General features: G+C 59.4%; 48 protein-coding genes (2 of these 48 only partly in view). 31 read left to right on the forward strand and 17 right to left on the reverse strand.

Going from position 1 to position 57,671, the window contains the following annotated elements; genetic code table 11:
* From PH552_RS16990 to PH552_RS17005, 4 genes are all read left to right on the forward strand, one after another.
* Positions 1 to 874 carry the 3' portion of a mandelate racemase/muconate lactonizing enzyme family protein gene (locus PH552_RS16990; RefSeq protein WP_113249741.1) on the forward strand. It extends 314 nt beyond the left edge of the window, so the window shows 874 of its 1,188 coding nt (coding positions 315–1,188); its start codon lies beyond the left edge, outside the window; it ends in the stop codon at positions 872 to 874.
* Positions 875 to 984: 110 nt separating this feature from the next.
* Entirely contained in the window at positions 985 to 2,199 is a 1,215-nt protein-coding gene (locus PH552_RS16995; protein WP_112342377.1) for an ABC transporter substrate-binding protein, read from the forward strand.
* 207 nt (positions 2,200 to 2,406) lie between these two features.
* Entirely contained in the window at positions 2,407 to 3,264 is an 858-nt protein-coding gene (locus PH552_RS17000; RefSeq protein WP_112342375.1) for a carbohydrate ABC transporter permease, read from the forward strand.
* Positions 3,261 to 4,094: a carbohydrate ABC transporter permease gene (locus tag PH552_RS17005; protein ID WP_112342374.1), complete on the forward strand. Its 834-nt coding sequence runs from the start codon at positions 3,261 to 3,263 to the stop codon at positions 4,092 to 4,094. Before PH552_RS17000 ends, PH552_RS17005 begins: the two co-directional genes overlap by 4 nt.
* A gap of 84 nt (positions 4,095 to 4,178) precedes the next feature.
* On the opposite strand, the gene PH552_RS17010 is transcribed toward PH552_RS17005, so the two are convergent.
* Positions 4,179 to 5,384, reverse strand: coding sequence for an ROK family transcriptional regulator (locus PH552_RS17010; protein WP_183763968.1), 1,206 nt, complete (start codon positions 5,382 to 5,384; stop codon positions 4,179 to 4,181).
* Between the two features lie 276 nt (positions 5,385 to 5,660).
* On the opposite strand from PH552_RS17010, the gene PH552_RS17015 reads away from it, so the two are divergent.
* From PH552_RS17015 to PH552_RS17040, 6 genes are all read left to right on the forward strand, one after another.
* On the forward strand, positions 5,661 to 6,932 hold the full coding sequence (locus PH552_RS17015; RefSeq protein ID WP_112342372.1) for an ABC transporter substrate-binding protein: 1,272 nt from the start codon (positions 5,661 to 5,663) through the stop codon (positions 6,930 to 6,932).
* Between the two features lie 64 nt (positions 6,933 to 6,996).
* On the forward strand, positions 6,997 to 7,881 hold the full coding sequence (locus PH552_RS17020; protein WP_112342371.1) for a carbohydrate ABC transporter permease: 885 nt from the start codon (positions 6,997 to 6,999) through the stop codon (positions 7,879 to 7,881).
* Complete coding sequence (locus PH552_RS17025; RefSeq protein WP_112342370.1) at positions 7,881 to 8,732, forward strand: carbohydrate ABC transporter permease; 852 nt, start codon at positions 7,881 to 7,883, stop codon at positions 8,730 to 8,732. Before PH552_RS17020 ends, PH552_RS17025 begins: the two co-directional genes overlap by 1 nt.
* Before the next feature lie 58 nt (positions 8,733 to 8,790).
* Complete coding sequence (locus PH552_RS17030; protein ID WP_112342369.1) at positions 8,791 to 9,936, forward strand: ABC transporter ATP-binding protein; 1,146 nt, start codon at positions 8,791 to 8,793, stop codon at positions 9,934 to 9,936.
* A 20-nt stretch (positions 9,937 to 9,956) separates the two neighbouring features.
* Positions 9,957 to 12,098 carry a beta-galactosidase gene (locus PH552_RS17035; protein WP_112342368.1) on the forward strand — a complete coding sequence of 714 codons (2,142 nt, stop codon included), beginning with the start codon at positions 9,957 to 9,959 and terminating at the stop codon, positions 12,096 to 12,098.
* Positions 12,099 to 12,278: 180 nt separating this feature from the next.
* On the forward strand, positions 12,279 to 13,232 hold the full coding sequence (locus PH552_RS17040; protein ID WP_112342367.1) for an NAD-dependent epimerase/dehydratase family protein: 954 nt from the start codon (positions 12,279 to 12,281) through the stop codon (positions 13,230 to 13,232).
* 22 nt (positions 13,233 to 13,254) lie between these two features.
* On the opposite strand, the gene PH552_RS17045 is transcribed toward PH552_RS17040, so the two are convergent.
* The gene (locus PH552_RS17045; RefSeq protein ID WP_112342366.1) at positions 13,255 to 14,466 is read right to left on the reverse strand and encodes a TIGR03862 family flavoprotein; all 1,212 of its coding nucleotides are present in this window, start codon (positions 14,464 to 14,466) and stop codon (positions 13,255 to 13,257) included.
* Between the two features lie 268 nt (positions 14,467 to 14,734).
* Between PH552_RS17045 and PH552_RS17050 the strand changes: the two genes are divergently transcribed.
* The 4 genes from PH552_RS17050 to PH552_RS17065 all read left to right on the forward strand — a co-directional run bounded on the left by PH552_RS17050 (position 14,735) and on the right by PH552_RS17065 (position 18,881).
* Positions 14,735 to 15,442, forward strand: a complete 708-nt coding sequence (locus PH552_RS17050) for a TetR/AcrR family transcriptional regulator (protein ID WP_112342500.1) — start codon at positions 14,735 to 14,737, stop codon at positions 15,440 to 15,442.
* 240 nt (positions 15,443 to 15,682) lie between these two features.
* Positions 15,683 to 16,840, forward strand: a complete 1,158-nt coding sequence (locus PH552_RS17055) for a Gfo/Idh/MocA family protein (RefSeq protein ID WP_112342365.1) — start codon at positions 15,683 to 15,685, stop codon at positions 16,838 to 16,840.
* Positions 16,841 to 16,852: 12 nt separating this feature from the next.
* The gene (locus tag PH552_RS17060; RefSeq protein WP_285166184.1) at positions 16,853 to 18,028 is read left to right on the forward strand and encodes a dihydrodipicolinate synthase family protein; all 1,176 of its coding nucleotides are present in this window, start codon (positions 16,853 to 16,855) and stop codon (positions 18,026 to 18,028) included.
* A gap of 28 nt (positions 18,029 to 18,056) precedes the next feature.
* Positions 18,057 to 18,881, forward strand: a complete 825-nt coding sequence (locus PH552_RS17065; protein ID WP_112342363.1) for a sugar phosphate isomerase/epimerase family protein — start codon at positions 18,057 to 18,059, stop codon at positions 18,879 to 18,881.
* An 84-nt stretch (positions 18,882 to 18,965) separates the two neighbouring features.
* Here the strand turns inward: PH552_RS17065 and PH552_RS17070 are convergent, their stop codons facing one another.
* From PH552_RS17070 to PH552_RS17105, 8 genes are all read right to left on the reverse strand, one after another.
* Positions 18,966 to 20,072: a branched-chain amino acid ABC transporter substrate-binding protein gene (locus PH552_RS17070; RefSeq protein WP_112342362.1), complete on the reverse strand. Its 1,107-nt coding sequence runs from the start codon at positions 20,070 to 20,072 to the stop codon at positions 18,966 to 18,968.
* Between the two features lie 329 nt (positions 20,073 to 20,401).
* The gene (locus tag PH552_RS17075; protein WP_285166185.1) at positions 20,402 to 21,784 is read right to left on the reverse strand and encodes an FGGY-family carbohydrate kinase; all 1,383 of its coding nucleotides are present in this window, start codon (positions 21,782 to 21,784) and stop codon (positions 20,402 to 20,404) included.
* Positions 21,781 to 22,107: an L-rhamnose mutarotase gene (gene rhaM / locus PH552_RS17080; RefSeq protein ID WP_112342360.1), complete on the reverse strand. Its 327-nt coding sequence runs from the start codon at positions 22,105 to 22,107 to the stop codon at positions 21,781 to 21,783. The genes PH552_RS17075 and rhaM overlap by 4 nt, the downstream gene beginning before the upstream one ends.
* The gene (locus PH552_RS17085) at positions 22,104 to 23,120 is read right to left on the reverse strand and encodes an ABC transporter permease (RefSeq protein WP_112342359.1); all 1,017 of its coding nucleotides are present in this window, start codon (positions 23,118 to 23,120) and stop codon (positions 22,104 to 22,106) included. The genes rhaM and PH552_RS17085 overlap by 4 nt, the downstream gene beginning before the upstream one ends.
* Complete coding sequence (locus tag PH552_RS17090) at positions 23,117 to 24,121, reverse strand: ABC transporter permease (protein WP_112342358.1); 1,005 nt, start codon at positions 24,119 to 24,121, stop codon at positions 23,117 to 23,119. Before PH552_RS17090 ends, PH552_RS17085 begins: the two co-directional genes overlap by 4 nt.
* A 10-nt stretch (positions 24,122 to 24,131) precedes the next feature.
* On the reverse strand, positions 24,132 to 25,667 hold the full coding sequence (locus PH552_RS17095) for a sugar ABC transporter ATP-binding protein (RefSeq protein ID WP_112342499.1): 1,536 nt from the start codon (positions 25,665 to 25,667) through the stop codon (positions 24,132 to 24,134).
* Positions 25,668 to 25,740: 73 nt separating this feature from the next.
* A complete protein-coding gene (gene rhaS, locus PH552_RS17100; protein ID WP_112342357.1) occupies positions 25,741 to 26,736 on the reverse strand; it encodes a rhamnose ABC transporter substrate-binding protein in 996 nt (331 codons plus the stop codon).
* 51 nt (positions 26,737 to 26,787) lie between these two features.
* A complete protein-coding gene (locus tag PH552_RS17105) occupies positions 26,788 to 27,600 on the reverse strand; it encodes a DeoR/GlpR family DNA-binding transcription regulator (protein WP_112342356.1) in 813 nt (270 codons plus the stop codon).
* A gap of 207 nt (positions 27,601 to 27,807) precedes the next feature.
* On the opposite strand from PH552_RS17105, the gene PH552_RS17110 reads away from it, so the two are divergent.
* Positions 27,808 to 29,904, forward strand: coding sequence for a bifunctional rhamnulose-1-phosphate aldolase/short-chain dehydrogenase (locus PH552_RS17110; protein WP_112342355.1), 2,097 nt, complete (start codon positions 27,808 to 27,810; stop codon positions 29,902 to 29,904).
* Between the two features lie 221 nt (positions 29,905 to 30,125).
* Positions 30,126 to 31,418 carry an L-rhamnose catabolism isomerase gene (rhaI, locus tag PH552_RS17115; protein ID WP_112342354.1) on the forward strand — a complete coding sequence of 431 codons (1,293 nt, stop codon included), beginning with the start codon at positions 30,126 to 30,128 and terminating at the stop codon, positions 31,416 to 31,418.
* 58 nt (positions 31,419 to 31,476) lie between these two features.
* On the opposite strand, the gene ggt is transcribed toward rhaI, so the two are convergent.
* Positions 31,477 to 33,066 carry a gamma-glutamyltransferase gene (ggt, locus tag PH552_RS17120; protein WP_112342498.1) on the reverse strand — a complete coding sequence of 530 codons (1,590 nt, stop codon included), beginning with the start codon at positions 33,064 to 33,066 and terminating at the stop codon, positions 31,477 to 31,479.
* Positions 33,067 to 33,390: 324 nt separating this feature from the next.
* On the opposite strand from ggt, the gene PH552_RS17125 reads away from it, so the two are divergent.
* Positions 33,391 to 34,185 (forward strand): HpcH/HpaI aldolase family protein, encoded by a 795-nt coding sequence (locus PH552_RS17125; protein WP_112342353.1) that lies wholly within the window; start codon positions 33,391 to 33,393, stop codon positions 34,183 to 34,185.
* 243 nt (positions 34,186 to 34,428) lie between these two features.
* On the opposite strand, the gene PH552_RS17130 is transcribed toward PH552_RS17125, so the two are convergent.
* Positions 34,429 to 34,575, reverse strand: a complete 147-nt coding sequence (locus PH552_RS17130) for a hypothetical protein (protein WP_285166186.1) — start codon at positions 34,573 to 34,575, stop codon at positions 34,429 to 34,431.
* A 245-nt stretch (positions 34,576 to 34,820) separates the two neighbouring features.
* On the opposite strand from PH552_RS17130, the gene PH552_RS17135 reads away from it, so the two are divergent.
* The 7 genes from PH552_RS17135 to PH552_RS17165 all read left to right on the forward strand — a co-directional run bounded on the left by PH552_RS17135 (position 34,821) and on the right by PH552_RS17165 (position 42,645).
* Complete coding sequence (locus PH552_RS17135; RefSeq protein WP_181592349.1) at positions 34,821 to 35,867, forward strand: LacI family transcriptional regulator; 1,047 nt, start codon at positions 34,821 to 34,823, stop codon at positions 35,865 to 35,867.
* Positions 35,868 to 36,112: 245 nt separating this feature from the next.
* On the forward strand, positions 36,113 to 37,042 hold the full coding sequence (locus PH552_RS17140; RefSeq protein WP_285166188.1) for a sugar phosphate isomerase/epimerase family protein: 930 nt from the start codon (positions 36,113 to 36,115) through the stop codon (positions 37,040 to 37,042).
* A gap of 13 nt (positions 37,043 to 37,055) precedes the next feature.
* Positions 37,056 to 38,177: a Gfo/Idh/MocA family protein gene (locus tag PH552_RS17145; protein ID WP_112342350.1), complete on the forward strand. Its 1,122-nt coding sequence runs from the start codon at positions 37,056 to 37,058 to the stop codon at positions 38,175 to 38,177.
* A 210-nt stretch (positions 38,178 to 38,387) separates the two neighbouring features.
* A complete protein-coding gene (locus PH552_RS17150) occupies positions 38,388 to 39,635 on the forward strand; it encodes an ABC transporter substrate-binding protein (protein WP_245430352.1) in 1,248 nt (415 codons plus the stop codon).
* Between the two features lie 74 nt (positions 39,636 to 39,709).
* On the forward strand, positions 39,710 to 40,648 hold the full coding sequence (locus PH552_RS17155) for a carbohydrate ABC transporter permease (RefSeq protein ID WP_112342349.1): 939 nt from the start codon (positions 39,710 to 39,712) through the stop codon (positions 40,646 to 40,648).
* Positions 40,649 to 40,653: 5 nt separating this feature from the next.
* Positions 40,654 to 41,556: a carbohydrate ABC transporter permease gene (locus tag PH552_RS17160; protein ID WP_210209422.1), complete on the forward strand. Its 903-nt coding sequence runs from the start codon at positions 40,654 to 40,656 to the stop codon at positions 41,554 to 41,556.
* A 3-nt stretch (positions 41,557 to 41,559) separates the two neighbouring features.
* Positions 41,560 to 42,645, forward strand: coding sequence for an ABC transporter ATP-binding protein (locus tag PH552_RS17165; RefSeq protein WP_112342347.1), 1,086 nt, complete (start codon positions 41,560 to 41,562; stop codon positions 42,643 to 42,645).
* Between the two features lie 41 nt (positions 42,646 to 42,686).
* Here PH552_RS17165 and PH552_RS17170 read toward each other — a convergent pair whose 3' ends face one another.
* The 3 genes from PH552_RS17170 to serA all read right to left on the reverse strand — a co-directional run bounded on the left by PH552_RS17170 (position 42,687) and on the right by serA (position 45,902).
* Positions 42,687 to 43,748 (reverse strand): class I SAM-dependent methyltransferase, encoded by a 1,062-nt coding sequence (locus tag PH552_RS17170; protein WP_112342346.1) that lies wholly within the window; start codon positions 43,746 to 43,748, stop codon positions 42,687 to 42,689.
* A 181-nt stretch (positions 43,749 to 43,929) separates the two neighbouring features.
* Entirely contained in the window at positions 43,930 to 44,481 is a 552-nt protein-coding gene (locus PH552_RS17175) for a glutathione peroxidase (RefSeq protein WP_112342345.1), read from the reverse strand.
* A 182-nt stretch (positions 44,482 to 44,663) separates the two neighbouring features.
* Entirely contained in the window at positions 44,664 to 45,902 is a 1,239-nt protein-coding gene (serA, locus tag PH552_RS17180; protein WP_112342344.1) for a phosphoglycerate dehydrogenase, read from the reverse strand.
* Between the two features lie 652 nt (positions 45,903 to 46,554).
* Here serA and PH552_RS17185 point away from each other — a divergent pair.
* From PH552_RS17185 to PH552_RS17215, 7 genes are all read left to right on the forward strand, one after another.
* Positions 46,555 to 47,400, forward strand: coding sequence for an HD-GYP domain-containing protein (locus tag PH552_RS17185; RefSeq protein WP_162736955.1), 846 nt, complete (start codon positions 46,555 to 46,557; stop codon positions 47,398 to 47,400).
* 487 nt (positions 47,401 to 47,887) lie between these two features.
* Complete coding sequence (locus tag PH552_RS17190; RefSeq protein WP_169643756.1) at positions 47,888 to 49,591, forward strand: putative bifunctional diguanylate cyclase/phosphodiesterase; 1,704 nt, start codon at positions 47,888 to 47,890, stop codon at positions 49,589 to 49,591.
* A 42-nt stretch (positions 49,592 to 49,633) separates the two neighbouring features.
* Positions 49,634 to 50,140 (forward strand): ubiquinone biosynthesis methyltransferase UbiE, encoded by a 507-nt coding sequence (locus PH552_RS17195; RefSeq protein ID WP_113249718.1) that lies wholly within the window; start codon positions 49,634 to 49,636, stop codon positions 50,138 to 50,140.
* Positions 50,137 to 51,312: a class I SAM-dependent methyltransferase gene (locus PH552_RS17200; RefSeq protein WP_113249717.1), complete on the forward strand. Its 1,176-nt coding sequence runs from the start codon at positions 50,137 to 50,139 to the stop codon at positions 51,310 to 51,312. Before PH552_RS17195 ends, PH552_RS17200 begins: the two co-directional genes overlap by 4 nt.
* The gene (locus PH552_RS17205; RefSeq protein ID WP_113249716.1) at positions 51,309 to 53,669 is read left to right on the forward strand and encodes a SpoIIE family protein phosphatase; all 2,361 of its coding nucleotides are present in this window, start codon (positions 51,309 to 51,311) and stop codon (positions 53,667 to 53,669) included. Before PH552_RS17200 ends, PH552_RS17205 begins: the two co-directional genes overlap by 4 nt.
* A gap of 4 nt (positions 53,670 to 53,673) precedes the next feature.
* Positions 53,674 to 54,222 (forward strand): slr1658 superfamily regulator, encoded by a 549-nt coding sequence (locus PH552_RS17210; protein WP_285166189.1) that lies wholly within the window; start codon positions 53,674 to 53,676, stop codon positions 54,220 to 54,222.
* 24 nt (positions 54,223 to 54,246) lie between these two features.
* Positions 54,247 to 54,585, forward strand: coding sequence for a slr1659 superfamily regulator (locus tag PH552_RS17215; protein WP_112342337.1), 339 nt, complete (start codon positions 54,247 to 54,249; stop codon positions 54,583 to 54,585).
* Positions 54,586 to 54,722: 137 nt separating this feature from the next.
* On the opposite strand, the gene PH552_RS17220 is transcribed toward PH552_RS17215, so the two are convergent.
* Complete coding sequence (locus PH552_RS17220) at positions 54,723 to 56,717, reverse strand: glycosyltransferase (protein WP_183764022.1); 1,995 nt, start codon at positions 56,715 to 56,717, stop codon at positions 54,723 to 54,725.
* Positions 56,699 to 57,671 carry the 3' portion of an HlyD family secretion protein gene (locus tag PH552_RS17225; RefSeq protein ID WP_285166191.1) on the reverse strand. Its footprint extends 260 nt past the window's final position, so only the last 973 of its 1,233 coding nucleotides appear in the window; its start codon lies beyond the right edge, outside the window — the gene reads right to left on this strand; the stop codon is at positions 56,699 to 56,701. The genes PH552_RS17220 and PH552_RS17225 overlap by 19 nt, the downstream gene beginning before the upstream one ends.

Consider the following 57,671-nt stretch of genomic DNA (forward strand, 5'->3'; position numbering starts at 1 on the left):
ATTCGAACTTCTCGGCGGGAAATATCGCGATCGGGTCGAATGCTACGCCAATCACTGGTTCTTTGGCGCCGTGACGCCGGATCAATATGCGCGAAAGGCCCGCGAGGCTGTGGCCATGGGATACCGCGCCCTTAAGTGGGATCCTTTCGATGTCGCCGATCTCGAAATGAATGGCAAGCAACGCCGGCAGACGATCGATATCGTCGCGGCGGTGCGCGATGCGGTCGGTCCGGATGTGGACCTTATGCTCGACGTGCATGGCCGGTTGAACGTGCCGACGGCGATTGCCATGTGCCGCGAGCTTGCACGGTTTGATCTGCGCTGGATCGAGGAGCCGACACCGCCGGAAAGCATCGATGCGCTGGCCGACGTGCGCGCGGCAAGTTCGGTGCCGATTGCCGCCGGCGAGCGCTGGTACGAGCCCACCCGCTTCCTCGAGGCGCTGGCCAAGAAGGCAGTGGACGTGTTGCAGCCGGATGTTTCCCATGCCGGGGGTCTCGGCGAGACGAAGCGTATCGCCCACATGGCGCATTACCATCTTATCCCAGTCGCGCCGCACAACCCGGTCGGACCCGTCATGAATGCGATGACACTGCACATGTCGGTCGCCATCCCGAACTTTTCGGTATTCGAAACCGTCTCGATCGACGTGCCCTGGCGCAAGGAACTCGTGCGCGAGACGCTGCAATTCGAGGATGGCGCGATCCTTGCGCCGACGGCACCGGGGTTGGGCGTTGAGCTGAACGAAGAAGCCTGCGCGCGCTATCCCTACGCCCCATACGACGTGCCGCTGTTCGACGGCAGCATGAATACGAGCGGTGTCGCGGCAGGGGCGGCGACCTTCTCGCGCGTCGGGAAGGATGGACGCAATTGATTGACCGGAATGAGCGGGACCGGGTGGAAAGAGGAGCCACCTTGTCTATGCCAATGGCATGAAAGGTCAGGACACAGGCGCGACGGACATCTCGCGTGAAGGAGGAGGCAATGGACAAGATGAGGATGACGGTCGTTGCGGCCGTCGCGGTCTCGGCGCTGACATGCAGCAGCGCATGGGCCGGCGAGGTCGTCTGGTGGACACCGAACTGGGGCCAGGCGCGAGCCGAAAAGCTCGCGGCCGATTTTAAGAAGGCAAACCCCGACATTACCATCAAGATGGAGATCACCACGGCAAACGGTTTGCCGCAGCGTATCCTGACTGCCCTGCAGTCTGGCGCGACGCCGGATATCATCGAGGTGCAGCATCCCTGGATTCAGGGCTATGCCCATAACGGGCTCGTTCTGCCTGTCGATGACATCATCGAAGACAAGGGCGATTATAACAAGGCGGCGATCACCTACGACACCTATGACGGCAAGCTCTATGGCATACCCTACCGTGTCGAATGTGTCGGCGTGCTCTACAATATGGAAGACTTCAAAGCTGCCGGCCTCGATCCCGCCAATCCGCCGCAGACCTGGGATCAGTGGACGGATGCGGCAAGGAAGCTGACGACGGGCGGAAAGTTCGGTATGGCGATCACCGGCGGCGGGGAGGTCGGCAATACGGTGACCCGCCTGCTGCCGCTGATCTGGATGAATGGCGGGGATGTCATCAGCGCCGATGGAAAGACCGCCGTCGTCAATTCGCCGGAGGCTGTTGCCGCTGTCAAATTCTATACGGACTTCTATAAGAACAAGTACTCGCCGGATTCGACCCTGCAGAATGATGGCATTGCCAACCGTCAGCTCTTCATCGCCGGCAAGGTATCCATGTATCAGGCCGGTCAATTCGACATTGCCCCGATCATGCAGGCAAAGCCCGATCTGAAGCTGGGCGCCATGGCAACGCCGCATCCGGATGGCAAGCAGACCGCCGGCATCATCGGTGGCTGGAGTTATGTGATCCCGAAGGATGCCAAGAACCCTGATGATGCCCGCAAGTTCATCAAGTTTCTCGCCACCTCGGACAATCAGGGTTTCTTCACCGACACCTTCCCGGCCCGCGCTTCGGCACTGTCTCAGCCGCGGTTCCAGGATCCGATGCTCAAACAGTTCGCGGCGATGCTTCCCTTCGGCCGGCCGGCACCGAATACGCCGCGCTGGGTGGAGATTTCGCAAGCCCTGTTCGACGGCGTGCAGCGCGTGCTCTCAGGCGATCAGGATGCGCAAGCCGCCATGGATCAGGCGAAGGACGAAATTCAAGCGCTGCTTGATAGCTGATGGCAGGGACTGAGCGACGTGGTTTTGACGCGACGGCGTCAAGCTGCCGCCCGCGCCATGGACATTGGAGCGGTTCAGCTTTTTCACCGAATCTCTGAACCGCTCCATCTTCTTGTTTTCTCGCAATTCCGGGCGGAAAACCGCTGCGCACTTTTCCTGGAATTGCCCTGAGTGACATTCCCGCAGCATCACAGGAAAGGCCGACCCATGGGCCGCCCATCTACAGGTCTTCTGTTTGTCCTGCCCGCCATGATCGTGCTGGCCATGCTGATCGCCTATCCGATCGCCTACACGATCCTGCTCAGCGTCACCAATTCGCAGGGCGCCTTCACCGGCCGGAATTTTGCCAATGTGCTGCGTCCGCCGGTCACGCGGCAGGCCTTCTTCAACCTGATCTACTTCGTCGGCGGCTCGATCGTCTTTCAGGTCGTGCTCGGCACCGCCACAGCTATTCTGCTCAACCAGCACTTCACCGGGCGCGCCGTCCTGCGCTCGATAACGCTGATCCCCTGGGTCGTTCCTGGCATCGTTGCGGCGACCACCTGGGCATGGATGTTCCACACTGAATTCGGCATCATCAACTACATGATGACAGGCGCCGGCATCATCCCGGCACCCGTCAGCTGGCTGACCGATAGCGGCACCGTCATGCCCGTTCTGATCGCCATCAATGTCTGGAAACTGTTTCCGTTCGTGGCCATCATGGTTCTGGCCGGCCTGCAGGCGATCCCGAAGGAACTCTACGAAGCCGCCAAGGTCGATGGTGCCAATTTCTGGGAAGAGGTTTGGCATGTGACGCTGCCGCAGGTGCGCCCGGTCATCACGGCGGTGACACTGCTGCTGGTGATCTGGGGGCTCAATTCGATCACGCTCATCTATGCCATCACCAAAGGCGGACCGGCGAACAAGACGCTGATCACGCCGATCCAGATTTTTCGGCTCGCTTTCGAGAGTTTCCAGTTCAATCAGGCCGCTGCCCTATCGGTCATCTTCTTTCTGGTGGCGGCTGTGCTGGTGGCGATCTACCTGAGGGTGCTGACGACAAGGCCGGGAGAGGCCCGATGATGGGGAGAAGTCGCCTTGCAACGCTGACGATTGCGGTCTGCTCGCTCGTCCTTATGGCCGTCTGCCTCTTCCCCTTCGCCTGGATGGCACTATCTTCGATCAAGACGCTTCCGGAACTCTATACTGTGCCGCCGCATTGGCTCCCCGCAGCGCCAACGTTCGGCAACTATATCAATGTCATCTTCAGTTCGAATATCCCGCGCTACTTCCTGAACAGCGCCGTGATCTCAGTCGGTTCCACGGGTCTTGCACTCATCCTGGCGATTTTCGCTTCCTACGGCTTTGCCCGTTTCGAATTCCGCGGCCGGCGGCTTTTGCAGTCGCTCGTGCTGATCGGCCAATTGCTCCCGACCGCGGCGATCATCGTGCCGCTCTTCATCACGCTGCGCTATCTGCATTTGGTCAACACCTATTGGGGCCTGATCCTGGTCTATATGATCATCACCCTGCCGCTCAGCGTCTGGATGCTGACCAGCTATTTCAAGGCGATACCCGTCGAGCTGGAAGAGGCGGCGACGATCGACGGCGCCTCCCGCCTCGGCGTGCTCTTCCGCATCACGCTTCCGCTGTCCACGCCTGGCCTGGTGGCTGTCGTCGTCTATGCCTTCGTGACCACCTGGAACGAATTCATCTTCGCGCTCTGCTTTGCGACGGATTCCTCGGTCAAGACTCTGCCGATCGGGCTTGCGGAATTTTCGACCGAGTTCAACACCGATTGGGGAGCGGTGATGGCCGCCTCCATGGTGATGACAATTCCGGTCGCTCTCCTGTTCCTGTTTTTCCAGAACCTGTTCGTGGGCGGTCTGACGGCAGGCGCCACCAAGGGCTGAGCGAGCCCGCTGCGGAATGCACCCTCTTCGGCGGTTTTCCATCCAGATTGACGGGTACTCGAACGGGATCTCAGGTGCGACCGATCATGCGAGATAGGTTGGCGTTGCCGGTTCACTCATTCCGGTTGTTCCGTCGGCCGTCTCGAAGTCGAAAAATTTCTGGGTGACGAGGGCGGCTGCGCCGCGCGCCCAGGAATTGTCTTCCCAATCGGGCAGAAGCGGTGGCGAGGCGAAAAAGGTGCGAGCCGCCATGCTGGCTTCCAGGGGGCCGAAAAGAGCATCGCCGAACGAAACGGCCTCGCCGCCGACGACGATGACTTCGGGATCCGTGATGTTGACGAGGTTGGCGAGCGCCTTGCCGATCCCGGCGCCGGCTTCGTGCAGGATTCTGTCGACCTCCGCATCTCCCGCCTTTGCTGATTCCAGCATGTCGGAGAGGTTGTGGCTGCTATCCCGATTGGTCGCCTCGCGCCATGTGCGAAGCATGGAGGGTTCGGAATAATAGGCCATCAGGCAGCCGCGCTTGCCGCATTCGCACAGCCGGCCGTTCTCCTCATGCAAGGTGTGGCCGAATTTGCCGGCTGCGCCATGGGCCCCGCGGTAGAGTTTTCCGTCGACGATGATGGCACAGCTGATGCCGACGCCGATCGCAAGCACGGCCATATTGCGATGGTGCCTTCCCGGGCCAAAGAGCTGTTGGGCAATGGCATAGGCATTCGTGTCGTCCTCGAGCCAGACCGGCACCTTGACCTTTTGCGCGACCATCGATGCGAAAGGTACATTGTTCCACTTGAAACGAAAGCTGCGCACGCAGACGGCCTGGTTGTTGTCGATGACGCCTGGCATGGAAACGCCAATGCCTGCCAGCCGCGCATGGGGGCGCCCTGCAGCCTTGACAAGCTGGGGCACGGCTTGGGCCAGCGTCGTTGCAACATTTTCCGGCTTGTTGTCGCCAAGCGATAGGCGGCAGGACGCGAGCGGGTTGGTTGCAAGATCGGTGACGACGCATTCGGCGGAGCCGACCATCAGCTTGAACCCGATCGCCAACCCATTGGCATAATTGATCTCGACGGGTATGGGACGCCGGCCCGAAAGCCCGGCCACGGCCTTGCCTTCGGTGACGTGGCCCTCCTCGATCAAGTCGGCAATGACGAAGGTGACGGCCGCTGGACTGAGGCCGGTGATCGTTGCGATTTCGGCGCGGCTTTTCGGCCCTTCCTGCCGCAGAAGGTTCAGGATGAGCCGCCGGTTGAGGGCTCGCGAAGTGCTCTGGTCGCCTTTCAGGCTCACGATTTCTCTTTCTTAATTTTGTAAATTAATTATTGCGTCCGCTTCAGACTTATGCATAACTTCACTTGTCGATCAACATCCGGCACGTGCGCAAGCACGAAGAAGTCAGCAATAGGACAAGGTTTCTCGAACCGAGGGTTCCGGGCAGTGCAAATGCATTGCGGCGGCAGGTTTTTTGCGACCATTGCGCAGGCGGCAGGAGGGGGCGGCCGCCGCGCATTCCGTCCGGTCTGCTGATTAAGGATGAGGATAGATACCACAACGGGAGGAGTCCAAATGACTTTCAATTTGCTTGGAAGGCCGGCAAGCCGGCGTGCCTTTTTGAAGGGTGCGGGAGCGGTTTCCGCCGCCGCCTTCACCGGTTTTCCCATGCCCGCCATTGCACAGGCGCAAGACATCAACATCATTTCCGACGAGAACAACGCCGATGCACTGGCGATCCTGCGCAAGATGGCAGACGATTTCGGCAAGCAGGCCGGCGTTAAGGTCGTGATCAACAATATGGATCATGAGGCGCACAAAACCGCGATCCGCAACTATCTGGTCGCCGGTGCGCCCGATATCTGCTTTTGGTTCTCGGGAAACCGCATGCGCGCCTTCGTCAAGCGCGGCCTGTTCGACGACATTTCCGATCTCTTCGAAAAAGAGAAGTATAAGGATGTTCTTGGCGCGGCGGCCGGTTCGGTCACGGTCGACGGCAAGCAATACGGTCTGCCGACGGGCGGCACGCTCTGGGGTATGTTCTATCGCAAGGATGTCTTCGCCCAGCTCGGCACTGCCGTACCGGCAAGTTGGGATGATTTCCTGGCCTATGGCGCGAAATGCAAGAGCGCCAATCTGACGCCGATCGCGATGGGCACGAAGGAATTGTGGCCTGCCGCCGGGTGGTTCGATCAGATGAACCTGCGCATAAACGGTCTCGACAAGCATATGGCGTTGATGAACGGCGAGATGAGCTATCTCGATCCGGCGCTGAAGCCGGTGTTCGACATGTGGGAAACCCTGATCAAGCAAGGTTTCTTTACGCCGAACAACACATCTTTCGGCTGGCAGGAGGCGGGCGCGCTGTTGTCGCAGAAGAAGGCCGGCATGATGAACCTCGGCGCCTTTGTCCGCTCTACTTTCCCGAAGGAAGAGCTCGACCAGCTTGCTTTCGCTCCCTTCCCGACGATCGATCCGAAGATCGGCCGTTTCGAGGAGTTTTCGCTGAACTCGGTTCATATCCCGGCCAATGCCAAGAACAAGCAGGGCGCGCGCGAATTCCTCGCCTATTTCTACCGGCCGGAAAATCTCGGCCCTTATCTGGAGCCTGGCGGCAACGTGCCGCCCCGCAACGATCTGCCGCCGAGCAAGGACCCGCTCGTCAACGCTGCAGTCGAAACGCTGAAGACAGTGCAGGGTACCTCGCAATATTACGACCGCGATAGCGATCCCGACATGGCCCAGGCCGGCCTCGTCGGCTTCCAGGAGTTCATGGCGAAGCCCGAGCGGCGCGATGCGATCCTGAAGCGGCTCGAAGGTACGCGCAAGCGCATCTACAAGATCTGACCTTCCTCCCAGCGACCGGCAGGCGGGGCTGCCGCTCCGCCTGCCCATACCGAAAGAGGATAAGATGATGACATTTTGGCGCCGCCATCGCTGGTGGCTCACCCCGACTTTGCTGATATTGCCTGCGGCCGTTCTCTTTTCGATCGTGATCCTGTGGTCGGCGATAGAAAGCCTCTGGATCAGCCTGCACGAATGGGATGGCTTCAGTCCGATGGTCTGGATCGGCTTCGGCAATTATGCCGAGCTGTTCAACGACCCGCAATTCTATGTCTCGCTGAAGAACAACATCATCTGGCTGGTCATGTTCATGGCAGCGCCGCCGCTCGGACTGGCGATCGCCCTCTTGGTCAATCAGAAGATTCGCGGCATGCGGCTCATGAAGTCGCTCTTCTTCATTCCGCTGGTACTGGCTTCGGTTGCCGTCGGCGTCGTCTTTACCTGGGTCTATACGCCGCAACTCGGCCTGCTGGCGCTGATCTTCGGCTTTTTCGGCGCGACCGCACCCGCCGTCCTGTCGGACGAGCATTTCGTCACCTTCGCGATCGTGATTGCAGCGCTCTGGCCGCAGATCGCCTTTTGCATGGTGCTCTACCTCGCCGGGCTCAACAATCTCAGCGAGGAACTGATCGGCGCCGGTCGCGTCGATGGAGCAAGGGGCTGGAACATGCTGCGCCACATCGTCCTGCCGCAGCTGACGCAGGTCACCTTCATCGCGATCGCCGTCACCGTCGTCGGTGCGCTGCGCTCGTTCGACATGGTCTCGGTCATGACGCAGGGCGGTCCTTTCGGCTCGTCCGAAGTGCTTGCCTACCAGATGTTCGAGCAGTCGATCTTCTCCTATCGCTTCGGCTACGGCGCCGCGATCGCCTCGGTCCTGTTCGTGATCATGGCGGTATTCATCGCCTGGTATCTCACGCGCATCATTCGCATCGAAGAAAGAGGGGCCTGATGTATCCGCGCCCAATTGCCGAAGATGCCATCTGGCGGCGTCGCTTCTATTTCATTGCCGTGCTCGCAATCCTGATCCTCTGGCTCTGCCCGCTGTTTGCCATCATCCTGACGTCGTTCCGCTCGACGCAGGATGTCATGGGCGGCAATCTCTGGGGCTGGCCGACGCAGTTTGGCCTGGTGGAGAACTATACGTCCGTCTTCACCCAGACGCCGATGGCGCGCTATTTCCTCAACAGCCTGATGATCACCCTGCCGGCTGTCCTCGGCGTGCTGATCCTGAGCACGCTCGCGGGCTTCGTGCTGGCGCGTTATCGCTTCCGTGGCAACATGCTGGTATTTGCCCTGTTCGTCGGCGGCAATTTCCTGCCCTATCAGATCATGATGATCCCGGTGCGCGATCTGATGGTGCGCATCGGCCTCTACGACACGCCTGTAGCGCTGATCATCTTCCACATTGCCTTCCAGACTGGTTTTGCGACGCTTTTCATGCGCAACTTCATCGCCGCTCTGCCGGACGAGCTGTTTCAGGCCGCAAGAGCGGAGGGGGCGACGCCTTTCCAGACACTGGTTCATGTCGTCGTGCCGCTGGTGCGCCCGGCACTGGCGGCGCTCGCGATCCTCATCTTCACCTTCGTATGGAACGATTATTTCTGGGCGGTGGTGCTGACCATCAGCGATACGGTGAAGCCCGTCACGGCCGGACTTGCCAATCTGCGCGGCGAGTGGGTTTCGGCCTGGAACCTGATCTCCGCCGGCACCATCGTCGTCGCGGTGCCGCCGGTCGTCATGTTCTTCCTGATGCAGCGGCATTTCATTGCCGGGCTCACTATGGGCGCGGTGAAGGGATGAGTATTCCTTCCGCCACATCCGCCCTCCGTGTCACTCCCTTCCTTGCGAGCCTACAAGCATGACCAGTCTCGAACTACGCCACATCAATAAGAACTACGGCGCCTATCATGCGCTGCGCGGTATCGATCTTTCCGTCGAGCAGGGCGAATTCATTGTCATGGTCGGCCCCTCCGGCTGCGGCAAGTCGACATTGCTGAAGTCGATTGCCGGGCTGGAGACGATCTCTTCCGGCCAAATCCTGATCAACGGCCGCGATGTCACCACGGCCGAGCCGGGCGAGCGCGGCATTGCCATGGTGTTCCAGTCCTACGCGCTCTATCCGCATATGACCGTCGCCGAGAACATGGGCTTCGGCCTGCGCATGGCCAAGCGGCAGAAGGCGGAGATCGATGCGGCGGTGGCGCGTGCCGCCAAGATCCTGAGGATTACCGATCAGCTCGACAAGAGGCCGAAGCAACTGTCCGGCGGGCAGCGCCAGCGCGTCGCGATCGGCCGCGCCATTACCCGCTCCCCGGATGTTTTCCTGTTCGACGAGCCGCTATCCAATCTCGATGCGGCGTTGCGCACGCAGATGCGTGTCGAATTGAGTGGCCTGCATGCCGAGCTTGGCGCGACCATGGTCTATGTCACGCATGACCAGATCGAAGCCATGACGATGGCGAGCCGGATCGTGGTTCTCAACCGCGGCATCATCGAGCAGGTGGGCTCGCCGCTGGAGCTCTATCGCAATCCGGAAAATCTCTTTGTGGCCGGATTCCTCGGTGCGCCGAGGATGAATTTCTTCACGGTGACGGTCGATCAGGTTTCCGGACACGGCGTGATCGTCTCCGCGCCCGGCCTTGCGCCGGTGGCTGTCGAACTCGCGCCCGGCTGTGCGGTTCGGCAGGGAGAAAAGCTAACCTTCGGCATCCGGCCCGAGAACATCGCTATCGCCGAGGGACAATCCACGGGGGCTCCGATTTCCGGCCAAGTCCGTCTCGTCGAGCATCTCGGGCGCGAGACCATTCTTTATGTCGATGCAGGCGCGCTGCAATGCATCGGTTCCGAAAGCGGCACCGGCAACATCACCGTACAGATCGGCCATGTCGCCGGCATTGCCAACGACGCGCCGATCGGTCTCAGCATCGATCCCAAGGAAATCTACCTTTTCTCCGGCCAGGACGAACGAACCATCACCGTCCGCAAGCCAGTTCTCGATAAATAATAGTTCAGGAGCCTGATATCATGTCAGTGAGTAGCAGCAAGACCGACCTTTCCGTATGGCGGACCATCAAGACCGACAGGTTTCTTGTGGGAGCGCCGCATTATCCGGAACATGTCGATGAGGGCTATTGGGAGCGGGACGCCAAGCGCATGGCCGAAGCCGGCTTCAATGTCGTGCGTCTCGGCGAATTTGCGTGGCATCTTTTCGAGCCGAAGCTCGGCATGTTCGCTTTCGATCTCTTCGACCGTGCCATCGAGGTTCTGGCGCGCCACGGCATCGATACCATCATGTGCACGCCGACGGCGACCCCACCACGCTGGCTGACGGCGGCGCATCCCGAAATCCTTCGTGTCGATGGCAATGGCCGGATAATGAGCCACGGTTCGCGCCAGCATGCCGATACGGCAAGCCCGGTTTTCCGCGAGCACAGCAAGCGCATCACGAAGGCGATGGCCGAGCACTATCGCGATCATCCCCATGTCATCGGCTGGCAGACGGACAATGAGCTCAACACCAGCATGCCGGAATCCTTCTCTGCGGCGACGCTTTCGGAGTTCCAGGCGTTTCTGGCGGAAAAGTACGGGACCATCGACAAGCTCAATTTCGCCTGGGGCGGCGATTTCTGGGCAACCGCCTATGACGATTTCGACCAGGTCGTGCTTCCGATCGAATTCGGTCCCACCTTCCCAAGCCCCGGCCATGTCCAGGACTACCATCGCTTCCTCGCCTTCGCGACGGCCCGCTTCCAGCACGATCAGGTGGAAATCCTGCGGGCGACGAAGCCCGAGTGGTTCATCTTTCACAATCTCGGCGGCCTTCGCGACATCGATTTTCGCGGACAGTTTTCCACCGATCTCGATTTCGTCGGCTACGACATCTATCCGATGCTCTATGACGAATTCCAGCGCATCGGAAATCACGCCAAGGTACAGGCGCTTCACCTCGACATCTGCCGCGGGTTCTCAGGAAACTACATCGTGCCCGAGCAGCAGTCCGGGTTCGGCAGCCAGCCGGGCTTCTGTACGCTGACGCCGGAGCCGGGCGAAATGCGGCGCATGGCCATGTCGTCCGTTGCGCGCGGCGCCGACGGCCTCATGTTCTTCCGCTGGCGCCCGGCGCATTTCGGCGCGGAAATCTACTGGATGGGCATCATCGATCATGACGATGTGCCCCGTCATCGTTACGACGAAGCCAAGCGCTTCGCGACCGAGATGACGACGCTCAAGGATAAGATCCTTGGTACCTATGTGCGCATGGATGTCGGCATCGCCGGCTCGGATTTCGACAATCAGGAGGCGCACAAGACCTATTCGATCGGGCTGCCGAGCCCACAGGACGATGCCGTTCAGCTGCATCAATATTGCTACGATCGCGGCATTGCCTGCGGCTTCATCCATCCGGAAGACGATCTGTCGCGGCTGAAATTGCTTTATGTGCCGCATTGGGTGATGTGGAAGGACGGTTGGACCGAGAGGCTTGAGGCCTTCGCCCGGGACGGCGGCACCGTCGTCATCGGCGCGCGCACCGGCACGCGTGATGAAAACAATCATGTCATCCGCGAGGCCGCGCCGGGCGCGTCGCTGACGCGGTTGACGGGCGTCAAGGTCGAGGATTTCGGTCGCCTGGCAGCCCCCGACGCCAAGGGTCTATTCGACGTCATGTCGCGATCGGGCGGGCTTGTCATTCCCCCAAATCGTCCGGCGGAATCCCATCGTCGCGCTCGCCGCTTCACTTTCGGCAACCGTGAGATCGAGGCCGCATATTTCTACGAGAACCTGACGGTGACGGATGATGTCGAGGTGATTGCGACATGGTCGAACCGCTATGCCGAAGGTATGCCGATGGCAAGCCTGCGCCGGGTCGGCAAGGGCCGCGTGCTTTATCTCGGCACCTATCTGACACCGGAGCTGACGGATGCTTTGGCCGATCGAACCTTTGCGGAAGCGGGAATCGCGCCTCTTGTCGGCAATCTGCCCGATGGCGTCGAAGTGACGATGCGCCAGAACGACGAGCGACGCCTGCTTTTTCTGCAGAACTATCTCGACCAGCGCGCCGAATTGCGCGACGTCCCGGCCGGGATCGATCTGCTTGACAACGGCAAGGCGATATCCGGCACTCTGTCGCTCGACGCCTATGGCTGCGCCATCATAGAGCTTTGCTAGGCACGATCTCGGTACCCGTTTGTTTGAGCGGGTACCGATCGTTGCGATGCAGTCGCGGGAAAAATACGACTTTCTCCAGCGGGAGGGTGACAAAGCGGCGTTCGCGCCTATTCTCATACGCTGATCATATCTTGAACTTCGGTAGCAGCCGATTTCGATCTTGACGACTGGGAGGATATCATGACGCGCACGGTGATTATCGGCGCCACCGGCCATGTCGGCACCTATCTTGTGCCGCGACTGGTCGAAGCAGGGCATGAAGTGGTGGCGATCAGCCGCGGACAGGCCAAGCCCTATTCGCCGAACAAGGCTTGGAACGAGGCCGAGACATTGGTGATGGATCGTGCTGTCATGGAAAAGGATGGCAGCTTCGGTCCGGCCATCCGCGCATTGAAGCCGGATATCGTCATCGACATGATCTGCTTCACGCTCGATAGCGCAAGGCATCTGGCGGAAACGCTTGTCGGCCATGTCGGCCATTTCCTGCACACGGGCACGATCTGGACGCATGGCTTTTCGACCATCGTTCCGACGCCGGAGGAGGCGCCGAAGCGGCCGTTCGGTGACTATGGCACACAGAAGGCCGCCATCGAGGCATATTTGCTGGAAGAGGCGCGCCGCCGGGGATTTCCCGCGACCCTGATCCATCCCGGCCATATTGTCGGTCCGGGCTGGGCACCCCTCAATCCGGCCGGGCATTTCAATCCGTCGGCATTCTCGACATTGGCGCGCGGCGAAACACTGGCACTTCCGAATTTCGGCCTGGAGACGGTCCATCATGTCCATGCCGATGACGTCGCGCAGATGTTCATGGGCGCGATCGCCAATTGGCGCGTCTCGACGGGGGAGGCCTTTCATGCGGTTTCAGGCGGCGCGCTGACGTTACGAGGCTATGCCGAAGCCATGTCGCGCTGGTTCGGACATGAGCCGAAGCTGGAGTTCCTACCCTATGAGAAATGGGCGGAAGGCCAGGCGCCGGAGGATGCGCAGGCGACCTGGGAGCATATTGCCCGCAGTCCGAATTGCTCGATTGCCAAGGCGGAGCGGCTGCTTGGTTACAGGCCGCGCTATACGTCGCTGCAAGCCGTTCAGGAATCGGTCGCCTGGCTGATGGAGAAAGGGCGGCTCGGCTGAAGGTCAGCCGTTCGGGCTTCGGTCAGCGGCTCTTGAGCCAGGCATCCATGCCCTTGGCTGCCGCACGCCCGGTCGCAAAGCAGGCCGTGAGCAGGTAGCCTCCCGTCGGCGCCTCCCAATCGATCATCTCGCCGGCAACGAACATGCCGGGGAGTTTTTTTAGCATGTATCCACTGTCGAGTTCCGCCCAACGCACGCCGCCGGCCGACGAAATGGCTTCGGCGATCGGCCTTGGCCTCAGCAGCGGAATCGGCAGCGCCTTGATCAGGTGGGCAAGACTTTCCGGATGAGACAGTGCAGCCGGATCGGCAAGCTCGCGCAGCAGGCCCGCCTTGACGCCCTCGATGCCGGCACCCTTGCGCAACCGGTTGGAGAAACTGGCTTTGGGATCCTGCCGTGCCAGGTCGCGTGTCAAACGCTCCTCGTTGCGTCCGGGTGCCAGATCGACAACAAGCGATGCGTACTCCTTCTTCGTCAGGCGATCGCGCAGCGCGGTGGCATGCGCATAGACGAGGCTGCCCTCGATCCCGGTTTTCGAGATGACGAATTCGCCGGGGAAAGTTCCGGTATCCGATGTCGCGGTGACGGCCTTGAGGGGTTCGCCGGCAAAGCGTTCGCTGAACGGCGCGCTCCAGGTCACGTCGAAGCCGCAATTGGCCGGCTGGAAGGCGGCGATATCGATCCCCTTATCGCGAAGCCAGCTGACCCATGCCGCGTCCGAACCCAGCCGGGCATAGCTTGCACCGCCGAGCGCGAGCAGAACGGCATCATGTCGAACGGCCTCGCCTCCCCGCGGCGTTTCGAACAGCAGGCAGCCGTCGTCGAAGCCAGACCAACGATGCCGTGTCAGGATACTGACGCCTCGCGCCTCCAGCCGCGCCAGCCAGGCGCGCAGCAGCGGCGATGCCTTCATGACTTTCGGGAAGACGCGCCCGGATGAGCCAATAAAGGTTTCGGTTCCCAGGCCCTGCGCCCAGGCCCTGACATCGTCGGGTGTGAAGCCGTCGAGCGCGGCGCGCAATCGGGTCGAAGCCGCGCCGAACCGGTCGGCGAAAAGGCCGTAATCTTCCGAATGGGTGATGTTGAGACCCGATTTCCCCGCCAGCAGGAACTTGCGCGCGACCGTCGGCATGCTGTCGTAGACCACGACGCGATGGCCGAGCAGGGATAAGGTCTCCGCCGCCATCAGCCCCGCAGGTCCACCGCCTATGATTGCGATTTGCTTCTCAGTCATGCTCGTCCGCTGCCACTTGCCTATTGCTCTCTAAAGCCGCACCGGGGCCGAAAGCAAGATCGTTGCGGTTTCTCCGGCCGGTTTCGGCAAAAGCGCGAACTCCTCGTTTTCGGACGCTTTTGCCGCCATACTCCCATTTAAACCGATATAACCATATGGTTACTATTGCTCTCGATTCGCCAGGGACTGTCAACTTATGCGATGATCGGTTACTTATCGGCGCGAGGAAAGACCGCATAAGCCCTATGAAATGCCGCCGGGAGCCATGATGTCGGAAGCCAAAATTGTAAAGCGCAGCGCAAAGAGCGCAGACTCTGAAAATGAAAAGAAAACGACCGCGCGCGCAGCTCCGGAACGGCCTCGCCTCAGGGATGCGGAACGCACCAGCAAGGCGATCCTCGCAGCCGCAACCAAGGAATTTGCCGAGCGTGGCTATGGCGGCGCGCGCGTTGATGCCATTGCCGAACGCGCCAAGATCAACAAGCGGATGCTCTATCACTATTTCGGCGGCAAGGATGCGCTCTATGTCGCCGTTCTGGAGGGCAGCTATATCGCCATCCGCTCGGCGGAAGCACGGCTCGATCTCTCGCATCGCTCGCCCGAGGACGGCATGCGGGATCTCGTCGTCTTCACCTGGCGGTATTTTCTGGATCATCCCGAATTCCTCGGGATTCTCAGCACGGAAAACATGCACAAGGCGCGCTTCCTGAAGCGTTCGGCGCGTATTTTCGAGCTGCATTCGCCGCTCGTCGCCGAAATTTCCGGCTTGCTCGACCGGGGTGCTGCAGCCGGTGTCTTCCGCGCCGGCTGCGATCCGGTGAAAATCTATATGAGCATTGCGGCACTCGGCTCGTTCTTCCTGACGAACCGCTGGACGCTCTCGACGATCTTCCGCCGCAATCTTTCCGAAAAGGCCGAAATCGAGGGGTGGGGCGAGCATATCGTCGACGTCATTTTCGCCTATCTGCGCCCCTAGCGCCGGATGATTTCAGGACGAACCGCCCTGAAAACCGAATCTGCGCTGGAATCAAACAAGTAGAGCCTGATGCCGTCCAAAAACCGGGTACATGTTTCGGTTTAGTGCTCCAGGCACTCCATCCCGATAAGCGGATGATCATGGATCCCTGTTGCCGCGGTCACTGACGATGGCCGTTGACAGCATGACTTCCTCATGCCAGTTATGTAACTATATAGTTATTTACGGGAGGAATGACTTATGGCAACGAAGCCGATCGGCATCATCATGCACGGCATCACCGGCCGCATGGGCTACAATCAGCACCTCGTGCGCTCCATCCTGGCGATCCGCGAACAGGGCGGCGTGCTGCTGTCGAACGGCGACAGGCTGATGCCCGAACCGGTGCTTGTCGGCCGCAACGCCGAAAAGATCGAGGCCATCGCCCGCGAGCACGGACTGTCGAAGACCACGACCGATCTCGACGCCGCTCTTGCCGATCCCGACAACACGATCTTCTTCGATGCCGGTTCGACGCAAATGCGCGTCGAGCTTCTCGAAAAGGCGATTGCCGCCGGCAAGCATGTCTATTGCGAAAAGCCGATCTCGGAGACGCTGGAGGAGGCGCTGTCGGTTGCTGCCTCGGCAGAGCGTCGCGGCGTCAAGAACGGTGTCGTCCAGGACAAGCTGTTCCTGCCGGGTCTGCGCAAGATTGCCATGCTGCGCGACAGCGGCTTCTTCGGCAAGATCCTCTCGGTGCGCGGCGAGTTCGGCTATTGGGTCTTCGAGGGTGACTGGGGCGTGAAGGCGCAGCGTCCGTCGTGGAATTACCGCAAAAAGGACGGCGGCGGCATGATCCTCGATATGCTGCCGCATTGGCGCTATGTGCTCGATAATCTGTTTGGCGAGGTCAAGTCGGTCAGCTGCCTCGGCGCTACGCATATTCCAAGCCGCGTCGACGAGAATGGCAACACCTATGTCGCCGATGCCGACGATGCCGCCTATGCAACCTTCGAGCTCGAAGGCGGCGTCATCGCCCATATCAACTCCTCCTGGGCGGTCAGAGTTCGCCGCGACGATCTCGTTACCTTCCAGGTCGACGGCACGCATGGTTCGGCCGTCTGCGGCCTGATGCGCTGTTGGACGCAGCATCGCGTCAATACGCCGAAACCGGTTTGGAATCCCGATCAGCCGCAGCCGATCAATTTCTTCGACACCTGGGAAGAGGTGCCGGACACGCAGGCCTTCGACAATGGTTTCAAGGCGCAATGGGAGCAGTTCCTATGCCATGTCGCCGAGGGCGCGCCGTGGAAGTTCACGCTTCGCGAGGGCGCCAAGGGTGTGCAACTGGCGGAACTGGCACAGAAGAGCTGGGCGGAACGTCGCTGGGTCGACGTGCCCTCGCTTTCGGCCCGCTAGGAGGCTAGTCTGATGACGAAAAGCCTTCGCTTGCCGACGACGGACGGCTCCATCGCCGCCTTCACGCCCGCCAACGAGCCTTTGATCGCGCCTGTGAAGCCGGCTGGCGGTCATCATTTCAATCGCGTCGCCTATGCCGCCGCGCATGTCGTGGTCGACGCGCTTGCCGACAACGATCCCTGGCTCGACCGCAACATCGACTGGGAACGCACGATTGCCTTTCGCGAATATCTCTGGGGTCTTGGTCTCGGTGTGGCGGAAGCGATGGATACCGCGCAACGCGGCATGGGGCTCGACTGGGCCGGTGCGAAAGAGCTGATTGCCCATGCGCAGTCGGCCGCCCGCGGCCGGTCGGATGCGGTGATCGCCTATGGCGCAGGCACCGATCATCTTCAGCCCGCTGCCGGCGTCATGATCGATGACGTCATCCGCGCCTATGAGGAGCAGATTGTCTATGTGGAAGGGCAGGGCGGCCGCGTCATTCTGATGGCGAGCCGGGCGCTTGTCGCAGCCGCCAAGAGCCCGGACGATTATATGAGGGTCTATGATCGCATCCTCGGGCAGGTCAAAGAGCCCGTCATCATTCACTGGCTCGGGTCGATGTTCGATCCGGCCCTGGCGGGCTATTGGGGCTCGGCCGACGATATGCGCGCCATGGAGACGGCGACAGCGATCATCAATCAGAATGCGGCCAAGGTCGATGGCGTGAAGATTTCGCTGCTGTCGGCGGAGAAGGAAATTGTCATGCGCCGCCGGCTCGATCCGTCGGTCAAGATGTATACCGGTGACGATTTCAACTATGCCGAACTGATCGCCGGTGACGAGCAGGGCTATTCGCATGCCCTGCTCGGCATCTTCGATGCCATCGCGCCGGCGGCGAGCGCGGCTCTCGCAAAGCTTGCTGAGAACGATCTCGACGCCTTCCATGCGATCCTGGCGCCGACTGTTCCGCTATCGCGTCATATCTTCAAGGCACCGACGCGCTTCTACAAGACCGGTGTCGTCTTCCTCGCTTATCTCAATGGCTTCCAGGACCATTTCCAGATGCTCGGCGGCCAGCAGAGTGCCCGTTCGATCCAGCATCTCTCGGAGCTGTTCCGGCTGGCCGATACGGCGCGGGTCCTGCGTGATCCCGATCTGGCCGTCTATCGGATGAAGGCAATCCTTGCCACCGTCGGCATCGATTAGCGGGTAAGATCGGGGGAGGATCATCACGATGGCCATAGAGGGTCTGTCCATCAATCTGGCGACGGTGCGCCAGCAATATGACATGCGCCAGGCGGTGGAAGCCTGCCTGAAGCAGGATATCGTCGCCATCGCGCCATGGCGTGATCAGGTCCATAAGATCGGACTTTCCGAAGCCGCTCGCATCGTTTCCGACAACAGGCTCAAGGTGACCGGCCTTTGCCGCGGTGGCATGTTTCCTGCAGCAGATGCCGAGGGCAGGGCAGCCGCGATCGATGACAACAAGCGGGCGATCGACGAAGCGGCGACGCTGAATGCCGATTGCCTCGTTCTCGTCGTCGGCGGCTTGCCGGAGGGATCGAGGGATATCGCCCATGCCCGTCAGATGGTGGCGGACGGTATCGCGGCGATCCTGCCGCATGCCCGCAGTGCCGGCATTCCGATCGCGATCGAGCCGCTGCACCCGATGTATGCGGCCGACCGCGCCTGCGTGAACACGCTGGAGCAGGCGCTCGACATCTGCGATCTTCTGGGCGATGGCATCGGTGTCGCGATCGACGTCTACCATGTCTGGTGGGACCCCAAGCTTCATGAGCAGATCGCCCGCGCCGGTGCCGGAGGCCGAATTTTAGCCCATCACATCTGCGACTGGCTGGTACCGACCACGGACCTGCTGCTCGATCGCGGCATGATGGGGGACGGCGTCATCGACCTGAAGCGTATCCGCGCCGAGATCGAGAAAGCCGGTTTTTTCGGCCTGCAGGAGGTCGAGATCTTCTCTCAGAACAATTGGTGGAAACGGCCGGGTGAAAAGGTTCTTTCCACCTGCATCGAACGCTTCCGCGCCGTTTGCTGAGCTGCGGCGGCCGAGGCACCATCGCCAATAAAAAACCGGGCCAAGAAATGGCCCGGCTTTCTTTCAAAGCGATGAAGTAGCGGCTTATTCGGCCGAAACGATCTTGCCGCCTTCCCACTTGTAGAGCGAGAAGCTCTGCGAGGTCAGGTCGCCGGTTTCGCCGTAGGTGACCTTGCCGATGGCGGTGTCGACCGGCTCGCCCTTCTTCAGAGCGGTACCGACGGCTTCGGCATCATCTGCCTTGCCAGCCTTCTCGATGCCGGCTTTCAGCACTTCGACGGCAGCATAGGCGTTGAGCGTGAAGGCTTCGGCCGGAATGTTGCGTGCTTTCAGGGCGGCAACGGCGCTCTGCGAAGCCGGGTTCTTCAGGGCGTCGGATGCATTGGTGAAGAGCGTGCCGGCAGCCGAATCGTTGGCGATTGCCCAATATTCGGTGTTGGACAGGCCGTCGCCGCCGATGATCTGAGCCTTGACGGAGATGTCGTGCAGCTGGCGGGCCAGCAGACCTGCCTCCGGATGATAGCCGCCGAAGTAGATCACTTCGACGCCGGCCTGCTTCAGCTTTGTCGTCAGAGCGCTGTAGTCCTTCTCGCCGGGGGTCAGCGAGTCGTTGACGACTTCGGTGACGCCGCCCTTGTTGATCGCTGCCTTGAAGGCGTCCGCCAGGCCCTTGCCGTAGGCGCCCTTGTCGTTGAGGATCGCGATCTTCTTGTCCTTGAAGTTCTTCACGACATATTCGCCGGCAACGACGGCCTGCTGGTCATCTCGGCCGCAGGTACGCAGGACATTGGTCAGGCCGCGGTTGGTCAGGCCCGGGGCAGTCGCGGTCGGCGTGACCATCAGGATGCCGTTTTCGGCCAGCGCGTCGGAAACCGGAATGGCAACGCCTGACGTAACCGGGCCGACGACGAAGCGGACGCTCTCGCCGACGAAGCCGTTGGCGACGGAGACGCCCTGCTTCGGATCGCCGGCATCATCGCCGAGCTTCAGAACGAGCTTCTGGCCAAGAACGCCGCCGCTCTTGTTGATTTCGTCGACGGCAGTCTGCGCGCCATTCTTGACCTGCTCGCCATAGGCAGCGACCGGGCCGGTCAGCGGCGCGATGAGGCCGATGGTGATGTCCGCATGCGCGAGAGGTGCGAAGGCCAGCGAAGCGACGAAGGTCGCGGCCGTCAATGTCTTCAGACTCATGTTAGCTCTCCTTGGATGGACGCGGCAGCGCCTTTTGAAACCGCCCGCAATCGCCTGTCTCGACGCGCAACCTGCCGTGAGGCGTTCTTTTAAAGAGACAGAGCTGATATCGAAGCCGATGATCGCCTTCGGACATTTTTTGATCTCGAAAGCGCTCATGAGGGTATTTTGTGTAGGAATATTGCGACGATTCCGCAAGAAAATAACCGTCGCAAAGACAATTTTGACGATTTTTCGCGATTCCTCATCGTCGGCTGGTTGCTATATTTCCGCAATCAAGGGTCGAGGCGTTGGGCTGCAATTTACCGCCGGACTTCATTCAGCCGAAACTAATCTTCCACAGCTTTCTGCCAAGCGTGCCTGTAGTGTCGTAATCCGCGCAAATCCGCGCAGATCGGCACGTTTTCCGTGGCGGAAGGTGGGCGAATTCCCGTCAGCAGGGCCGCGCCCTGGCTTGTCCCGGTCGAACCCGGCAAGGCAATGACGTTCTTGCCGGTTACCGCAGCCAGTGCGACGAGATAGGCACGATTGAAAGCAAACGGCCCTTCGACGAAGATTGGCCCCTTGGCGCCGATCAGATCAAGGCAGGCTTCCGTCATCATGGCGAGATAGAGGCTGACGGCTGCGAGCCGTTCGACGGAGTCAGTGGTGTTGCCGATCCATCGCATTTTCCTGCCCGGAAACGGACCGGAGCCCTCGACCACATTGGGCAACAGCATGAGGCCTTTCTCGATCACCGTTTCGAGGGCGCTTTCGACGGCATCGGCCGGCGCAGGACTGATATCGGCCAGGAGGATCTCGAACTCACGGCCGCCCATGAAGCGCCCCGACGGGACGGCGCGGCCATAGGCATCGACATTGGCGAGCGCGTCGCGATTGGCATCGAGATGGTCGAGATCGCCCCCGGCGCCGAAGCTGATGACCCAGGTTCCCGTCGAGACGACCGCAAAGGGGGCTTCGTTTTCCACCAGATGCGGCAGAAGCGAGGCGTTGGAGTCATGGATGCCGCAATAGACAAGCACCGCCTTTGCCAGCCCCATTTCGGCGGCAAGCGGCGGCAAGACCGGCCCGAGTGCGTCGAAAGCCGAGCGGACGGGCGCCATCAAAGCGCGGATGCCAAGCGTGTCGACGAGGGAGGAGTAGCTTTGCGTCGTCGGATTCCAGAGATCGGTATGGCAGCCGAGCGAGGTCACCTCGTTAGCAGTAACGCCGGTCAGGCGAAACGCCCAATATTGCGGATAGGTCAGGATCGTCGCGACGCGGGCGAAATCCGCCGGGAAGGTCTTTTTCAGATAATGAATCTGCGCACCGACATTCAGCCCGGCCGACAGCCCGGGTGAAAACGTCTCGCTGAAGTCCGGCCGCAATTGCGCATAGGCATCCTGAACGGCTTGAGGATAGCCGTGCTCGTAGTCGAGAACCGGCATGGCAAGGCTGCCATCCGCCGCCAGCATCACAGCGGATGCGCCGTGCGTGGTGATCGATATGGCATCGAATTCCGGTGTGGCGGCAAAACCCTTGAGGGCAGAGACGATGAAATCCCACAGCCCTTCGATATCGTAGTGCGGGTACGGGCCTGATTTCAAAACGCTGTTCGCAGTCTTGACGGCGGCAATCTCGGCACCTGTTTCTGCATCGAGCACGACGACCTTGGCGTTGGTCTTGCCGATATCGATGACCGCGATATGGCGATAGGCTCGGGTCGTGCTCATGGCAGATGAAAAACCGTGATCAGGTCGCTCTGAACAGGCGAATTGTCAGGATTGGTTGCCATGATGTCGGCCATATGCGCCCACCACTTCTTCATGAGCGGATGCTCTGGCAGGCTCGCCATGGCGTGATCCTTCGGTCGTGTCAGCACGCCGAAGAGCGTGTTCGTCTCGCGGTCTAGATGGATCGAATAGTCGCTGACGCCGGCCCGATGCAGCAGATCGACCAGCTCGGGCCAGATTTCATCATGCCGCTTCCGGTATTCAGCTTCCATGCCAGGATTGAGCGTCATTTTGAAGGCGTGGCGTTCGAGAACAACAGTCATTTGGAGCTCATGGTCCTGATGCGCCGGGCAATGATCGGCAGCGCGATGGTGATGATGAGGAGGAGGCCGATGAAGATCGACATGACGATGCCGGGAACATTGAGCAGGCCGAGGCCGAAGGTGACGAGGCCCATGACGAAGGCGGCGATGACGACGCCGCCGATCGTGCCTGAACCGCCGAGGATCGACACGCCGCCGAGCACGACCATGGTCACCACCTCCAGTTCCCAGCCGAGCGCGATCGAAGGGCGTGTCGAGCCGAGGCGCGAGGTGAGGCAGACGGCGGCAATGCCGCTCATGATGCCCGTCAGGAGAAACAGGATGAATTTGACCCGCTCGACCGGAATGCCGGAGAAACGCGCCGCGAAATCATTGTTGCCGATCGTATAGACCTGCCGGCCGAAATTCGTCGCATGCAGCAGGATCGCGAAGGCGATCGCAAGCACGATGAAGAGCACGAATTCGAAGGAGAAGACCCAGACGACATAACCCTGGCCAAAATAGGCGAAACTATCCGGATAATTGCCATAGGCCTGGTCGCCCAGCACGATATAGGAAATGCCGCGAAACAGGCTCATCGTGCCGATGGTGACGACGATCGACGGCAGCTTCAGCACCGAAACCAGGAAGCCGTTGAAGATGCCGCAGACGAGGCCGACGCCGATGCCGATCGCGACGAGGCCGGGCGTGTCGACGCCCAGTTGCGCGGCTGCGCCCATGGCCGTCGAGGCGAGTGCGATGATGGCTGCGACCGAGAGGTCGATTTCGCCAGCAATCACCAGCAGCGCCATGGCAAAGGCGATCATCGCCTTTTCGGTGAAATTGAAGGTCGCGTCCGAGAGATTGAAGGGATCGAGGAAATAGGGCGAAGCCAGCGAGTTGAAGATGAAGATCGCGACCGCGATGCCAAAGAGCAGCGTTTCCCAGCTTGCCATGACGCGCTTGAAGGGGGTGCCGAGGCGATCCGGAATGACGCGCTTTTCCGCGGCTGCCGCTTGCGAACCGTTGCTCATGCGTGTGCTCCCTGGCTGGCGGTGTCCTTTGCGGCCTGATCGCGCAGGATGATGCGGCCGCGGTTGCGTTCGCGCCGGGCGTTGAAGACGACGGCAAGAATGATGACGGTGCCTGATATCGCCATCTGCGTGAACGGCGAGATGCCGATGACCGGAAGTGCGTTCTTGATGACGCCAAGGAAGAGGGCGCCCAAGACCGCGCCGGCGACCGAACCGACGCCGCCGGCAATAGAGATACCGCCGATGACGCAGGCAGCCACGCTATCGAGTTCGAAGCCGTTGGCGATATCGACATAGGCGACGGCATAGCGCGACACCCAGAGATAGCCGCTCAGCCCCGCGAGCGCGCCGGAGAGGACGAAGGCGAGGAAGCGCGTCCAGCCGACATCGATACCGGCATAGACGGCGGCAACCGGGTTGCCGCCGCTCGCATAGGCCGAGCGGCCGAACTGCGTATAGCGCAGCACCAGATACATCATCAGCACGATCGCGATGCCGATCCAGGCAAGCACCGGCAGGCCGAGAAGTGGCGTGCGCGGCACGTTCAGGAAAATCGGCGTGAATTGATGCGCATTGACCCAGGCGCCCCCCGAGAGCACGAAGGCCATGCCGCGATAGATCGTCAGGGTGCCGAGCGTGACGACGATCGGCGGGATTTCCAGCGCCCAGACGAGATAACCGTTGATGGCGCCGAGAACCGCACCCATCAGGATCGCGGTAATAACGAGGGCGATCAGCGGAATATCGGGATAGGCCGCATTCAGCATCGCAACCGCCATGCCGGTCAAAGCCAGATTGGCGGCGACGGACAGATCGATCGACTTCGTCAGGATCACCGTCATCTGGGCAAGGGCCAGGATGATGAGGATCGATGTGTCGTTGAAGATATTGGCGAGATTGGCGGGCTCGGCAAAGCCGGCCGCACGCGTTGCGAAACCGGCGATCATCACGACGATGATGATGGCGAGCAGTGTTTCGCGCTTTTTGAGGATGCGTGGCATCCCGTCCTCCCTATGCGTTGCCGGTGGCGGCGCGCACCAGCGTTTCCGGCGTCAGTCCCTCGCGCTCGAACAGGCCTGCGGACTGGCCCTCCTTCATGACCAGCACACGATCCGACATGCCGAGGATCTCGGGCAGTTCGGAGGAGATCATGATGATGCTGAGGCCCTCGGCCGCCAACTCGCTGATGAAGCCGTGGACGGCGGCCTTCGAGCCGATATCGATCCCCTTGGTGGGCTCATCCAGAATGATGATCTTCGGCTGCGTCGCGAGCCACTTGCCGATGACCACCTTCTGCTGGTTGCCGCCGGAGAGCGTTCCCACAGGCACGGAAAGCGCGGCCGCGCGCAAATCCAGCCGTTCGGCGTATTTGCGGGCGAGAGCGAATTCGTTGGCCGCCTTCAGGAAGCCCTTGCGCGAGGTGCGTCCGAGCGAGGGCAGCGACATGTTCTGATAGATCGGCATCGGCAGCGCCAGGCCGTGGCGGCCACGCTCTTCCGGCACATAGACGATGCCGGCGGCAATGGCATCCTGCGGCGATCGCACTTGGATTTCTTGTCCGTCGAGCGTCAGGCGTCCGGACAGCGGTTTGGTGATGCCGAAGAGCGATTGGCAAAGCTCGGATCGCCCGGCACCGATCAGGCCGTAGACACCAAGGATCTCGCCGCGCCTGAGCTTGAAGGAAATATCGCGGAATTCGGTGCGGTGACAATATTTGTCGACTTCGAGAACGGTGTCGCCGATTGTCACGGGCACTTTCGGGAAAGCGTCCTTGACGTCGCGTCCGACCATCATGCGGACGATCTCGTCCTGCGGCGTCGACTTCAATTCTCCATGACCGACGGCGCGGCCGTCACGGAAGACGACGAAATTGTCGGCGATTTCATAGAGTTCGTCGAACTTATGGCTGATGAAGAGGATGGCCTTGCCCTTTGCCTTCAACCCTTCGACGATGCGGAAGAGATCGTCGATCTCCTTGCGGGAAAGGGCGGCGGTGGGCTCGTCCATGATGACGATGCGGGCCTCGATCGACAAGGCGCGTGCAATTGCCACAAGATGGCGCTGCGCGATGGAGAGGTCCTTCAAGCGGGTTGTCGGATCGATCGCGCTTTCCAGCGATTGCAGAAGCTCTTTCGATCGGCTGTTCATACTCTTCCAGTCGATGGTGCGCCAGGACGTGCGCGGCGCATGGCCGAGGAAGATGTTTTCGGCGACAGTCAGCTCGTCGAAGAGTACGGTTTCCTGATGAATAGCCGTGACGCCGGCATCGATCGCGGCTTGCGCATTGGCGAAAGCTGTCGGCTTGCCATCGACGAGGATCTCGCCTTCATTCGGACGGTAGATGCCGGTCAAAATCTTCACGAGGGTCGATTTACCCGCGCCGTTCTCGCCGATCAGCGCGGTCACCTTGCCGGGATAAAGCGAAATGCTGACGCCATCCAGCGCCTTGACGCCAGGAAAGATCTGGGAAATGCCGCGCATTTCCAGAATGGCCTGATTGTTCGCGGCTGGTGTGTCCGCGATGGAGCGTTGAAGGACTGTGGTCATCAGCAATGTACCGGATCAGTGAAACCAGGTCCGGCGGCTGACGCCGCCGGAGAGCTGCGAGTTCGATTTTCGATCAGAAAACCTTGGAGAACTGATCGATGTTCGAAGCGTTGTAGACGAACGGATCGGCCATGGCGGCTTCGCCGTTTTCGCCAACCTTGATCTTGCCCATGCGGCCGGCATTGATCTCGCTGCCCGGCTTGCCGTCGGTCTCGCCCTTGACCAGGCGATAGGCAATCTGCGTTGCGGAATAGCCGAGATCGATCGGGTTCCAGATCGCAAATTCCTTCGTCGCCCCAGACTTGATTGCGCCGGCCATTTCGGACGGCAGGCCGAGACCGGTCACGTAGACCTGGCCGATCTTGCCGGCATCCTTGACGGCCTGCGAAGCGGCGAGCACGCCGACCGTCGTCGGAGCGACGATGACTTTGACTTCCGGATGCGAGGTCAACAGGCCCTGGGCTTCACGATAGCTCTTGTCGGAGAGGTCGTCACCATAGACTGTTGTCACCAGGTTGAGGCCCGGGAAATCCTTCAGCTGCTTCTTCATCTCGCCGATCCAGATGTTCTGGTTCGTCGACGTCGTCGTGGCCGACAGGATGGCGAAATTGCCCTTGCCACCGTCGAGGTGATCCTTGGCGAGCGTCAGGCACATCTTGCCGATCAGCTCGTTGGACGAGGGGTTCAGCTGCAGGATACGGCCGGCCTTGGCGACACCGGAATCCCAGGAGATCACCTTGATGCCGCGCTGGGTGGCCTTCTTGAGAGCCGGGACGACGGCATCAGGATCGTTCGCCGAAATCGCGATGGCATCGACGCCCTGCGCGATCAGCGAGTTGATGACTTCAATCTGACCTTCGGCCGTGGTCGAAGTCGGGCCGGTATAGATCACCTGCACGCCGCCCAGATCCTTTGCAGCTTCCTGTGCGCCCTTGTTGGCGGCTTCAAAGAAGCCGTTGCCCAGCGACTTCACCACGAGACCGATCTTGACGTCTTTTGCACTGGCCGCGCCGGCGAAAAGCGTTGCGGCGAGCGCGACGCCGATCGCCAGTTTCTTTGCAATATTCATGTCACTTCCTCCCAAAGTTAATAGGCATGCTCACCCCGCCTGAGCCGCGTCTCATGCGACCGACGGGGAATCCTCCTCCTCGGCCTCAGCCGAAACATTTGCAATGATGAGCGAGATGCCCGCGTCCTCGATCATGCGCACCGTCTCGGCGGTGATGCCGTCGTCGGTGATGATGGTCGAGACCTGCTCGAGCGGGCAAAGGATCAGACTGGAGCGCTGGCGGAACTTGCTCGAATCGACCATGACGACAAGCTCGTCGGCCTGGCGCATGAGCTTCTGCTCGCTCTGGATGACCAGCGCGTCGGCTTCCATGATGCCGAGCGGGCCGACGCCCTGCGCGCCGATGAACATGCGCTGAGCGTAGAAATTCCGGATCGTATCGTTGTCGAAGGGCGAGAGGATCAGGCTTTGTTCGCGATAGATCGCGCCGCCCGGCACCGTCACGTTGTTCTTCGAATGCTTGACCAGGTGTTCGGCGATCGCGAAGGAATTGGTCATCACCTGCAGCCGGAAGGCCGAGATATAGTGGACCAGCTGAAACGTGGTCGTGCCGCCATTGATGATGATGGCGTCACCGGGATTGCAGAGTTCGGCCGCCTTGCGCGCAATTGCGCGCTTCCTATCGATGTTGACGGCTTCGGATACACGAAAAGGCCGTGCCGCCAGATTCCCAAGCTGAGGAGGATGGATGGATTCCGCGCCGCCGCGCACCCGCCGGATCTTTCCCTGTACATGCAGGGCAGCGATATCACGGCGTATCGTCGCTTCCGAAGCCTCGGTCAGCTCGGAAATATCCTGAATCGTGACGACGGACTTTTCCTGTACGGCGCTCAGAATAATGCGATGGCGTTCACGTTCGTGCATCGGCTCCTCCTTGATGGCGGTTATTTCGCAAATACGACAATGTGTCAATCATAAACGATCATAAACTTTCATATTGCAGCGCAACATTATCGAATTTGATCGTTTTCGATTGACAAGGCGACTATACGTGAGCGATACCCTGCTCACAAAGGGCGGTTCCATCATAATCCGGTCCGCCCGAAAGACTTGATTTCAAGGGAGGATGACATGGCGGCTGGCGTTCAGCTTCTGGAAAACCGTTGGGACGATGCATATGCTGATGGGCTCGATGAGCCGGGCAAGCTGCTCTATCGGTCGAATCTGCTCGGTGCCGACAAGCGTATCACCAACTACGGCGGCGGCAACACGTCGGCCAAGGTCATGGAAACCGATCCGCTCTCCGGCGAGAAGGTTAGGGTGCTCTGGGTCAAAGGCTCCGGCGGCGATGTCGGCACCATCAAGCTCGACGGTTTCGCCACGCTTTATCAGGACAAGCTCGACAGCCTGAAGAACATCTATCAGGGCGTTGCCGACGAGGACCGCATGGTCGGCTTCCTGCCGCATTGCACTTTCAACCTCAACGCCCGCGCCGCTTCGATCGATACGCCGCTGCATGGCTTCGTGCCGTTCACCCATGTCGACCATATGCACCCGGATGCCATCATCGCCATCGCCGCCTCGAAGAATTCACGCGAACTGACACGCGAGATCTTCGGCGACGATATCGGCTGGCTGCCCTGGCGCCGTCCCGGCTTCCAGCTCGGCCTCGATCTCGAAGCCTTCGTCAAGGCGCATCCGAATGCCAAGGGCGTCGTGCTCGAAAGCCATGGTCTCTTCACCTGGGCCGATGATGCCAAAGCCTGCTACGAGCTGACGCTCGCGATCGTCAACAAGGCGATCGAATGGTTCGCAGCCAAGACGGAAGGCAAGACGATTTTCGGCGGTGCCATCACCCAGAGCCTGCCGCAGGCGGAGCGTCGTGCGATCGCCGCCCGGCTGATGCCTGAAATCCGCGGCCGCATCGGCAAGGCGGAGCGCAAGCTCGGCGATTTCGACGATCAGGATGCCGTGCTCGAATTCGTCAATTCGAAGAACCTTCACCCGCTCGGCGCGCTCGGCACCAGCTGCCCGGACCATTTCTTGCGCACCAAGATCCGGCCACTGATCGTTGATTTCGACCCGGCCAAGCCCGATGTCGATGCGGTCATCGCCGGCCTCGACAAGGCGCTGGAAGATTATCGTGCCGACTACGCGCGCTACTACAATGATTGCAAGCACGACAATTCGCCTGCCATGCGCGACCCGAACCCGGTGATCTTCCTCGTGCCCGGCGTCGGCATGCTGTCCTTTGCCCGCGACAAGGCGACTGCCCGTATCGCCGGCGAGTTCTATGTCAACGCCATCAACGTCATGCGTGGCGCCTCCACGGTTTCCGAATATCAGGGCCTGCCGGAGCAGGAAGCCTTCGATATCGAATATTGGCTGCTGGAAGAGGCGAAGCTGCAGCGCATGCCGAAGCCGAAGAGCCTTGCCGGCCGTGTCGCTTTCGTGACTGGCGGCGCGGGCGGCATCGGTCGCGCCACCGCCGCGCGCCTGGTGGGCGAGGGCGCTTGTGTGGTTCTGGCTGACATCGACCAGGCGGCGCTGGAGAGCACACAGGCCGATTTCGCCAAGCGATATGGTGCCGATGCGGTGCGCAGCGTCAAGCTCGACGTGACGAAGGAAGATGCCGTCATCTCCTCCTTTGCCGAGGCTTGCGTCGAATTTGGCGGCGTCGATATTCTGGTCTCAAACGCCGGGATCGCGTCTTCCGCGCCGATCGAGAGCACCGAGCTTTCGATGTGGAACCGCAATATCGATATCCTCGCGACAGGCTATTTCCTCGTTTCGCGCGAAGCCTTCCGGCTGTTCCGCCGCCAGAATCTCGGCGGCAATGTCGTCTTCGTCGCCTCCAAGAACGGTTTGGCCTCCTCGCCGAATGCGGCCGCTTACTGCACGGCAAAAGCCGCCGAGATTCATCTCGCCCGCTGCCTGGCGCTGGAAGGGGCGGAAGCCGGCATCCGCGTGAACACGGTCAATCCCGACGCCGTGTTGCGCGGCTCGAAGATTTGGAATGGCGAGTGGCGCGAGCAGCGCGCCGCCTCCTCGAAGATCGAGGTGGACGAACTGGAGGAACATTATCGCAAGCGCTCGATGCTGAAGCTGAATGTGTTTCCCGAGGACATTGCCGAAGCGATCTATTTCCTGGCTTCGGACCTTTCCGCCAAATCGACCGGCAATATCATCAACGTCGACGCCGGCAACGCGCAGAGCTTTACGCGGTAGTTGGCCGCACTTCCTTCTCCCCCGCGGGGAGAAGGTGGCCCAAAGGGCCGGATGAGGGGGCGCGGCAGACGCGGTTCTATCTTTCGCTCACGCTCAAGATGGTCGTCGCTTCGCTCCTTACCCCCTCATCTGCCCGTTGGGCATCTTCTCCCCGCGGGGGAGAAGAGGGAATAAGCTGATCGAGACGCTGATATTTTGAGTGACGTACATGGGAGGAAAGAATGGCCGAGTTTAGAATTGCGCCCGATCTGGTCGCTGCAGAAAACGACAAGCGCGCCGCCGCGCTGAAATCCGATTATGAGGCGCTCGGCGCCACGCTCGCCCGCCGCGGCATCGATATCGAAGCCGTCACCAAAAAAGTTTCTGAATTCTTCGTTGCCGTTCCGTCCTGGGGCGTTGGCACCGGCGGCACGCGCTTTGCCCGTTTCCCGGGCACCGGCGAGCCACGCGGCATCTTCGACAAGCTCGATGATTGCGCCGTCATTCAGCAGCTGACGCGGGCAACACCAAGGGTTTCGCTGCACATTCCCTGGGACAAGGCCGATGCGAGGGAATTGAAGGCGAAAGGCGATGCACTCGGCCTCGGCTTTGACGCCATGAACTCCAACACCTTTTCCGATGCGCCCGGTCAGGCCCATTCCTACAAGTTCGGTTCGCTGAGCCACGTCGATGCTGCGACCCGCGCCCAGGCTGTCGAACACAATATCGAATGCATCGAGATCGGCAAGGCGCTCGGCTCGAAGGCGCTGACGGTGTGGATCGGCGACGGCTCGAACTTCCCGGGACAGACCAATTTCACCAAGGCCTTCGAGCGCTATCTCGCCGCCATGGCCGACATCTACAAGGCACTGCCGGATGACTGGCGGCTGTTTTCAGAGCACAAGATGTACGAGCCGGCCTTCTATTCTACGGTCGTACAGGACTGGGGCACCAACTATCTGGTCGCGCAGACCCTCGGCCCCAAGGCGCAGTGCCTCGTCGATCTCGGTCACCACGCGCCGAATACCAATATCGAAATGATCGTCGCGCGCCTCATCCAATTCGGCAAGCTCGGCGGTTTCCATTTCAACGATTCCAAGTATGGCGACGACGATCTCGATGCCGGCGCCATCGAGCCCTACCGCCTGTTCCTCGTCTTCAACGAACTGGTCGATGCCGAGCGGCGCGGGGTCAACGACTTCAATCCGGCGCATATGATCGACCAGTCGCATAACGTTACGGACCCGATCGAAAGCCTGATTTCCAGTGCCAACGAGATTCGTCGCGCCTACGCACAGGCGCTGATTGTCGATCGTAAGGCACTGGACGGCTATCAGGATGCGAATGACGCGCTGATGGCGTCGGAAACGCTGAAGCGCGCCTATCGCGCCGATGTCGAGCCGATCCTGGCCGAAGCTCGCCGCCGCGCCGGCGGCGCCATCGATCCGGTCGCCACCTACAGGGCGAGCGGCTATCGCCGCAAGGTTGCCAGCGAACGTCCGGCATCCGTTGCCGGCGGTGGCGGGATCATCTGACGCCCCCGGTAATTCCGGCGGATGGGCGACCTCATGCCCTCCGCCGAAAGTGCTTTGCTCAATAACCGAGCGCCATGCCATCCTTGCGGTGGTCGGATGCGCCGAGCAGGATGCCGCGCTCGTGATCGATCATGATTGCCTGCGCGCCGCCGATCGGTTCATCCGCCCAGTCGACGGTGTGGCCGCGCCGCTCCAGATCCCGCCTGGTTTCCTCCGATATGGTCGGCTCGAGCGAGAGCTTGCCGCCGAAACAGAAGCTGCGCGGTTGGTCGCTCGCCTGCTGCGGATCGAGATCGCGATCGAGGATCTGGGTGAGCATATGGGCATGGCCGGCTGCCTGATATTGTCCACCCATGACGCCGAAACTCATGCGCACCTTGCCACCTTCCATCAGCATTGCCGGAATGATCGTATGGAAGGGCAGCTTGCCGGGACCGATGGCGTTCGGGTGGCCCGGTTTGACGACGAAGCCGGCCCCGCGGTTCTGTAGCAAGACGCCCGAGCGAGGCGCATAGATGCCGCTGCCGAAAGCCATGAACACGGAATTGATGAGGGAAATGGAGTTGCCGTCCCGATCGACGACGGAGACATAGACCGTGTCGCGATGTGTCGGTCCGTCCCAGATCTTGGTGTCGGCGGCACGCTCGAGGCTGATCTTCGCCCGCATGGCGGCGACCGATCGATCGGACAGCAATTCGTCGATGTCGAAAGTGAGATGGTCGGGATCGCAGATCAGTTGGTCGCGCATGGCGTAACCGGCCTTGGTCGCTTCGGCATGCAGGTGGATGCGGTCGGCTTCGGAAAGCTTGGGATCGCGAAGGTCGAAGCCGTCGAGAATGCGGGTGATCAGCAGCGCCGCCAGGCCCTGGCCGTTCGGCGGGCATTCCAAAAGGTCCCGGCCACGGAACTTGCCGGAAATAGGCTTCGTGTCGAAAGCCTTGTAGTCCGCGAAGTCGCTTTCCGCGTGCAGGCCGCCCAGCGATTGAAGAAGCGCAGTGATCTCCTCGGCCACCGGGCCGCGGTAGAATGCGTTCCGACCATCTCTGGCGACGGCTCTGAGGGTGGCGGCAAGCGCCGGGTTGGCAATACGGTCGCCGGTGCGCGGCGCCTTGCCGTTCGGCAGGAAATAGGCAGCCGCTTGCGGATATTTGGCCACACGATAACTGTAGCGGCGCCAATCGAGTTCGACGCGCGGCGTGACGCAATAGCCGTCTTCCGCAGCCGCGATTGCAGGGGCCAGAACGCGATCCATGCCCAGCCGGCCATAGGAGCCAATCAGCCGGCACCATGCATCGATCGCGCCGGGAATGGTAACGGCATGCGGGCTGTCGTCCGGGATGGCACTAAAGCCCTTATCGAGGAAATAGTCGAGATTTGCCTTCTTCGGTGCACGGCCCGAGCCGTTCAGCCCGACCGGCGTACCGCCGCCAGCGCTGTAAAGCGCGAAGCAATCGCCACCTATACCCGTCATGTGCGGGTCGATGACGGACTGCAGTGCGACTGCGGCGACTGCAGCGTCCACGGCATTGCCACCGGCTCGCAGAATGTCGACGGCGGCAAGTGTAGCCAGTGGATGCGAAGTTGCCGCCATGCCTTTGTCGGAGATCGCGACAGATCGGCCTGGCTTGAAAAAATCTCGCTGCTGCATGGTTTCGATGCTCTCCATGTGTCCCGCCCCCATCCGTCTGCGATGCGGCGTCGTTAGTGTTTTACGGTGTTTTGGCGGTCATGGAAGAGATGAACTGGCCGAGTGGTGATTTTCGGTTGCGTGCTGCCGCATATGAGGTGGCGCTGAGTGCCCAAGCGGCGAAGGCCCCGTTCTTCCGATTCTCGCGCAGCAGGCGATCACTTTCGAGTGGTCCGACAGCGGGAATTGAGTATTGTCGAGGGCAGCGATGCGGTTGATTCATGATTGGGTGATCGGCCGATGTCTCGAAGGACAGAGCCTGTTCTGGATAGGTGAGGAAAGACGATGACGATTGACATTAACGGTTTTGCCGGACGCCTGAAGCGCCGCGAAAATGGCGGCATGATCTCCGGCTGGGTCGGTATTCCCGACGCGATGCTCGTCAACCATCTGGCGCAGGAAGATTTCGATACGCTCGTCCTGGATATGCAGCACGGCATGTGGGATATGGCTTCCGCCGCAAATGGCATTGCGCATGTCCGGCTTGCCGGCAAGCCGGCAATTGCCCGCATTCCGGTCGGCGACTTCGCATCGGCATCGCGGCTTCTGGACGCCGGGGCCTCCGCCATTATCGCGCCGATGATCAATTCCGCAGATGACGCACGCGCCCTGGTGAAGGCGACCAAATATCCGCCGCTCGGCGAGCGCAGCTGGGGCCCCTCGCTTGCTCTCAATCATTTCGCCATTTCCGCGGAAGACTATCTGCAGAGCGCCAACAGCCTGACCGTTACCATCGCGATGGTCGAAACCCGGACAGCGCTCGACGCGATCGACGAGATTCTTGCCGTTGATGGTATCGACGGCATCTTCATCGGCCCATCGGATCTTTCCATCGCGCTTTCGAATGGTGCCCGGCTTGCGCCCGAGAGTGCTGCGATCGACCAGGCGCTTTCAACCGCGCTCGCGCGCTGCCGCGCCCATGGCAAGATCGTCTGCGCCTTTGGCGGCGACGGCGATCGCGCCGGGCAATATTTGAAGCTCGGCCTCGATCTGGTCATTGCCGGTACGGAAACGGCGCAGCTGCGGGCAGGTGCCCGCACGGCCATCCAGGCTGCGCGCAAGATCGCGGACCAGAGCTGACGCCTTACAGACCTGACCAAGATGGTTCCGGTTAAGCCGATGCTCACTCCGTGATATTGAACGATGGTTTTGGATCTGCTGCCATCAAGGCGCCGGCGGATCCAGGCATTCAGAATGCTGGGCGGCGAACGTTGAAGCAATTCCGGAAAACTGCACAAACGGCTTTCGGTCCGGAATTGCGAGACAACAAAGAGATAGAGCGGTTTGGCAGTTCCGTGAAACGGTGAACTGCTCCAGCCTCCGTTAGTTTACGAGCTTTACGAAGCAGGGATTATACGACTCTTCGCCACAGCTGCCGCGGGCTTTCGCCGGCGTGATCGTGTTTTGAATGGCGATGGCGACAAGCGTTACGGCAATGATCGTCAAAACAGTTCTCGTATATTTATCCATGAGATTCCCCGGTGATAGAAGGATGAAACATACGCAGCTTAAAATTGATTTTCTGAACGTCGCCTGAATATCGATGCTTAGGGTTGTATTCTGATGTGCGTGACGAGTCTCGGAATGACGGTGCACGCACGCATTTCCCTCCCCCACATTGAGCGCAGCCCGTGCTTGCATCCTCGTCGGGCTGCAGGCATTCTCGCGCCGATATGACGGAGCGGAATGATTTGCCGAAAGTGCAGGAACTGGCGATGGGACGCGGTTTGCGGCGGGAGGCGGGCCAGCGCGTGACCCTGCGGACGGTTGCGACCGCTCTCGGCCTGTCCGTCACGACCGTCAGCCGCGCCTTGAAGGAAGGCCCCGAGGTCAATCGGGAAACGATCGAGCTGGTCAAGCGGGCGGCAAGCGAGCTCGGCTATCGTCCCAATCTCGGTGGCGTCAATCTTCGCACCGGCAAGACCCATGCCATCGGTATCGTGCTGCCTTTCGGGCGCGAGGGCGAGATGAACATTGTCGTCGCCTCGCTGATCGAGGGCGCCTCGCGCTACATGAAGGCGCGCGGTTATCGGACCACGATCGCACCGCAACTGCAGGCCGATGATCCCTTGGCGACGGTGCGTGATATCGTCGAAGAAGGATCGGTCGACGGTATCGTCATCACGCATACGACCCCGCAGGACGACCGCGTCAAATATCTGCTCGAGGTCGGCATGCCCTTTGTCACTTTCGGCCGTACCGAACTCTTGAGCGTTCATCCGAGCATCGACCTCGACCATGAGGTGATCGGCGCGGAGGCGGCGCGCCTGCTTCTGGATGCCGGGCACCATATGCCGCTGCTGATCGCGCCCAGCCATCAATTCACTTACAGCCTGCAATTCGTTCGCGGCTGGCGCAGGACCTTTGCGGAACGCCATCTCAATGTTCCGGACGATTGCATTCATTTTACCTCCGCGACCCCCGACAATGGTCGCGAGATGGCAAAGCGCATAGCCGTGCAGAAACCTGAAGCGAGCGCCGCTTTCGTCGCGAGCGAGGAAGCGGCGCTCGGGTTCCTCGCCGGCCTGCGCGACGCCGGACGACAGGCCGGCAAGGACTTCGCTCTGATCACTTACGGCGGCACGGCGCTGCCGGACTTTTTCAATCCGCCGCTCAGCACGTTCCACTATTCGAACCATGCCATAGGCGAGCGTTTGGCCGCCTTTCTGCATCGGGCGATCGCCGGCGAAGATTCGGCCGATCTGCGCGAAGTCGTCCGTGCCGCCTTCGTCGATCATCAGAGCCAGGCCCGCCACGGTTAAACAATGACGCAGCGCGAATATGAGCGAATTTCCGGAAAGTATTCGTAACGTTACGAATTCGCCTATTCTTCCTGAATTCGCTGCGACGCGCCAGAAAATATCGAGTTGACAGATGTCCCTTTTTCGTGATCGTAACGTTACGAATGACGAGAACGCGGGCTGGGAGGCTTGCGGGCAAGTCGTTTCGGCAATGCTGCGGAGCTACCGTGTACAGGTGGCCGCATTCCGAGGCGGAGGAGGATGACATGAGCGGAAACTCGCTTTTTTTCGGATCGCCAATTTGGACCTTCAATTGGAATCCGCCCTATCAGGCGCCGCTCCGGCGGCTTGCCCGCACCGGCTGCAAGGGGTTCGAGCTGACGGCATGGTCGGTGGACATGCTGAGCTACTATACGCCCGAAACCATTGGTGAATTGAAGACGATCGCCGACGGGGAGGGGCTGATTCTCACCAATTTCTTCTTCAATCTGCCGTTCAACCGCGCCGCAAACGCCGCCGTCTCGACCGTCGATCTCAATGGCTACAAGCGCGGGATGGATGTCGCCGCTGCCATCGGCACGCCGGTCGTGACAAGCATGACGCCCTATCCGTTTCAGTCCGAGGTCAAGCCGATCCTGCAGCGGCCGATTTCGCAGGAATGGAGTGCGGCGGTCGAGCAGCAATGGGATTGGACAGGCGAATATGACGCCGTCGTCGAAGGTTTCGCCAGAGCCTGCGAAATTGCCGCCTCCGCCAATCTCAGGGTTGCGATCGAGCCGCACCCGTATCGCTGGGTCAGTTCCGGTCAGGGCATGCTGCGCCTGATCGAGCGCACCGGCGCTGCCAATCTCGGCCTGAATTTCGACCCGAGCCATCTCTTTCCGGCCGGCGACATGCCGCATTACGTCGTGCTGGCACTCGGTGATCGCATCTTCAATACGCATTTTTCCGACAACGAGGGTCATACCAACGCCCATTGGCGGCCGGGACGCGGCAAGATCGACTGGAAGGCGATCTTCGCGGCACTTCGGACCATCGGCTATTCCGGCCCGATCACTCTGGAGTTGGAAGATGCGCCTGGGGCCTCGCACTGGACGCATTTTCGCGAAGCGACGGCAGAATTCGACGACGAGATGCGCCGCGGCATGAGCTATCTGCGCACCGCTGCCGCAGAGCTTGATATCACCATTTCGTAAGAGGCAAATCCCAATGAGCAACGAGCCCATGAAAGTCGGCATCGTCGGCGCCGGCAATATCAGCGCCACCTATGTCGCGACCCTGCACATGTTCGATTTCATCCGCGTGAAATCGGTCTACGATCTCTACGACGCATCGGCGCGCAAACTCGCCGAGCAGTTCGGCATCGAAGCCGTGGCGCTCGATACGATGCTTTCCGACCCGGAAATCGGCCTGATCATCAACCTGACGACGCCGGTCTCGCATTATGCCATCAGCAAAAAGGCCCTGCTTGCCGGCAAGCATGTCTATTCGGAAAAGCCGCTCGGCATTTCCATGGCCGAAGCGGAAGACCTGATGGCGATCGCGCGGGCAGGGGATCTGCGGCTTGGCTGTGCCCCCGACACCTTCCTCGGCGGCGGCCATCAGCTGACGCGCCGGCTGCTCGACGAAGGGCGCATCGGCAAGACGATCTCGGCAACGGCAATGCTGCTTTTGCCTGGCCACGAGCACTGGCACCCCAATCCCGCCTTCTTCTATGGTCGTGGCGGCGGTCCGATGCTTGATGTCGGCCCCTATTACGTCACCAACCTGATCGCACTGCTCGGCCCGGTGCGCGAGGTCTTCGGCACGGCGAAGATCACTCGTATCGAACGTACGGTGAAGACCGATCCGCATCGCGGCGAGACGATCAAGGTCTTGGTGCCGACGCATCTGACCGGCGTGATGGAATTCCATAGCGGTGCGACCGTCACTATCGCCACCAGCTTCGACGTTATCAAGCACAGGCACAATCAGATCGAGCTTTACGGCTCCGAAGGCACCATGGTGACGCCGGATCCGAACAATTTCACCGGCAAGGTCGAAATATTCCGCGATGGGGACGATGCATGGCGGGAGATTCCGGTCGATCATCCCTACACCGAAGGTATGCCCGGCCATCTCGGCCTGCGCGGATTGGGCGCGGCCGAAATGGTGGATTCCCTTCGCTCGGGGCGCCGACATCGGGTATCGTCGGAACTGGCCTTCCACGCATTGGAAGTCATGACGGCTTTCGAACGTTCTGCCCAATCACGCGGCGTGGTTGCAATTCATAGCAGTTGCGGCCGCCCGGATCCGATAGCGCGCACAATTAATGAGGGACGTTTCGCCTAGGCTGCGCTATAGAGTTCAGGAAAATGCGGTCCTTTCGGGTTGCAGGCTTGACGAAGGGGCAATGCCAGAGGAAGCATTGACCACTTGCCGCTGGGAACGGAGGCCCGGCGGCGCGGTTTTGGAGGATCGTTGAATTCGGCACCCGATGTCTGTGGACGGCGGCGGCTGAACACAGGCGTTGGGAGAACGCTATCAAAGGAGGAGGAACGCATGCGCAAATTGATGATGACATTGGTCGGCGCCACGGCGCTGGCTGCAGCGAGCGTGACCGGTGCTCTGGCCGAAGGCAAGAAAGCTGAAGTCCTGCATTGGTGGACTTCGGGCGGTGAGGCCGCAGCCGTGAAGGAATTGGCCAAGGCCTTCAACGCCGCCGGCGGCGAATGGGTGGATACCGCCATTGCCGGATCCGGCTCGACCGCCCGTCCGATCGGCATCAACCGCATCATCGGCGGTAACCCGCCGACGGCCATGCAGTTCAATACCGGTACGCAGATGAACGAATTGGCCCAGCAAGGCCTTCTGCGCCCGCTCGACGATCTCGCCAAGGAGCAGGATTGGAAATCGGTTCTGACGCCGTCCTTCTATCAGGCCATCCAATTTCAAGACCATATCTACGGCGCGCCGATCAACGACCACGGCCAGAACTGGGTCTTTTATTCCAAGGCCGTCTTCACCAAGGCCGGTGTAACGGAAGAGCCGAAGACCTGGGACGAAATGTTTGCCGCGCTCGACAAGATCAAGGCGGCCGGCCTGATCCCGATTGCCGTCGGCGGCCAGCCCTGGCAGCTGCAATCGATGTTCAATGCCATCCTGCTCGGAGAAGGCGGCAAGGATCTCTACGCCAAGGTCTGGAAGGATCTCGATACGGATGCGGTCAAGTCCGACAAATTCAAGCATGTGGCGGAGGTCTTCGCCAAGCTGCGCAACTATCAGGATCCTGGCAGCCCGAACCGTGATTGGAACGTCGCGACCGGCATGCTGATCGACGGCAAGGCCGGCATTCAGTTCATGGGCGACTGGGCCAAGGGCGAGTTCATCCATGCCGGCCTTGTGGCCGACAAGGATTTCGGCTGCATCCTTGGGCCGGGTGAATCCAACTTCATGATGGGCGGCGACATCTTCGTCTTCCCTGTCCTGAAGGACAAGACCGCCACCGACGCTCAGACGTTGCTGGCGACGGTCATCATGTCGAAGGAAGGCCAGCTTGCCTTCAATTCCAAGAAGGGTTCCGTGCCGGTGCGCCTCGACGTCGATACGTCGAAGCTCGATGCCTGCGCCCAGAAGGGCCTGACTGCGCTCAAGGATCCGAGCCGCCAGATCCTCGCGCCGGATGTGCTCACCGCTCAGGATATCGTCCAGACGGAACAGGATCTGGTCGCCCAGTACTGGACGACGCCAAGCATGACGGCCGACCAGTTCGCCGAGCAGTTTGCGCAGGTGATTGAACAGGCGAAGTAAGCTTCGATCGACATCCATGCGGCGGCGGGCATCCCTGCCGCCGGCTTCCATGAATGCTGAGGAGGAGCGCGCCCATGAGCACCCCAGACACGAGTGCCGCCGCCGCACCAGCGGCCGCCAGGCCTGCGAGCGTCAGCCGCAGGAAGATGCATTTTTCGCCCTATGTGGCCCTGTTCCCGGCTTTCGCCATCGTGCTTCTCGCCTATGTCGTCACGGTCGTCTGGAACATCTGGATATCATTCACGGACAGCAAGGTGCTGCCGGTCAACATTTTCGTCGGCACGAAGCAGTATGAGCGGTTGTTTTCGACGGCGCGCTGGCTGCTGTCGCTGCAGAACGTCGTCCTCTTTGGCATTCTGTTCATTGCCGGCTGCCTGATCCTCGGCTTTCTGCTGGCGGTCGCGCTCGATCAGAAGGTGCGTTTCGAAAATACCTTCCGGACGATCTTTCTCTATCCCTTCGCCATGTCCTTCATCGTGACGGGGCTGGTCTGGCAGTGGATCATGAATCCGACGCTCGGCCTGCAGAAGGTTGCCGACAGCATCGGCTTCACCTGGTTCCGCTTCGACTGGATCGTCCAGAGCGATCTTGCCCTTTACGTCATCGTGCTTGCCGGCATCTGGCAATCATCCGGTCTTGTCATGGCGATCATGCTGGCCGGCCTGCGCGGTGTTGACCGCGAATTGTGGAAGGCGACGCGTATCGACGGCGTACCGAGCTGGCGCGTCTATCTGCACATCGTCATCCCGATCCTCAGGCCGACCATCATCACTGCCAGCGTGCTTCTGGCGATTGCCGTCGTGAGGGTCTACGAACTCGTGCTGGCGACCACCGGCGGCGGTCCGGGGATCTCGACCGAAGTGCCCGGGAAATTCATCATGGATTACCTCTTCGGGCGCGGCAATATCGGCCTTGCGACCGGGGCATCGACCGTGATGTTCATCACGGTGGTCATCCTGGTGACGCCCTGGCTCTATTATGAATATTTCCGTGAAAAGCCGAGGGGGAACTGATGACGATGCCATCTTCCGTCACTGGTGCCATGCAGGGTCCGACCGGGCGCAAGCCGCAGCATCTGACCCCTGGACGCATCGGCCTCTATCTCTTTCTCGTCATCGCGGCACTGTTCTTCCTGCTGCCGCTCTATGTGATGCTCGTCACTTCGTTCAAATCCATGCCGGAGATCCGCCAGGGCAATATCTTCGCCTTTCCGCAGATGTGGACGGCGGATGCCTGGGTACAGGCGTGGAGCACCGCCTGCACCGGACTTGAATGCGGTGGCATCAGCGTCGGCTTCTGGAACTCGGTGAAGATCCTGATCCCGAGCATGATCCTGTCGATCCTGATCTCGTCGCTGACCGGTTACGCACTGTCCTTCTGGCGGGTCAGGGGCGCGAACGTGCTCTTTGCCATCCTGCTGCTCGGCGCTTTCATCCCCTATCAGGTGTTCATCTATCCGCTGGTGCTGATCTATCGCGATGTCGGCATCTATTCGACGCTGCCCTGCATCATCATCACCCACACGGTCTTCGGCCTGCCGGTGTTGACGCTCTTATTCCGCAATTATTACTCAAGCCTGCCGATGGAGCTCTTCAAGGCGGCCCGCATCGATGGCGCCGGGCTTTGGCAAATCTTCTTTCGGCTGATGATCCCGATGTCGATCCCGATCCTGGTGGTGGCGGCGATCCTGCAGGTCACGGGCATCTGGAACGACTTCCTTTTCGGCGTCGTTTTCGCCGGCCGGGAAAATTTCCCCATGACCGTGCAGCTCAACAACATCGTCAACTCCACCCAGGGCGAGAAGCTCTACAACGTCAACATGGCGGCGACCATCCTCACCGCCCTGGTGCCGCTGATCGTCTATTTCGGTTCGGGCCGCTGGTTCGTGCGCGGCATCACCGCCGGCGCAGTCAAGGGATAGTTCATGGCCAATGTTTCCATTCGTGAACTTGCAATCGATTTCGGCAGCGTCAGCGTTCTGAAATCGCTCAATCTCGAAATACAATCGGGCGAGTTCATCGTGCTGCTCGGCCCGTCCGGCTGCGGCAAGTCGACCTTGCTCAATGCGATTGCCGGGCTGACCGACATCACCGACGGGCAGATCTGGATCGGCGACAGAAACGTCACCTGGGAAGAGCCGAAGGATCGCGGCATCGGCATGGTATTCCAGTCCTACGCGCTCTATCCGACGATGACGGTGGAGGGGAATCTTTCCTTCGGGCTGCGCATTGCCGGCATGCCGAAAGACGAGATTGCCCATCGTGTCGACCGCGCCGTGCAGATCCTGCAGATCGATCCCTTGCGTAAGCGCCGGCCGGGCGAATTGTCTGGCGGTCAGCGCCAGCGTGTCGCCATCGGTCGCGCGCTCGTGCGCGATGTCGATGTCTTCCTGTTCGACGAGCCGCTCTCCAATCTCGACGCCAAGCTCAGAACCGAGCTGCGCGTCGAGTTGAAGCGCCTGCACAGCGGCCTCGGCTCCACCATGATCTATGTGACGCACGACCAGATCGAGGCGCTGACGCTCGCCGATCGCATCGCCGTCATGAGCGGCGGCGTCATCCAGCAATTCGCCACGCCGAAGGAAATCTACCGGCGCCCGGTCAATCGCTTCGTGGCAGGCTTCGTCGGTTCTCCCTCGATGAACTTCCTGTCCGGGCAGGTGACGAGCAATGGCGGCGTGCCGGCCTTCGCTTTGCCCGACGGCCGCAAGATCGATCTCAACGGCTATGAGTTTTCCGGCACGCCGGGCGAAGGTCGCAAGGCGACGCTCGGCGTGCGGCCCGAGCAGATGCAGTTCCAGCCCGCGGGTAGCCGGGCCGCGAGCCTGCCGGCAATTTTCACCATCGTCGAGCCCATGGGGTCGGACAATCTGATCTGGGGCCAGGTCGGCAGCGAGACGCTGTCGGTGCGCATCGACGCCGACGAGGAGGTCGCGCTCGACCGAGAGCAGCCGGTCTATTTTCAGCCGACGCTCGCGTCGTTGTTCGGAGAAGACGGCCAGCGCCTGTAAGTCGCCGTGCCGCGCGTTCGACCGAGCGCGCGGCAGGATTGTCATGCCCTGACTTCGAAGACCATGTTGAACGGCGTTTCGGTCGCCTTGCGGAAGTGCGAATAGCCCGCATCCATGGCAACCTTGCGCAGTTTCAACTCGCCGGCTTGTGCACCCAGACCCAGCCCGACTTCCTGCGATAGCGAGGCCGGTGTGCAGATCATCGTCGATGCGCCGTAGAAGACGCGGCCGACAGGGTTGAGGTTGTCCTTCAGGCAATCATGCGCGAAGGGCTCGACGATCATCCAGGTGCCATCGTCGGCGAGGCTTTCCTTGACATGTTTGCCGGCGCCGACCGGGTCGCCCATGTCATGCAGGCAATCGAACATCGCCACGAGATCGTATCCGGCAGCCGGGAAATCCTTGGCACTTGCCTGCTCGAACGTGATGCGTCCGTCGACGCCCGCTTCCTTTGCAGCAGCTTGGGCCCGTTCGATCGAGGGCAGATGATAGTCGAAGCCGAAGAAGGTCGAGTTCGGATAGGCCTGCGCCATCAGGATGGTCGAGGCGCCGTGGCCGCAGCCGACATCGGCAACGGCGGCGCCGGCCTGAAGCTTTTCATGCAATCCGTCCAGCGCCGGTATCCATTCCGTAACGAGATGGCTGTTGTAGCCCGGCCGGAAGAACCGCTCCGTGCCACGAAACAGGCAGGCGCTGTGCTCATGCCAGCCGAGGCCGCTGCCGGTTTTGAAGGCATTGGCGATCTTCGGCTCATCCAGCCACATGGATTGAACCACGTCGAAGGCACCATTGAAGAAGGCGGGGCTGCTTTCCTCCGCAAACACCATGGCCTGCTCCGGCGTCAGGTAGAAGCGCTCGGTTTCGTCGTCATAGCTGACATAATCGGCCGCCGCCTGCGCCGACAGCCATTCACGCACATAGCGCTCCTTCACGCCAACCTTGTCGGCAAGCTCCGCCGACGTCATCGGTGTTCCGTCCGCCATGGCCTTGAACAGACCCAGATGATCTCCGAGTGTCACCAGCACACCCGAGACCGCCGCGCCGACATCGCCGACCAGGCGCCCAACCAAGGCATCGAGCTTCTGCATATCAGGTTCGCGCATGACATCCTCCTCCCAGAATTGATGTAGCGTTCCATCCGATATATTCGGAAGCCTCAAAATACTCCTGGGTGAGACAGTAAGCAATGATATGGCGGGATAAAGTAATACTTGCCCCGCTGATGAAGATATAGATTACTTGTTTGAATTAATTGAAGTTTCTTATTGAGGGTGTTGCGATTTTTCAGCCGGCACGCGCCAGTTCTTTTTCCAAAACGGAAATAAAACGCGGATCATCCGCAGTGATATCCGGAGCAAAACGGGCGGCAACCTTGCCATCGCGGCCGATGAGGAATTTTTCGAAATTCCAGACAATGCCGCCGTCTTGCCCGGTTTCAAGGCCGTGTTTCGCCAGCCGTTCACGCATGGGGCCGTCTCCGATCGTCTCGACACCGGAGGCGATGAGGCTGTTATAGAGCGGATGGCGTTCCTCGCCGGTGACGGCAATCTTGGAAAACATCGGAAACTGCACATCGTAGGTCAGAGTGCAGAAGCTCAGTATTTCGTCGTTGCTGCCCGGTTCCTGGCCCTTGAAATCATTGGCGGGGAAGCCGGCGATGACCAGACCTTCGTCGCGTTTCTCCTCATAGAGCTTTTCCAATCCTTCATACTGTACCGTCAGGCCGCATTTGGACGCGACGTTGACGACCAGGATGACCTTGCCGTGAAAGTCGGCAAGCGTCGTATCACTGCCGTCGATTCTCTTTACCGGAATATCGAGCACGCTGTCGGTCATTTCATTCAACTCCAAAATGATTTTGATCACCGTATAATAAGCTGTGACCCTAAGCACACTATACTATCAATGTTTTGCCTCGACGGATTGTCGCATTTGCCGCTGCCATTATCCTGCGTCGCTGCCAGTTGCGCGATAAAACGACGTTGGGACACGTGGAGAATGCCAATGTCAAACCGGTGTCAGTAAACCAATCGAGCTCTTATCGTTCCCGGAATCTGACGAAGCGCCTCAAGTATATCATTCGCTCTCTGGCCAACGCCTTCGGCTTCGACAACCACGTAACCTGTTTCGCCATGCGTCTGCAGGAATTCGCCGACGATGTTCAGTCCGCGCGACGAAAAAATCGTATTCAAACTGTTTAGGATGCCCGGGCGATTTTCGTGGACATGGATGAAGCGTGTACCGTTTGGACGCGGCGGCAATTGAACCTGGGGAAAGTTGACCGCACCCAGTGTCGAGCCGACATCGGAATATTCGACGAGCTTGCGGGAAACCTCCCTACCAATGCGCTCCTGGGCTTCTTCGGTCGACCCGCCAATATGCGGGGTCAGGATCACGTTATCCAGGCCTTGCAGCGGCGTTTCGAAGCGCTCTTTGTTTGACGCGGGTTCTTTCGGGAACACGTCGACAGCCGCCCCTGCGAGATGTCCCTCTTTCAAAACCTTCGCAAGCGCTTCGAGATCGACCACGGTACCGCGGGAATTATTGATGAAAAAGGCTCCCTTTTTCATTCTGCGCAGCTCGGCCTCAGTTATCATGTTTTGCGTAGAACTGGTTTCCGGAACATGCATCGTCACGAAATCCGAGATTTCGAGGAGTTCGCCGAGCGAAGCCATGGATTCCGAGTTGCCGTGGCGAAGCTTGTCTGAAGGATCAAAATAGCGAACGTTCATGCCCATGCTTTCCGCAAGAACGCTAAGCTGCGAGCCGATGTTGCCATAACCCACGATGCCAAGCGTTTTGCCGCGCATCTCGCGACTGCCTTCAGCTGACTTGTCCCATCCGCCTTGATGAGCGGAAGCCGAACGCGGGAAAATCCGCCTTGTCAGCATGATGATTTCGCCGATGACAAGCTCAGCGACCGACCGCGTATTCGAGTAGGGAGCGTTGAACACAGGGATACCGCGTCGGCGGGCTGCATCCAGATCCACCTGATTTGTTCCCACGGAAAAACAGCCGACGGCCATGAGCTTTTTGGCGGAGCTGAAAATTTCCTCTGTGAGCTGCGTGCGTGAGCGAATTCCGATGATATGCGCTTCGGCTATATGGCTTTTGAGGTCCTTATCATCGAGGGCCTTTGGCAGATGAGTGAGATTGACGTAGCCCGAGGATACAAAGTAGTCCACCGCGCTCTGGCTGATCCCTTCCAATAGAAGTACCGAAATCCGATCACGAGGAAGAGAAAGCTGTCTGGTCATTGAATTACCTTTGATTCTCGAATTCTATCTGGCGGGCGTCACTCGTCCGCCCAGAGCTCACACCCACGGTCACATGACTTAGCGGCCATCCGACAGGCAGTGCAAGAACAAACTCAAGTCCATCGCCGCTTACTGGCCTGTGCTCTGATCGGTAGCCGGCATGAGGGCCGATCCGTTCATTCAGCTCCGTGATAGACTTGGGAAAATAGCAGAGAGTTCCGCGAAATCCGAAACTGATTGCCGAGAAAGTTGCACAAATCCCATCGGTTAATTTCAAAACCTATCAGTTTATAGGCATATTTCCGAGTTTATATTCGATATATCTCATTAAAATTGCAAAAACCAATAGTATTAAAATACATAACTGTCGATTGAATTCGAATGTCGATCGATGAATTTATAGATCTGATAATATTTCATAAAATACGACGCGACATTGTCGATAATTATTGTTATAGTAAGCGGAATCGCGGACCTATTTCTTGCGAATGATCTTTCTGGCGCATTTTAGAGTTTTTATGACTGGCAGGCGGTTCCGGTGATGGAGAAAGTCGGATTACATCAGCTGGATACGAAAAATTTCGCAGGGAAGCGAGAACGCCCTGCGGATGAGGTTTTCAGCGGGATTGACACTATTTCGAGGCAATCTCGCATGGATATCAAGCCGACGGCGCAGCGGGCGACAATATGGGTCGACCGGAGGCAAGATGCGGATAGTGGCGCAGATGTTCTAAAGCCGATGAAGTCAACGGCTCTTGGAATTGATGCCGACTTCCGATTACCCCATCGCACAGAGCAGGTCAGGCTGGCCAGACAGCTGGTCAAGGAAGCAATACCGGACGTTCGACATCTCTTTAATCGGGCACGGCGTTATCGCGATATCCAATATGATTCTGCCGGGAGAGTGGTGGGAAAGCTTATGTCGCGGCGGCCGGCCGATGTTGTTGCGTTAATCGGTGCTGAAAAACCCAAGGACGGTCGGGAGGGAACTCTCTTTCATTCGCTGGCCGTAAGCGCATTGGTGATTGCATTCGGCCGCGGTTTGGGATTGAGCGAAGATACGGTTGGCCTTCTCGGTTTCGGCGGATTACTGCACGACATCGGAAAAATGGCTTTGCCAACGAAGCTGTTGGAGGCATCTGGTCCATTGGATACCGCCGAGCTCATGCTTATCCGGACACATCCGGAGTTGGGGCACGAGATTCTCAGGCAAATCAAGAATATACCGAAAGTCGTTTTAGATATTTGTCTTTATCATCACGAGAGGTTCGATGGCTCCGGCTATCCATACGGGCTTGTCGGAGCCGATATCCCCGAGGCCGCGCGCATCGCTGCAATCTGCGATGTCTACGATGCTCTTACGACCACGAGGCCATATAAGACCGCGTGGTCTCCCTATGAAGCAATCTATGCGATGCTCAGATCGACCGGACAGTTCGACCCTGTGCTGTTGAACGCGTTTGTATCTTGGATAACGAGCGACGGCGTCACCCAATAGATCAACGGATCGCAGGCATGCTGCGTTGCAGCCGAACGGTGGCTGCGTTCAGCTGCGGCAAATTTGCACCTGCCATTCTTCGCTCCGCAAAGCGCGCGAGCCACCTCCGAGAGACAGACAGAGCCGGATCGGCGGTCGTGGCGATGACTTTCGCTAAGTATACGAGACAGGACGCAGGATCCGATGCGGAGAAGATACGCAACCCGAACTACGTTCAGGCAATAGTACAACCATGTTGTGATCGGTAATGAAACAGGCCGATACTGGCGCCATCCTTTAATCTGTATATGGCCCAGCAGTCATTGCTAAATATGAAGATCTCGTAATATATTCTCTTAAAGCGGTTGCTACGTTCTGGTAAGTTACGACTCACGCCCGGTCGTTCGATGAGACTGCGATTGTTGATGCGAAGGGGCCGATGCGGACACACCAGATCAAACTGGACAATGGCCGGATTTTGCGTGGCCGGCTTGGAGGACGAGGCCCTATGCCCGAGAACCGAGTGGATCGGTCGCAGCGAATTCCATATGGGTCCGAATCCGCCAACGGTTCAGAGGCGATGATTTCGCTTTGGGATCTCGATCTCAAACTGCTCGATTCCTCCAAGAGATTCAAAGAGCATATCGGCCTTGCCTTCCGAAACGAGATGACGCTGTGGGAAGCTTACCCGACGCTTGCAAAACCGGCGTTTGCCGAGCTCATTCGTCAGGTCATCGATACCGGTGAGCCCCGCACGATCCGGCTTGACGATCCGAAGCGGCGAAATGCAAGCGTCCTCGTCTCCTCTATCCGCGCGGGGCTTCTGATTGTCGAAACCAACGGCGCAATTACGAAGGATGTTCCGCCATCCGCAGACGACGAAAAAGCGCTGCTTATCCATCAGGCAACGCATGATGTCTTGACCGGATTACCCAATCGCCGTCAATTCAGCTCGGCACTGGCGCAACTGTTTCCGGTGAGCGGCAAGATCGGGCCGGTGCTGATGCAGCTCGATCTGGACGATTTCAAGCCCGTCAACGACACGCTTGGCCATGGCGCCGGCGACATCGTGCTGAAACTCGCCGCCGAAAGAATCAAGGATGCGCTCGGCCGGGGCGGAACGGTCTACCGTCTCGCCGGCGATGAGTTCGCCATAATCCAGGCCGGCACGCAACGAACCCTCGAGGCAGAAAAACTGGCGGAAGCGCTGGTTGCGGAGTTCAAGAAGCCGTTCACGGTCAACGGCATCTCTGTCTTCGTCGGGGTCAGCGTCGGGATCGCAATTGCGCCGCGCGACGGCAATGAGGGGGAGCAGCTGATGAAGGCTGCCGATGTCGCCCTTTATGCCGCCAAGCAAGAGGGACGCCGGCGTGCGCGGACTTTCGATCCGGCCATGCTGATCGTGGTCGAGCAAAGGGAGCTGCTGCGGCGCAGCCTGCGCGTGGCGCTGCAGCGCGACGAGTTCTTCATCGAATATCAGCCGCTGGTGAAGCCTCCGTCCAATGTGGTCGGTTTCGAGGCGTTGCTGCGCTGGCGGCATCCAACCCTCGGAGTCATTCCCCCGGCGGCTTTCATTCCCATGGCCGAAGCCGATGGCCTCATGCGGGACATTGGTCAGTGGATGCTGGAGGAAGCCTGCCGCGAGGCCCTGGCATGGCCCGCGCACTATACGCTTGCGGTCAATCTTTCTCCGGCGGAGTTCCTGACACCGGGCCTGACCGATCGCATCTCTCAAACGCTCGATATCGTCGGATTTCCAGCCGAGCGCCTGGAGCTGGAAATCACCGAAGGCGTGCTTCTCGAGCGGACGACCAACAATCTCGACACGCTGAACACGCTCAACGTGCTCGGCATTCAGATTTCCCTTGATGATTTCGGCACGGAATATTCTTCGCTCAGCTACCTCAAGAATTTTCCCTTCGATACGATCAAGATCGATCGCTATTTCATCAGGGATCTTCTGCAGGATACCAAAGGGCAAACCATTGTACGCTCCGTGATCGGCCTCGCTCATGGCCTGGACATGCAGGTGACCGCAGAGGGTGTCGAAACGCAGCAGCAGGCAGTCTGGCTCCAGAAGGAGGGCTGCGATCGCCTGCAGGGCTACGGCATCAGCCCTCCGCTCGGCGCTGACAAGCTTGATGATTTCATAAGGCAGGGCGCGCGCACTCAATCCATCGCGACATTCGGCGAATTTCACGCCAGCCCGTGAATTTCCGAAGCGCATTTCATTCGGGAGTTTCTCGAGAGTACCATGGAGAGGCAAGTGGACGCGGCTTTCAAGCCATTGCTTGAACTGGAAATGGAGATGGCGACCCTGGTGGCGGACTGGTCGCATTGCGATCAATGCGCCGCTTATCTGGCCCGCATGGTCAGCCACGATCGCCACGATTCCATCCGCCATGCCAATCTGCTTTCGGCAGCTCTGAACGAGCTCTTCGAGATGTCCTTCCACACCAGGGAGAGCGACGGTGTTCTTCGCTGTCGTTTCTATCGAAACGGCACGATCGAACGGATCGAATTGACCTTTCCCTGCTCGGCCGAGCAACGCAATTCATATGAGACAATCGTCGAGCGCATCGGAAACGGCCTGGCGTTGGCAAACTATCTCGATGTCATCACCGATGACGCTGCGCGCGCTGAGCACGCGATCCTTCTCGGCCTTGCCGTCAACTACGATGCAGACATCGAACTGTCCCCTCAGGATACAGGAATGATGACTTTCGTGGTGGATCTCGCGCTTGAGAGGCTACTCAATTGAGCAATCTCTCCTCTGCACGTTTCACGGCGCAATTTGACGTCAATAATCAGGAATTCTCCCTGGCAGGGGTTCTCAGGCCGCGTTCGGTTGCGGAGCTTGCCGATGATCTCGCGCTGCTGCGCGACGGCATCGAGAGGGTGAACGGCGTCTGCTATGTCAATCTGAAGCGTGTCACCCATATGAACAACACGGCGTTCCGCGCCCTGACGCATGTCCTCCTCGATGCCACGCGATCGAGGCCCGATCTCAAACTGACGGTCATCGCTTCGAGCGTCGTTGCATGGGCATCGCGACTGTTTCGCCATTTGAGCGATCTGTCGCCCAATATCACCGTCGAGATCTATGATTCCGCCTTCTATCCCGGGCAGACATTCGTAGAGGACCAGAGCTTCATACCGATCCTCCGCACGCAGACGAAAATGACGTGGCGGCACGAGCGCGAGATACTGCCGCGGCACGGCCTTCGCGAAGGCTTGCATATCGCCGACATCTGTTGCGGCATCGGCGATTTCGCCATGCTGCTGCGAAAGGATTTCAAGCCGGCGCGGATCGTGGCTCTCGACCATTCGGTGCCCAGCCTGGAATATGCCCGCAAGGTGGCGGACGACTTCGGCGTCCAGGATATCGAATATACCTATGGCGATGCATCCCAGATGCTGTTCGACAGCGACCAGTTCGATTTCGTGACCTGCAGGCACTCATTGCAGATCTTCGACCGCCCGGATGTTCTGCTTCGGGAGCTCTATCGCATATGCAAGCCGGGCGGCAGGGTCTACATCACCAACGAGAAGAACTCCCATTGTCTTGGCGAACCCAGAGCCGACAGCATCCAATGGACCTATAACGAGGTCGCGAAGCTGTTCGCCCATTTCGATATGGATGTCGAAATGGGTCCCAAGGGTCGCCGCATGCTGTTGGATGCCGGCTTCAAGGATGTGCGGATGGAAAGCTTCATGGTTACCAATCTCGACGGCGACCCACAGGACTTCGCCGACATCATCACGGCGTGGCAGAATGTTTATGCCGATGAAATGGCGGTCAGAAGAGGAGATTCGGCCGCATTCATCGAGCGATTCAAGCAAGGTTTCGCCGATCATATTTTTGCCGCGCTCCATCCAAGAGGCTATGCCGGCTGGCCGATCTGGGCTTCATCGGGACAGAAACCGCTATGACAGACACGCCAATTGCCAAGCAACGGCTCGGGCTGCGTTCATTTCGTGCCAAGTTTCTGCTCGTCGTCGGGGGGGCGGTTCTGTTCGACCTCTTGGTCAGCGGTGGCCTTGCGCTTTGGAACGTGCAGCGCCTTTCGCGCAACGCCACGACCGAGGTAGGACAGGGCCTGGAAAAGGCGAGCCAGGATTACATTCGCTCCTATGCGGATTCCACCGCCGCAGAAGTCGGTCTGCTGATCGACCAGGTCCATTCCGATGTGAAGGCGTTGGCAGGCGTGCTTCAGGGACAGATCGACGATCCGGCGAGAAGTGTCGATGTCGGTGCCGCCATGAGCAGAGCTTCTCCAGGCGCCGTAACGGTGACCTACGATCCGGTTGGCCAATGGTCGCAAAACCCACCCGGCACGCCCTCGGTCATCAGCGTCTGGGGTTATCTGCTCGACAAGGATCATCATCCTCTGCCCCAGGTGCAGGCAGACATAGAATGGAGCGCGGTGCTCGATCTGGTTGCCCCTTCCTTGCTGCATAACGGCGCATCGAAGCTACAGATGTACTATATCGGCCCGAGGGAGCGTCCGATTTTCCGGACTGCGCCCTATACGACGCAGGCACAGACCTTCGACAAACTTTATCCCGGACACAATAGCGCAGACTTCTGGACCTTCTTTTTTCCGGGCCTCTATGAATCCTGGCAGCAATGGGCCTCCAACCCATCATCGCGCCCGGTTGCCGATTACATCACCCAGACAGCCCCCTATACCGACGCCATCACCGGCAAGCTGATCGTCAGCTTTTTTCATCCGCTCTGGACCCCGGATCGGCATCGTTTGGCCGGTGCCGCCGGCGCCGATATCACGCTCACGCAACTTGCCGAAATCGTTGAACACGTCAAAGTCGCCCAAACCGGCTTCGGCTTCCTTGCCATGTCGAACGGAAACGTCGTTGCAATCAACCCGGTGGGCGAAAAGGTCATCGGCTTGCGCGCCGCCAGCGATGCTGCCGCCAAGGGAGTTACCGGCCTCGACCGGTCCTTGCGCAACAGCATGCAAACGGCCATCACCAAGCTGCCGCTCGACGCCGATGGTGTGATCCAGCACATCAGCCTCCGCGAACAGGGAGAGGACGTTCCCTATCTCGTGGTTGTCAAGCAATTGCCCCCGACCAATCTTTGGGTGGACGGACCCGTGCAGCGCGAGGTCATGTCGCTGGGAATAGTGGTGCCGGAGCGCGAGATCTATGCCTCGCTCATTGCCGCCAAGGACGAGATATCGCGGGCGACCAACCGCATCCTGCTCTATCAGATCATGGCGGTCCTGGTGTCCCTGATCATCGTCACGGCGGCGGTGTTTGCTGCCTCGAAGCGTGTCACCAGCGGCATCAGCGCGCTGGCGAGCGCCGCCAAGCGCATACAAGCGAAGGATTATTCGGTCAGGGTCGATATCTCGACCAGGGACGAGGTGGCGGAGGCCGGCATCGCATTCAACCGGATGGCGGAGGATATCAGTTTCCACACCGAAAACCTCGAAAACCTCGTTTCGGAGCGAACCAAGGAGATTGAAGCGGCCAAGGAAGAGATTTCAGCTCTCAACAGCCAATTGAAGAACGAAAACCTGCGGCTGGCTGCGGAGCTCAATGTCGCCAGGCAGATCCAGCTTATGGTCCTGCCGCGGGCCAAGGAGCTGACGGCCAACAAGCATCTGGAGATCGCCGCCTATATGCGCCCGGCCGACGAAGTCGGCGGCGACTATTATGATGTTCTGCAAAATGGAAACAACCTGAAGATCGGCATCGGCGACGTGACCGGCCACGGGCTGGAGAGCGGCGTGCTGATGCTGATGGTGCAATCGATCGCTCGCGCCCTGCAGGAGGCAGGCGAGATGGATCCGGCAAAATTCCTGACGGATCTCAACCGTGCAATCTTCAAGAACATCGAACGGACACGGACCGACAAGCATCTAACCTTGTCGTTCCTCGACTATGACGGCGAGAAACTGACGATATCCGGTCAGCACGAAGACATGATCATTATTCGCCGAGACGGCAAGGTGGAGCGGATAGACACGGGCGATCTCGGTCTTCCTGTCGGCCTTGAGCTCGACATAGCTCCCTTTATCGACACGAGACAAGTGCCTTTCGAGAAAGGCGACATGGTTATCCTGCATACCGACGGCGTCACCGAAGCGGAGAATTCAAAGGGCGAGCTGTTCGGCTTCGATAGGCTTTTGGAGGATGCGCGCCGGCTGCATGGCGGGACTGCGGAAGAAGTCGTCGAGGGCATACTCGACGATTTGATGGCCTACATCGGGACCCACAAGATCCATGACGATATTACCCTCGTGGTGATGCGGCACAGGTGAGGAGATGGCAACGGCAACTTTCGGCAAGGTAGATCTGTTTTCGTTCGACGCCGCCAATGCTCTACGCATCCGTCTGTTCGACGGTCCGCTGCATTTGGCGTGGCGCCATTCGGCCATCACGTCCGATTTTATCGCGGAGACGATGGCGCTTGGTTTCCGCGCTTCCGAGCGCCAGTACAAGACGGTGCGACACGACATCGGTTACCTGACCAACGAGCTCATCGAAAATTCCATCAAGTTCCGCGCTTCCGGCGAAATCCTTATCGAGGCCTTGCTGGATACCCATCATTTCAAGATGCGGATCGTGAACCTGATCGACCGTGAAGCGACTGCCCGCTTCCAACAACTGTTGCAGAAGGTAACGGCCGGTGATCCCGGTGATCTCCTTATAGAACAGATCGAAGCAAGCGTTCTTGCAGGAAGCGATGCGTCCGGGTTAGGACTGTTGACACTGATGAGCGACTACCAGGCTCAATTGGCCTGGCATTTTGATGAGCATGGTCCGCACAGGCAGATCAAGCTGCAAACCTATGCCGCGATGGCGATTTCATAGACGTGAACCCGCGAGAGGCCCTTTATGGAAATCAAAGAAGAAGCATTCCGCGTCTGGTCCGAAGGCAGTACCTTGTATTTCGACGGGACCATGCGCATGGCGGGTCCTGACGCCTACGCGCCTGTCTATGATCTGGCCAGGGAGATTCTTTATGGAGGCAGTGGCAAAGCGACTTTCGATCTGACTGGTCTACAGTTTTTGAATTCATCGGGTATCAATCTGCTGGCTAAACTGACGATCGAAGCACGCAAGAATCCGGATATTCACCTCACCATATGCGGCTCGTCGCAAATCCCCTGGCAGATGAAATCCCTGCCAAATCTCAAGAAGCTCCACCCTCATGTGGATTTGCGTTTGACGTAACAATGCCGCTCATTTCGGCACGACCGCCTCGAGATGGCGAAAGACCGCAAGCTCGCTCATTCTTTGAGTATTCATGTAGACGGGTAAAATATTGGTCCGTATCACCGCTCAAATCAGCTCGTGGATGCAACGCTGCTTTAAGATGTGCGTACCCGGCCGAAGGAGCGCAGCAGAAGATTGATCGACACGGCGACCTTGTCGATGTCGGGAATGTCCTGCGAATAGTCGCCCGTGTAGAGCTTCACGATCATTTTGTCTCGAATAGGGCCATGAAGATCAAAGTGAAGGTGGAGATAGTATGCTTGCCTGTCGCCGCCACGGCTCATGCTCCTGCGTCGCTGCGTGACCTGCCTCAACTCCGCCCTGAAAGGCGCAAAGCCTTCAAGGTGCAAGAAGACCGATTTCGACTCGAATTGCGAGTCCTCCGGCACTGCGACGACCGCCTTGTCCAGCGCCAGGCTGACCAGCCGGCCGGAAATGTCGTCTACTGCGGCCGGCTCGTCCAATTTAAAGGCATGGAACAGTCGCTGGGGCTTCTCGAAGCAAATGAGAGAGGCGATGAGCAAAACGACGATATTGATGCCTGCCCAAAAGGCCGCGATCGGCGAAAATTCAGCCTGGGTTTGCGTGGTCTCAGGGACGAGATCGATCAGTAGTCCGAGGGCGGTGATCGTGATCAAGGCTGCAATCCAGGAAAACGTATACCGATCAAATTGGTTTGCCTGGTTGCCGCTGCCCTTGGGCGTCACCCTGAACGGCTTGCCGAATGGCCGTATCAGGCTCGACACGACGGTCGGCAGCATTCGAAACGTCGCAAAGGTCCCGACGGCGCTTGAGATTATCGGCAAATATCGCGTTGGCGTTATCCAAAGCATGAGAAGGAAATAGGCAGTCAGCAGCGGAACTTGATAGGAGACATAGTCGGCCACATCCGTGAAATAAAGCGGCAGCAGTCCGAACCATAGATAAGCAATCGGGATGACCAGAATCATCAAGCGCACCAGATACTGCACCAACCAAGAAGCCGGCAGGAACATGATACGTTGGAAGAGTGATAGTCCCGGGCCGCGCAGAGGGCCATTGTGCAGGAAAAGCGTCTGAATGCCCCCCTGGCACCAGCGCTCGCGCTGAACGAAATAGCCCGTCAGATTTTCCGCTGCGAGTCCCATGGACAGACGTTCGTTCAAATAGCGCGTCTTGTAACCCTTGTTGAGCATGGAAAGCGTGGTCAGCAGATCCTCTGTGATGGACTCCGTCGGAAAGCCGCCGATCGCGTCGATTGCGCTGCGTCGTGCGATCGAACATGAGCCACAGCAGAAGCTGACGTCCCACCCATCCCGGCTGGGCGCCATTTCGTCGAAGAACAGGCGCTGTTCATCCGGCCAGATGTTCTCAAGCCCCAGATTCGTCTGCACCGGGTCCGCATTGAAAAAATGCTGAGGTGTCTGGACGATCCCAATGGTTTCATCGGAAAAGAAGGGCAATGTGCGACGAAGAAAGTGCCGGTAGGGCACGAAGTCGGCATCGAACACGGCAATGAATTCACCCGAACTGACTTGCAGGCCATTGTTCATGTTGCCGGCTTTGGCATGCGCGTTGTTGCTGCGCGTAACGTGAATGGCGTTTTTCTGTTCGCAAAAGGTTTTCAGCCAATCGCGGCGCTGGTCGTCGAGGACATAGACCTTGAGTTTGTCAGCGGGGTAATCGAGCGACAAAGCGCCTACGATTGTTCTCTCCAGAACGTCGAGCGGCTCATTGTAGGTGGGAATGAAAACGTCAACGGTCGGCAGTTCGCGTTTCTCACGGGCAAAAAAGATAGCGCCTAGCCCGTCCGCCTCGACGCTTCGGTTGACGTAGCGGCTCATGAGCAGAAGGAAGAGCACAACGTCGGTGAAGGCCAACATCTCAACGATGAAAACGAGCCAGACCCAAAAGAAATTGATCCCGTCATTGGGATAGGGAAGGACGGTTTGGGTTAAGCGCCAAAGCATGTAGCGCAGTGCGACAACTGCGACGAAGCCGCAGGTGATCGTCCTGGTCCAACTATGATGGCGTGACCAATTGAATGGCCCCAGGAGAAAGAAAGCCATTACGATAAAGGTCGGAGCGAGAGCTAGAAGATACTGAACCACAGGTTCTTGACCCAGTTCGAAAGACCGATCCCGCGCTTGGGAAACCGGACCTGGACTGTTCGTCCTACTTGGCAGAAATTCTCGAAATCGGCGTTCATGACGGATGGTTCTAGGCGAACTCGAATACGAGCATTGCGTTGTGATGAAATCGGCAGGCTGGCTGCAAACGAGTCGGTTTCCATAGCTGCCGAACTGCCTTTCACGGAAGTGACCGTGCCCTTGAAAACATCGCTGCGTCCAAGTAGGCGAACCTGTGCGGTCAGCCCGGGATAGATCTCGTCATAATCCACTTCGGGCACGAGAATGTCGACAAATAGTTCCCGACAATCCAGTATTCGCATGAGCTCATTGTTGAGGACGACATTGGAGCCGTTGACGACGCTTCTGCTCCAAACGACACCGTCGAACGGTGCCGTCGCCGTCTCGGACTCAAGGCTGCTGACGCGGATGCCCTCCTCGGTCAGCTGCTTTTCGACCTCTGCGGCTCGTGTTTCATTTTCGGCTATGCGCGAGTTCAAATCGCTGATGTGGACGATGACCTCGTCCTGGCGCTGCTGGGAGTACGGGACGTCATTTTGACCATCTCCGAACACAAAGATTCCCTGTCGAACCGCGTTCAGCCGTTGTTGCAATTGATCGACGGTCAGATTGCTCACTTCGACCTCACCGATGGTTGCCGCGCCCGCGGCACGGGCCGCATCGACCATCCTTTCGGTAAGAATGCCCTTTGAAGCGAGATCTTTGCGGCGGTCGAGATCCACCTGTGCCGCGAAATCCTGTGCCTGTGAAACCTCCACTCTCTTTCTGAGGATCTCAACTTCACGTTCGAGGTTCGAAATCGTGGCTTGCTTGAAGATCGCCAAGCGATTGCTCAGTTGTTCGCGAAGCTGCGAGAGGTCGTCGCGTTCCTTTTTCAGGGCAATCACACGGTCGTGGGCGGTGTTGCGCTCTGCT

It is taken from the genome of Rhizobium aureum (assembly GCF_030182495.1).
GTDB classification, from domain to species: domain Bacteria; phylum Pseudomonadota; class Alphaproteobacteria; order Rhizobiales; family Rhizobiaceae; genus Rhizobium; species Rhizobium tropici_C.

What these genes read in the sequence shown, in the direction of transcription:
- PH552_RS17055 (WP_112342365.1), top strand. Translation starts at nt 15,683, where the DNA reads ATGGCAACGAAGCCGATCGGCATCATCATGCACGGCATCACCGGCCGC.
- PH552_RS17095 (WP_112342499.1), bottom strand. Translation starts at nt 25,667, where the DNA reads ATGACCACAGTCCTTCAACGCTCCATCGCGGACACACCAGCCGCGAAC.
- PH552_RS17110 (WP_112342355.1), top strand. Translation starts at nt 27,808, where the DNA reads ATGGCGGCTGGCGTTCAGCTTCTGGAAAACCGTTGGGACGATGCATAT.
- PH552_RS17030 (WP_112342369.1), top strand. Translation starts at nt 8,791, where the DNA reads ATGACCAGTCTCGAACTACGCCACATCAATAAGAACTACGGCGCCTAT.
- rhaI (WP_112342354.1), top strand. Translation starts at nt 30,126, where the DNA reads ATGGCCGAGTTTAGAATTGCGCCCGATCTGGTCGCTGCAGAAAACGAC.
- PH552_RS17210 (WP_285166189.1), top strand. Translation starts at nt 53,674, where the DNA reads ATGGCAACGGCAACTTTCGGCAAGGTAGATCTGTTTTCGTTCGACGCC.
- PH552_RS17150 (WP_245430352.1), top strand. Translation starts at nt 38,388, where the DNA reads ATGCGCAAATTGATGATGACATTGGTCGGCGCCACGGCGCTGGCTGCA.
- PH552_RS17135 (WP_181592349.1), top strand. Translation starts at nt 34,821, where the DNA reads ATGGGACGCGGTTTGCGGCGGGAGGCGGGCCAGCGCGTGACCCTGCGG.
- PH552_RS17195 (WP_113249718.1), top strand. Translation starts at nt 49,634, where the DNA reads ATGGAGAGGCAAGTGGACGCGGCTTTCAAGCCATTGCTTGAACTGGAA.
- PH552_RS17165 (WP_112342347.1), top strand. Translation starts at nt 41,560, where the DNA reads ATGGCCAATGTTTCCATTCGTGAACTTGCAATCGATTTCGGCAGCGTC.
- PH552_RS17185 (WP_162736955.1), top strand. Translation starts at nt 46,555, where the DNA reads ATGGATATCAAGCCGACGGCGCAGCGGGCGACAATATGGGTCGACCGG.
- PH552_RS17025 (WP_112342370.1), top strand. Translation starts at nt 7,881, where the DNA reads ATGTATCCGCGCCCAATTGCCGAAGATGCCATCTGGCGGCGTCGCTTC.
- PH552_RS17215 (WP_112342337.1), top strand. Translation starts at nt 54,247, where the DNA reads ATGGAAATCAAAGAAGAAGCATTCCGCGTCTGGTCCGAAGGCAGTACC.
- PH552_RS17125 (WP_112342353.1), top strand. Translation starts at nt 33,391, where the DNA reads ATGACGATTGACATTAACGGTTTTGCCGGACGCCTGAAGCGCCGCGAA.
- PH552_RS17175 (WP_112342345.1), bottom strand. Translation starts at nt 44,481, where the DNA reads ATGACCGACAGCGTGCTCGATATTCCGGTAAAGAGAATCGACGGCAGT.
- PH552_RS17060 (WP_285166184.1), top strand. Translation starts at nt 16,853, where the DNA reads ATGACGAAAAGCCTTCGCTTGCCGACGACGGACGGCTCCATCGCCGCC.
- PH552_RS17075 (WP_285166185.1), bottom strand. Translation starts at nt 21,784, where the DNA reads ATGAGCACGACCCGAGCCTATCGCCATATCGCGGTCATCGATATCGGC.
- PH552_RS17015 (WP_112342372.1), top strand. Translation starts at nt 5,661, where the DNA reads ATGACTTTCAATTTGCTTGGAAGGCCGGCAAGCCGGCGTGCCTTTTTG.
- PH552_RS17050 (WP_112342500.1), top strand. Translation starts at nt 14,735, where the DNA reads ATGTCGGAAGCCAAAATTGTAAAGCGCAGCGCAAAGAGCGCAGACTCT.
- PH552_RS17090 (WP_112342358.1), bottom strand. Translation starts at nt 24,121, where the DNA reads ATGCCACGCATCCTCAAAAAGCGCGAAACACTGCTCGCCATCATCATC.
- PH552_RS17155 (WP_112342349.1), top strand. Translation starts at nt 39,710, where the DNA reads ATGAGCACCCCAGACACGAGTGCCGCCGCCGCACCAGCGGCCGCCAGG.
- PH552_RS17205 (WP_113249716.1), top strand. Translation starts at nt 51,309, where the DNA reads ATGACAGACACGCCAATTGCCAAGCAACGGCTCGGGCTGCGTTCATTT.
- PH552_RS17130 (WP_285166186.1), bottom strand. Translation starts at nt 34,575, where the DNA reads ATGGATAAATATACGAGAACTGTTTTGACGATCATTGCCGTAACGCTT.
- PH552_RS17020 (WP_112342371.1), top strand. Translation starts at nt 6,997, where the DNA reads ATGATGACATTTTGGCGCCGCCATCGCTGGTGGCTCACCCCGACTTTG.
- serA (WP_112342344.1), bottom strand. Translation starts at nt 45,902, where the DNA reads ATGACCAGACAGCTTTCTCTTCCTCGTGATCGGATTTCGGTACTTCTA.
- PH552_RS17040 (WP_112342367.1), top strand. Translation starts at nt 12,279, where the DNA reads ATGACGCGCACGGTGATTATCGGCGCCACCGGCCATGTCGGCACCTAT.
- PH552_RS17190 (WP_169643756.1), top strand. Translation starts at nt 47,888, where the DNA reads ATGCCCGAGAACCGAGTGGATCGGTCGCAGCGAATTCCATATGGGTCC.
- PH552_RS17140 (WP_285166188.1), top strand. Translation starts at nt 36,113, where the DNA reads ATGAGCGGAAACTCGCTTTTTTTCGGATCGCCAATTTGGACCTTCAAT.
- PH552_RS17105 (WP_112342356.1), bottom strand. Translation starts at nt 27,600, where the DNA reads ATGCACGAACGTGAACGCCATCGCATTATTCTGAGCGCCGTACAGGAA.
- ggt (WP_112342498.1), bottom strand. Translation starts at nt 33,066, where the DNA reads ATGCAGCAGCGAGATTTTTTCAAGCCAGGCCGATCTGTCGCGATCTCC.
- PH552_RS17070 (WP_112342362.1), bottom strand. Translation starts at nt 20,072, where the DNA reads ATGAGTCTGAAGACATTGACGGCCGCGACCTTCGTCGCTTCGCTGGCC.
- rhaM (WP_112342360.1), bottom strand. Translation starts at nt 22,107, where the DNA reads ATGACTGTTGTTCTCGAACGCCACGCCTTCAAAATGACGCTCAATCCT.
- PH552_RS17000 (WP_112342375.1), top strand. Translation starts at nt 2,407, where the DNA reads ATGGGCCGCCCATCTACAGGTCTTCTGTTTGTCCTGCCCGCCATGATC.
- PH552_RS17160 (WP_210209422.1), top strand. Translation starts at nt 40,654, where the DNA reads ATGCCATCTTCCGTCACTGGTGCCATGCAGGGTCCGACCGGGCGCAAG.
- PH552_RS17170 (WP_112342346.1), bottom strand. Translation starts at nt 43,748, where the DNA reads ATGCGCGAACCTGATATGCAGAAGCTCGATGCCTTGGTTGGGCGCCTG.
- PH552_RS17085 (WP_112342359.1), bottom strand. Translation starts at nt 23,120, where the DNA reads ATGAGCAACGGTTCGCAAGCGGCAGCCGCGGAAAAGCGCGTCATTCCG.
- PH552_RS17045 (WP_112342366.1), bottom strand. Translation starts at nt 14,466, where the DNA reads ATGACTGAGAAGCAAATCGCAATCATAGGCGGTGGACCTGCGGGGCTG.
- PH552_RS17145 (WP_112342350.1), top strand. Translation starts at nt 37,056, where the DNA reads ATGAGCAACGAGCCCATGAAAGTCGGCATCGTCGGCGCCGGCAATATC.
- PH552_RS16995 (WP_112342377.1), top strand. Translation starts at nt 985, where the DNA reads ATGGACAAGATGAGGATGACGGTCGTTGCGGCCGTCGCGGTCTCGGCG.
- PH552_RS17035 (WP_112342368.1), top strand. Translation starts at nt 9,957, where the DNA reads ATGTCAGTGAGTAGCAGCAAGACCGACCTTTCCGTATGGCGGACCATC.
- rhaS (WP_112342357.1), bottom strand. Translation starts at nt 26,736, where the DNA reads ATGAATATTGCAAAGAAACTGGCGATCGGCGTCGCGCTCGCCGCAACG.
- PH552_RS17065 (WP_112342363.1), top strand. Translation starts at nt 18,057, where the DNA reads ATGGCCATAGAGGGTCTGTCCATCAATCTGGCGACGGTGCGCCAGCAA.
- PH552_RS17005 (WP_112342374.1), top strand. Translation starts at nt 3,261, where the DNA reads ATGATGGGGAGAAGTCGCCTTGCAACGCTGACGATTGCGGTCTGCTCG.